At 71.1% G+C, this 56,048-nt stretch carries 54 protein-coding genes (2 of these 54 running past the window's edge); 18 read left to right on the top strand and 36 right to left on the bottom strand.

The window, feature by feature from the left end:
* Positions 1–221 carry the start of a TetR family transcriptional regulator gene (locus tag OIE67_RS01550; RefSeq protein ID WP_106249214.1) on the bottom strand. 418 nt of this gene lie to the left of the window's left edge, so 221 of the gene's 639 nt are visible here — the first part of the coding sequence; its start codon is at positions 219–221; its stop codon lies beyond the left edge, outside the window.
* Between the two features lie 90 nt (positions 222–311).
* Here OIE67_RS01550 and OIE67_RS01545 point away from each other — a divergent pair, with 90 nt between their 5' ends.
* A complete protein-coding gene (locus OIE67_RS01545) occupies positions 312–1,631 on the top strand; it encodes a GH1 family beta-glucosidase (RefSeq protein ID WP_326635930.1) in 1,320 nt (439 codons plus the stop codon).
* A gap of 19 nt (positions 1,632–1,650) precedes the next feature.
* On the opposite strand, the gene OIE67_RS01540 is transcribed toward OIE67_RS01545, so the two are convergent.
* Entirely contained in the window at positions 1,651–2,547 is an 897-nt protein-coding gene (locus OIE67_RS01540; protein WP_326635928.1) for a hypothetical protein, read from the bottom strand.
* Positions 2,548–2,749: 202 nt separating this feature from the next.
* Between OIE67_RS01540 and OIE67_RS01535 the strand changes: the two genes are divergently transcribed.
* Together OIE67_RS01535 and OIE67_RS01530 are read left to right on the top strand one after the other, a co-directional pair.
* Positions 2,750–5,773 carry a M14 family metallopeptidase gene (locus tag OIE67_RS01535; protein ID WP_326635926.1) on the top strand — a complete coding sequence of 1,008 codons (3,024 nt, stop codon included), beginning with the start codon at positions 2,750–2,752 and terminating at the stop codon, positions 5,771–5,773.
* A 126-nt stretch (positions 5,774–5,899) separates the two neighbouring features.
* Positions 5,900–7,333 (top strand): aldehyde dehydrogenase, encoded by a 1,434-nt coding sequence (locus OIE67_RS01530; RefSeq protein WP_326635924.1) that lies wholly within the window; start codon positions 5,900–5,902, stop codon positions 7,331–7,333.
* Positions 7,334–7,531: 198 nt separating this feature from the next.
* Here the strand turns inward: OIE67_RS01530 and OIE67_RS01525 are convergent, their stop codons facing one another.
* The 4 genes from OIE67_RS01525 to OIE67_RS01510 form a co-directional block, all read right to left on the bottom strand.
* Positions 7,532–8,284 carry an alpha/beta hydrolase gene (locus OIE67_RS01525; RefSeq protein WP_326635922.1) on the bottom strand — a complete coding sequence of 251 codons (753 nt, stop codon included), beginning with the start codon at positions 8,282–8,284 and terminating at the stop codon, positions 7,532–7,534.
* Between the two features lie 117 nt (positions 8,285–8,401).
* Positions 8,402–8,785, bottom strand: coding sequence for an AMP-binding protein (locus OIE67_RS01520; RefSeq protein ID WP_326635920.1), 384 nt, complete (start codon positions 8,783–8,785; stop codon positions 8,402–8,404).
* A gap of 74 nt (positions 8,786–8,859) precedes the next feature.
* Positions 8,860–11,283: a LuxR C-terminal-related transcriptional regulator gene (locus OIE67_RS01515; protein WP_326635919.1), complete on the bottom strand. Its 2,424-nt coding sequence runs from the start codon at positions 11,281–11,283 to the stop codon at positions 8,860–8,862.
* A 52-nt stretch (positions 11,284–11,335) separates the two neighbouring features.
* Entirely contained in the window at positions 11,336–12,079 is a 744-nt protein-coding gene (locus OIE67_RS01510) for an AMP-binding protein (RefSeq protein ID WP_326635918.1), read from the bottom strand.
* A 187-nt stretch (positions 12,080–12,266) separates the two neighbouring features.
* On the opposite strand from OIE67_RS01510, the gene typA reads away from it, so the two are divergent.
* Complete coding sequence (gene typA / locus OIE67_RS01505; protein WP_326635917.1) at positions 12,267–14,120, top strand: translational GTPase TypA; 1,854 nt, start codon at positions 12,267–12,269, stop codon at positions 14,118–14,120.
* 167 nt (positions 14,121–14,287) lie between these two features.
* Here typA and OIE67_RS01500 read toward each other — a convergent pair whose 3' ends face one another.
* The 4 genes from OIE67_RS01500 to OIE67_RS01485 all read right to left on the bottom strand — a co-directional run bounded on the left by OIE67_RS01500 (position 14,288) and on the right by OIE67_RS01485 (position 16,993).
* Complete coding sequence (locus tag OIE67_RS01500; protein WP_326635915.1) at positions 14,288–14,941, bottom strand: DUF2461 domain-containing protein; 654 nt, start codon at positions 14,939–14,941, stop codon at positions 14,288–14,290.
* A 137-nt stretch (positions 14,942–15,078) separates the two neighbouring features.
* Positions 15,079–15,873: a polysaccharide deacetylase family protein gene (locus tag OIE67_RS01495; RefSeq protein WP_106249228.1), complete on the bottom strand. Its 795-nt coding sequence runs from the start codon at positions 15,871–15,873 to the stop codon at positions 15,079–15,081.
* A 30-nt stretch (positions 15,874–15,903) separates the two neighbouring features.
* Positions 15,904–16,209 carry a hypothetical protein gene (locus tag OIE67_RS01490; protein WP_106249478.1) on the bottom strand — a complete coding sequence of 102 codons (306 nt, stop codon included), beginning with the start codon at positions 16,207–16,209 and terminating at the stop codon, positions 15,904–15,906.
* A gap of 205 nt (positions 16,210–16,414) precedes the next feature.
* Positions 16,415–16,993, bottom strand: coding sequence for a helix-turn-helix domain-containing protein (locus OIE67_RS01485; protein WP_326635911.1), 579 nt, complete (start codon positions 16,991–16,993; stop codon positions 16,415–16,417).
* 90 nt (positions 16,994–17,083) lie between these two features.
* On the opposite strand from OIE67_RS01485, the gene OIE67_RS01480 reads away from it, so the two are divergent.
* Together OIE67_RS01480 and OIE67_RS01475 are read left to right on the top strand one after the other, a co-directional pair.
* Positions 17,084–17,923: a DMT family transporter gene (locus OIE67_RS01480; RefSeq protein ID WP_106249231.1), complete on the top strand. Its 840-nt coding sequence runs from the start codon at positions 17,084–17,086 to the stop codon at positions 17,921–17,923.
* 19 nt (positions 17,924–17,942) lie between these two features.
* On the top strand, positions 17,943–18,887 hold the full coding sequence (locus OIE67_RS01475; protein WP_326635907.1) for a sensor histidine kinase: 945 nt from the start codon (positions 17,943–17,945) through the stop codon (positions 18,885–18,887).
* Between the two features lie 18 nt (positions 18,888–18,905).
* On the opposite strand, the gene OIE67_RS01470 is transcribed toward OIE67_RS01475, so the two are convergent.
* Entirely contained in the window at positions 18,906–19,496 is a 591-nt protein-coding gene (locus tag OIE67_RS01470; RefSeq protein WP_326635905.1) for a sigma-70 family RNA polymerase sigma factor, read from the bottom strand.
* A 248-nt stretch (positions 19,497–19,744) separates the two neighbouring features.
* On the opposite strand from OIE67_RS01470, the gene OIE67_RS01465 reads away from it, so the two are divergent.
* Entirely contained in the window at positions 19,745–20,818 is a 1,074-nt protein-coding gene (locus OIE67_RS01465) for a PLP-dependent cysteine synthase family protein (RefSeq protein WP_106249480.1), read from the top strand.
* A 14-nt stretch (positions 20,819–20,832) separates the two neighbouring features.
* Here OIE67_RS01465 and OIE67_RS01460 read toward each other — a convergent pair whose 3' ends face one another.
* Positions 20,833–21,786, bottom strand: a complete 954-nt coding sequence (locus tag OIE67_RS01460; RefSeq protein ID WP_326635903.1) for an ABC transporter substrate-binding protein — start codon at positions 21,784–21,786, stop codon at positions 20,833–20,835.
* A 98-nt stretch (positions 21,787–21,884) separates the two neighbouring features.
* On the opposite strand from OIE67_RS01460, the gene OIE67_RS01455 reads away from it, so the two are divergent.
* The 3 genes from OIE67_RS01455 to OIE67_RS01445 are packed head-to-tail and all read left to right on the top strand — an operon-like array spanning position 21,885 to position 24,753.
* A complete protein-coding gene (locus OIE67_RS01455) occupies positions 21,885–22,919 on the top strand; it encodes a FecCD family ABC transporter permease (RefSeq protein ID WP_326635901.1) in 1,035 nt (344 codons plus the stop codon).
* Entirely contained in the window at positions 22,919–23,962 is a 1,044-nt protein-coding gene (locus OIE67_RS01450) for a FecCD family ABC transporter permease (protein WP_326635899.1), read from the top strand. Before OIE67_RS01455 ends, OIE67_RS01450 begins: the two co-directional genes overlap by 1 nt.
* Positions 23,959–24,753, top strand: coding sequence for an ABC transporter ATP-binding protein (locus tag OIE67_RS01445; protein WP_326635897.1), 795 nt, complete (start codon positions 23,959–23,961; stop codon positions 24,751–24,753). The genes OIE67_RS01450 and OIE67_RS01445 overlap by 4 nt, the downstream gene beginning before the upstream one ends.
* Positions 24,754–24,791: 38 nt before the next feature.
* Here OIE67_RS01445 and OIE67_RS01440 read toward each other — a convergent pair whose 3' ends face one another.
* The 6 genes from OIE67_RS01440 to OIE67_RS01415 form a co-directional block, all read right to left on the bottom strand.
* Positions 24,792–26,468, bottom strand: coding sequence for a tetratricopeptide repeat protein (locus OIE67_RS01440; protein ID WP_326635895.1), 1,677 nt, complete (start codon positions 26,466–26,468; stop codon positions 24,792–24,794).
* Positions 26,469–26,734: 266 nt separating this feature from the next.
* Positions 26,735–27,907, bottom strand: a complete 1,173-nt coding sequence (gene ftsY / locus OIE67_RS01435; protein ID WP_326635893.1) for a signal recognition particle-docking protein FtsY — start codon at positions 27,905–27,907, stop codon at positions 26,735–26,737.
* A gap of 160 nt (positions 27,908–28,067) precedes the next feature.
* On the bottom strand, positions 28,068–31,757 hold the full coding sequence (gene smc, locus OIE67_RS01430) for a chromosome segregation protein SMC (RefSeq protein WP_326635891.1): 3,690 nt from the start codon (positions 31,755–31,757) through the stop codon (positions 28,068–28,070).
* Between the two features lie 163 nt (positions 31,758–31,920).
* Positions 31,921–32,115, bottom strand: a complete 195-nt coding sequence (locus OIE67_RS01425) for a hypothetical protein (RefSeq protein ID WP_106249247.1) — start codon at positions 32,113–32,115, stop codon at positions 31,921–31,923.
* 190 nt (positions 32,116–32,305) lie between these two features.
* Positions 32,306–32,593 carry an acylphosphatase gene (locus OIE67_RS01420; protein WP_106249482.1) on the bottom strand — a complete coding sequence of 96 codons (288 nt, stop codon included), beginning with the start codon at positions 32,591–32,593 and terminating at the stop codon, positions 32,306–32,308.
* A 10-nt stretch (positions 32,594–32,603) separates the two neighbouring features.
* On the bottom strand, positions 32,604–33,527 hold the full coding sequence (locus OIE67_RS01415; protein WP_326635887.1) for a LysR family transcriptional regulator: 924 nt from the start codon (positions 33,525–33,527) through the stop codon (positions 32,604–32,606).
* A 94-nt stretch (positions 33,528–33,621) separates the two neighbouring features.
* On the opposite strand from OIE67_RS01415, the gene OIE67_RS01410 reads away from it, so the two are divergent.
* Positions 33,622–34,797, top strand: coding sequence for an MFS transporter (locus tag OIE67_RS01410; protein ID WP_326635884.1), 1,176 nt, complete (start codon positions 33,622–33,624; stop codon positions 34,795–34,797).
* Here the strand turns inward: OIE67_RS01410 and mutM are convergent.
* The 8 genes from mutM to OIE67_RS01370 form a co-directional block, all read right to left on the bottom strand.
* Entirely contained in the window at positions 34,745–35,590 is an 846-nt protein-coding gene (gene mutM / locus OIE67_RS01405) for a bifunctional DNA-formamidopyrimidine glycosylase/DNA-(apurinic or apyrimidinic site) lyase (RefSeq protein ID WP_326635882.1), read from the bottom strand. The two genes, OIE67_RS01410 and mutM, sit on opposite strands and share 53 nt — an antisense overlap.
* Positions 35,591–35,807: 217 nt before the next feature.
* Positions 35,808–36,527, bottom strand: coding sequence for a ribonuclease III (gene rnc, locus OIE67_RS01400; protein ID WP_106249252.1), 720 nt, complete (start codon positions 36,525–36,527; stop codon positions 35,808–35,810).
* 291 nt (positions 36,528–36,818) lie between these two features.
* Entirely contained in the window at positions 36,819–36,998 is a 180-nt protein-coding gene (gene rpmF, locus OIE67_RS01395; protein ID WP_033409409.1) for a 50S ribosomal protein L32, read from the bottom strand.
* A 1-nt stretch (position 36,999) separates the two neighbouring features.
* Entirely contained in the window at positions 37,000–37,569 is a 570-nt protein-coding gene (locus OIE67_RS01390) for a YceD family protein (protein WP_407674825.1), read from the bottom strand.
* A 54-nt stretch (positions 37,570–37,623) separates the two neighbouring features.
* Positions 37,624–38,100, bottom strand: coding sequence for a pantetheine-phosphate adenylyltransferase (gene coaD, locus OIE67_RS01385; RefSeq protein WP_106249253.1), 477 nt, complete (start codon positions 38,098–38,100; stop codon positions 37,624–37,626).
* Positions 38,101–38,114: 14 nt separating this feature from the next.
* Complete coding sequence (gene rsmD / locus OIE67_RS01380) at positions 38,115–38,681, bottom strand: 16S rRNA (guanine(966)-N(2))-methyltransferase RsmD (protein ID WP_326635869.1); 567 nt, start codon at positions 38,679–38,681, stop codon at positions 38,115–38,117.
* A 618-nt stretch (positions 38,682–39,299) separates the two neighbouring features.
* Complete coding sequence (gene recG, locus OIE67_RS01375; RefSeq protein WP_326635867.1) at positions 39,300–41,480, bottom strand: ATP-dependent DNA helicase RecG; 2,181 nt, start codon at positions 41,478–41,480, stop codon at positions 39,300–39,302.
* A gap of 172 nt (positions 41,481–41,652) precedes the next feature.
* The gene (locus tag OIE67_RS01370) at positions 41,653–43,197 is read right to left on the bottom strand and encodes a DAK2 domain-containing protein (RefSeq protein WP_326635865.1); all 1,545 of its coding nucleotides are present in this window, start codon (positions 43,195–43,197) and stop codon (positions 41,653–41,655) included.
* Between the two features lie 198 nt (positions 43,198–43,395).
* On the opposite strand from OIE67_RS01370, the gene rpmB reads away from it, so the two are divergent.
* Positions 43,396–43,581, top strand: a complete 186-nt coding sequence (rpmB, locus tag OIE67_RS01365) for a 50S ribosomal protein L28 (protein WP_049556934.1) — start codon at positions 43,396–43,398, stop codon at positions 43,579–43,581.
* A 255-nt stretch (positions 43,582–43,836) separates the two neighbouring features.
* Here rpmB and thiD read toward each other — a convergent pair whose 3' ends face one another.
* The 3 genes from thiD to OIE67_RS01350 all read right to left on the bottom strand — a co-directional run bounded on the left by thiD (position 43,837) and on the right by OIE67_RS01350 (position 47,824).
* Positions 43,837–44,643 (bottom strand): bifunctional hydroxymethylpyrimidine kinase/phosphomethylpyrimidine kinase, encoded by an 807-nt coding sequence (gene thiD, locus OIE67_RS01360; RefSeq protein ID WP_326635852.1) that lies wholly within the window; start codon positions 44,641–44,643, stop codon positions 43,837–43,839.
* Between the two features lie 8 nt (positions 44,644–44,651).
* The gene (locus tag OIE67_RS01355; RefSeq protein WP_326635850.1) at positions 44,652–46,607 is read right to left on the bottom strand and encodes a hypothetical protein; all 1,956 of its coding nucleotides are present in this window, start codon (positions 46,605–46,607) and stop codon (positions 44,652–44,654) included.
* A 269-nt stretch (positions 46,608–46,876) separates the two neighbouring features.
* Complete coding sequence (locus OIE67_RS01350) at positions 46,877–47,824, bottom strand: thiamine-phosphate kinase (protein ID WP_456094164.1); 948 nt, start codon at positions 47,822–47,824, stop codon at positions 46,877–46,879.
* A 68-nt stretch (positions 47,825–47,892) separates the two neighbouring features.
* Between OIE67_RS01350 and OIE67_RS01345 the strand changes: the two genes are divergently transcribed.
* Together OIE67_RS01345 and OIE67_RS01340 are read left to right on the top strand one after the other, a co-directional pair.
* Positions 47,893–48,126, top strand: a complete 234-nt coding sequence (locus OIE67_RS01345; RefSeq protein WP_106249262.1) for an Lrp/AsnC family transcriptional regulator — start codon at positions 47,893–47,895, stop codon at positions 48,124–48,126.
* A gap of 13 nt (positions 48,127–48,139) precedes the next feature.
* The gene (locus OIE67_RS01340) at positions 48,140–48,568 is read left to right on the top strand and encodes a DUF3515 family protein (protein WP_326635844.1); all 429 of its coding nucleotides are present in this window, start codon (positions 48,140–48,142) and stop codon (positions 48,566–48,568) included.
* A 16-nt stretch (positions 48,569–48,584) separates the two neighbouring features.
* Here the strand turns inward: OIE67_RS01340 and OIE67_RS01335 are convergent, their stop codons facing one another.
* The 3 genes from OIE67_RS01335 to OIE67_RS01325 all read right to left on the bottom strand — a co-directional run bounded on the left by OIE67_RS01335 (position 48,585) and on the right by OIE67_RS01325 (position 51,469).
* The gene (locus tag OIE67_RS01335) at positions 48,585–49,679 is read right to left on the bottom strand and encodes a D-alanine--D-alanine ligase family protein (RefSeq protein ID WP_326635841.1); all 1,095 of its coding nucleotides are present in this window, start codon (positions 49,677–49,679) and stop codon (positions 48,585–48,587) included.
* 64 nt (positions 49,680–49,743) lie between these two features.
* Positions 49,744–50,754 (bottom strand): NAD(P)H-dependent glycerol-3-phosphate dehydrogenase, encoded by a 1,011-nt coding sequence (locus OIE67_RS01330; protein WP_326635839.1) that lies wholly within the window; start codon positions 50,752–50,754, stop codon positions 49,744–49,746.
* Positions 50,755–50,758: 4 nt separating this feature from the next.
* Entirely contained in the window at positions 50,759–51,469 is a 711-nt protein-coding gene (locus OIE67_RS01325) for a lysophospholipid acyltransferase family protein (RefSeq protein ID WP_106249268.1), read from the bottom strand.
* Between the two features lie 79 nt (positions 51,470–51,548).
* Here OIE67_RS01325 and cofC point away from each other — a divergent pair, with 79 nt between their 5' ends.
* Positions 51,549–52,220: a 2-phospho-L-lactate guanylyltransferase gene (gene cofC / locus OIE67_RS01320; RefSeq protein ID WP_326635838.1), complete on the top strand. Its 672-nt coding sequence runs from the start codon at positions 51,549–51,551 to the stop codon at positions 52,218–52,220.
* Between the two features lie 74 nt (positions 52,221–52,294).
* Positions 52,295–52,501, top strand: a complete 207-nt coding sequence (locus OIE67_RS01315; RefSeq protein ID WP_326635837.1) for a hypothetical protein — start codon at positions 52,295–52,297, stop codon at positions 52,499–52,501.
* Positions 52,502–52,553: 52 nt separating this feature from the next.
* On the opposite strand, the gene OIE67_RS01310 is transcribed toward OIE67_RS01315, so the two are convergent.
* From OIE67_RS01310 to leuC, 4 genes are all read right to left on the bottom strand, one after another.
* On the bottom strand, positions 52,554–52,853 hold the full coding sequence (locus OIE67_RS01310) for an HU family DNA-binding protein (protein WP_106249273.1): 300 nt from the start codon (positions 52,851–52,853) through the stop codon (positions 52,554–52,556).
* A 99-nt stretch (positions 52,854–52,952) separates the two neighbouring features.
* Positions 52,953–53,192, bottom strand: coding sequence for an SCO5555 family protein (locus OIE67_RS01305; protein ID WP_146178510.1), 240 nt, complete (start codon positions 53,190–53,192; stop codon positions 52,953–52,955).
* Positions 53,171–53,758: a 3-isopropylmalate dehydratase small subunit gene (gene leuD / locus OIE67_RS01300; protein WP_106249275.1), complete on the bottom strand. Its 588-nt coding sequence runs from the start codon at positions 53,756–53,758 to the stop codon at positions 53,171–53,173. Before leuD ends, OIE67_RS01305 begins: the two co-directional genes overlap by 22 nt.
* Before the next feature lie 12 nt (positions 53,759–53,770).
* Complete coding sequence (gene leuC / locus OIE67_RS01295; RefSeq protein WP_326635833.1) at positions 53,771–55,156, bottom strand: 3-isopropylmalate dehydratase large subunit; 1,386 nt, start codon at positions 55,154–55,156, stop codon at positions 53,771–53,773.
* 62 nt (positions 55,157–55,218) lie between these two features.
* Between leuC and OIE67_RS01290 the strand changes: the two genes are divergently transcribed.
* Both OIE67_RS01290 and OIE67_RS01285 read left to right on the top strand, forming a co-directional pair.
* The gene (locus tag OIE67_RS01290; RefSeq protein ID WP_106249277.1) at positions 55,219–55,935 is read left to right on the top strand and encodes an IclR family transcriptional regulator; all 717 of its coding nucleotides are present in this window, start codon (positions 55,219–55,221) and stop codon (positions 55,933–55,935) included.
* A 58-nt stretch (positions 55,936–55,993) separates the two neighbouring features.
* Positions 55,994–56,048 carry the 5' end (the start) of a hypothetical protein gene (locus tag OIE67_RS01285; protein ID WP_326635830.1) on the top strand. 1,661 nt of this gene lie beyond the right edge of the window, so the window shows 55 of its 1,716 coding nt (coding positions 1–55); the start codon lies at positions 55,994–55,996; its stop codon lies beyond the right edge, outside the window.

Here is a 56,048-nt window from a genome sequence, read left to right as displayed (position 1 = left end):
GCCTCCAGGTTGCGCCGCGCCAGAGCGCGGACCAGGCCCTGCTTGTCGTGGAAGAACTGGTAGAACGTGCCGATCGGCACCTCCGCGCGGCGCGCGACCTCTTTGGTGGTCAGCGCCTCGTAGCCGACCTCGTCGAGCAGGAGTGCGCACTCGTCGAGCATCCGCTCCACCCGCTCGACGCTCCGGCGTTGCGCTGGCCGCCGGCGCAAGGTACTGGTCATGGCCCCATCCTGTCGTATACCGGGGACCTTGAGTCAGGGGGTTTGAGCACGATTAACATGAGCCTTACTCGCGTGAGAGGAAGGCCGAGCATGTTCCTCTGGGGTACGGCCACGGCGGCCTACCAGATCGAAGGCGCCACCCGGGAGGACGGCAGAGGCCCCTCGATCTGGGACACCTTCGCCCACGAACCGGGCCGCACCAGGGACGGGCACACCGGCGACGTGGCCTGTGACCACTACCACCGCTGGCCCGAGGACGTGGCCCTCATGGCGGGCCTCGGCGTGAACGCCTACCGCTTCTCGATAGCCTGGCCGCGCGTGCTGCCCACGGGCGCGGGCGAGGTCAACCGGCGCGGCCTGGACTTCTACGACCGCCTGGTGGACGCCCTGCTGGCCGAGGGCGTGCAACCGGTGCCGACGCTGTTCCACTGGGACCTGCCACAGGCGCTGGAGGAGCGCGGCGGCTGGATGAACCGGGACGTCTCCGCCCTCTTCGCCGAGTACGCCGCCACGGTCGCCGCCCGCCTGGCCGACCGCGTCCCGCTGTGGATCACCCTCAACGAGCCGTTCGTGCACATGGCCTTCGGCTACGCCATGGGCGTCCACGCCCCCGGCCGGCTGCTCATGAACAGCGCCCTGCCCGCCGCCCACCACCAGCTGCTCGGCCACGGCCTGGCGGTGCGGGCGCTCAGGGCGGCCGGCGCGGGCCAGGTGGCGCTCACCAACAACTGCACCCCCGTCTGGCCGGCCTCCGAGCGGGAGGAGGACGTCGCGGCCGCCGACGCGTACGACATCCTGCACAACCGCCTGTTCAACGACCCCGTGCTGCTCGGCGAGTATCCCGACCTGTCCGCCTACACCGGCTCCCTGGACTTCGTGAAGGACGGCGACCTGAAGACCATCGCGGCCCCGCTGGACGCTCTGGGGATCAACTACTACAACCCCACCCGGATCGCCGCCCCGACCGACGCCCCGACCGACGCCCGCCTGCCCTTCGACGACGCGGGCGTCACCGGCTACCCGATGACCGCCTTCGGCTGGCCGGTCGTCCCCGACGGCCTGCGCGAGCTCCTGACCGGCCTGAGGGCCCGCTACGGCGCGGCGCTGCCGCCGATCCTCATCACCGAGAACGGCTGCTCCCAGCCGGACGAACTCACCGAAAGCGGCACGGTCGAGGACGAGGCCCGCGTCGACTTCCTCGACCGGCACATCGCCGCCATGCGGCAGGCCATGGCCGAGGGCGTGGACGTGCGCGGCTACTTCGTCTGGTCGCTGCTGGACAACTTCGAGTGGGCCGAGGGCTACCACCAGCGCTTCGGCCTGGTGCACGTGGACTTCGCCACCGGCCGCCGCACGCCGAAGCGGTCCTACCGCTGGTTCAAGGAGTTCCTGGAGCGGCAGAACCCGTGATCGCAGGGGGTGGCGAGCGTCAGAACACCGACACGTGAACGTGGTCGTAGTGGTTGGCGGTCACGCCGCCGCGGTTGGACATCGGGTCCCAGCCGCCACCTGACCGGATGTCGTAGTAACGCTGCTTCCAGATGATGTACATGACGCCGAGCCGGCCGCCGTTCTTGATCAGCCAGGCGGCCAGCGCGTCGCCGTTGGCCGCGTTGTTCCCGCCGGCCATGGTGCCGCCGGGCGACATCATGAAGTCGCAGGCCCGGCCCTTGCCGTGCTCGCCGGGGTCGCCGGGACGCAGGCAGCCGACGCCGTACTTCATCGGGAAGTTGGCCATGATCTCGGCGCGGACGGAGATCATCCGGGGCGTCAGGCCCTCGGCGCCGCCGGGCTGCTGGAAGCCGTACTTGGCGAGGAGCTTCTCGATGTCCTTGCGCCGGCTCTGCATCTGCCTGATCTCTTTGCGCAGCTTCTCGATCTTCTCGTTGGCGTTGAGCTTGGCGTCGTTGGACTTGGCGATCAGTTTCTTGATCGCCTCGACCTTCTTGGCCCGCTCGTTGGCCATGAAGGTCATCGTGGCGGCCTGCCCGAGCATCTTGGTGGGGTCGGTGCTGGGCGTGAGCAGCTGGGTGTTGTCGAGCGGGCCGACCATGTAGGCCGTCTGGGCGATCCGGCTGACCTCGGCCTGGGCGGCGCGGAGCTGGGCCTGGAGGCCGCCCGAGGTGTCGGTGGCCTTCTTGGCCTGGAGCCTGATCTCCTCCAGGCTCTGGATCTGACCCCGGTAGCGCTCGCTCAGCTGGGTCGCCTGCCGGGTGAGTCTGCGCAGCTCAGCGGGGCTGGGATCGGCCGCGGCCGGGGTGGGCGCGGGCAACCCGACCAGCCCGGCGAGGACGGTGACAAGAACGGCGGTCCGCCAGATCCTCACACCCGCCCCCTCCCCTCATAGACGGACCGAAACTATAGAAGATGATCTTGATCTCTGTCATCCGAACGACGGAACTGCTGCCCCTTTGGCGAAGTTTTGTGTGTTTGTCCGACTTAATGCGGCCCTAAAAGTTGGGCCTTGTCGGAAACGCTGCAACCGTCTGGGATGGCGATCGTTCTCCGTCTCTGCGAAGGGGCAGACCGTGTCTCGTACTTTCACCCTCGCCGCGGCCGTCATCCTCGGCTTAGGCACCTCTCTCGTGGCCTCGACGGCCGAAGCCTCCGTGGATCCGCTGCCGGCCCGCGACCGTCTCGAGCTCTACCAGCTCGAAAGCCCGCCGGGCACCGCGCAGGCCCTCAGGGAGAAGGGCTTCGACGTCGTACAGCAGCAGAACAAGGGCGACAAGGAGCACATCGAGCTGACCGCGGCCCAGACGGACCTCGCCGCCCTGGCCAAGCTCGGCCACAAGCCCGAGCCCGTGCGCAACCCGCAGGGCCAGACCCAGCTGGAGGCCGCCAGGGCGCAGGCCGCGGGCGGCTACACCGTCTACAAGTCCTACTCCGAGCGCGGCGGCATCGCCGACCAGCTCAAGGCGATAGCGGCGGCCAACAAGGACATCGTCGAGCTGCAGTCCATCGGCAAGACGCTGCGCGGCCAGGACATCCTGGCCGCCAAGGTCTCGACCGGCGCGAGGCTGCTGCCCGACGGGCTCAAGCCCGCCGCCCTCTACTCGGCCACCCAGCACGCCCGCGAGTGGATCGCGACCGAGGTCGACATGCGGCTGCTCAAGCACGTGGTCGCGAACAAGCGCGCGCTGCGGGACCTGCTCAACACGACCGAGCTGTGGTTCGTCCCGGTGGCCAACCCCGACGGCTACGACTTCACCTTCACCGAGGGCAACCGCCTGTGGCGCAAGAACCTGCGCGACAACAACGGCGACGGCCAGATCACCGGCGGCGACGGCGTCGACCCGAACCGGAACTTCCCCACGAACTTCCACTACGACGAGGAAGGCTCGTCGAGCATCCCCAGCAGCGAGACCTTCCGCGGCGCCGGCCCGGCCAGCGAGCCGGAGACCAGGGCCATGGACGGCCTGCTGCGCAAGGTCAAGTTCGAGACGCAGCTCAACTACCACTCCTACGGCCCGCTGCTGCTCTACCCGAGCGGCTTCCAGATCGCCACGGAGACCGCCGACAACCCGATCTACGAGGCGCTCACCGGCGACGACGTCAGGCCCGCGGTGCCCGGCTTCGACCCCGATCTCGGCGCGGAGCTGTACACGACCAACGGCGACACCAACGACCACGCCCACGCCCGCTACGGGACGCTGTCCTGGACGCCGGAGCTGGACGAGGGCTGCGACGGCTGCGGTTTCGTCTTCCCCGACGACGAGGCGCTCGTGCAGGCCGAGTTCGAGAAGAACCTGCCGTTCGCCCTCGACGTGGCGAAGTCCGCGGTCAACCCGGTCGAGCCGGTCACCCACCTGGGCAACAAGACGCCCGACTTCGTCACCGACCCGTTCGAGATCAGCCACGGCAAGGAGCAGGTCGTCGAGGTCAACGCCAAGCGCAAGCTCGGCCCGGTGTTCCTGAACTACCAGGTCAACGGCGGCCGCACCAAGACCGCCGGCACCTCGGAGTGGAAGGGTGGCGAACGGTACGGCGCGGGCTACGACCGCTACTACCACCGCCTGCGCGGCAAGATCACCGGCACGAAGGCCGGTGACACGGTCAAGGTCTGGTTCAGCTCGATCGGCAGGAAGAGCTCCGACTTCACCTACCAGGTCGCCACCGACATCGGCGGCAAGGTGCTGGTGCTGGCCACCGAGGACGTCACCGGCCTCAGCCCGGCGCAGGGCGTGACCGAGGCCAAGTACGCCGGCGACTACGCCGCCGCGCTCCAGGCCGCCGGCTACAGCTCCGACGTGTACGACATGGACAAGGCCGGCCGCAAGGCCCCGCACCCGCTGGGCGTGCTCAGCCACTACAAGGCCGTGATCTGGGAGACCGGCGACGACGTCATCCCGAGGTCGGAGGGCCAGGTGCCCGGCACCACCTCCAAGGGCGGCGTGGACACCGAACTGGCCGTCCGCGACTACCTGAACGAGGGCGGCAAGGTGCTGCACGCGGGCAAGTACCCGTCGTACGCGGCCAACTTCAACGGCTCCTACTACTACGAGCCCGACCAGCCGGAGAACCCCGAGTGCACGGTGGACGACGATCCGCCCTGCATCCCGGTCTTCAACGACTTCCAGCAGTACTGGCTGGGCGCGTACGTCTTCTTCGACAACGCCGGCACCGACCAGGCCACCGGGCAGCCGTTCGCCCTCCAGGGCAGCGCCGGCAAGTTCGCCGGGTTCGACGGCACGATCGCGCCCGACCACACCCAGTCGTTCGTGGCCACCTCGGCCATCCTGCCCGCCGCCCAGTTCCCCAGATTCGCCAGTTCGGCCCCGGTGAAGTGGGTGCGCCCCGGCGGGCCGTTCGACCCGCACACCGGCTCCTGGGACGTCTACAGCGGCATCGCCGACGTCTCCTGGAAGCGGCTGACCAGGACCATCGACCTGACCGGCAAGTCGAGCGGCGACCTGTCGTTCTGGACCTCGTACGACACCGAGTTCCACTGGGACTTCCTGACGGTCGAGGCGCGCACGGCGGGCGGCGACGACTGGACCACGCTGCCCGACGCCAACGGGCACACCACGCAGGACGTCGGCGACAGCTGCCTGACCGAGAACAGCGGCGGCTGGCGCACGATCCACCCGTTCACCCAGCGCTACCAGGGCGAGAACTGCGAGGCGACGGGCACCTCCGGCGCCTGGCACGCGGCCTCGGGCAACTCCTCCGGCTGGCAGCAGTGGAAGATCGACCTGACCCCGTACGCGGGCAAGCAGGTCGAGATCTCCATCTCCTACATCAGCGACTGGGGCACCCAGGGCGCGGGCGTCTTCCTGGACGACTTCGCCGTCACCCTGGACGGCGCGGCGGCGGAGACGACGTCGTTCGAGTCGGACCTGGGCGGCTGGGCCGCCGGGGCCGCGCCCGAGGGCAGCGCGCCGTCGATCAACAACTGGTTCCGCACGGACCAGGTGTTCGAGGAGGGCGCGGGCGTCGTGACCGAGGACACCGTGTACCTCGGCTTCGGCGTCGAGTCCATCGCCGACCCGGCCAAGCGGGCGGACCTGGTCAAGCGGTCCATGCAGCACCTGCTCGGCGGCCGTCGCTGACATGTGCGTGAGGGGCGCGGCGCGTGCTGCCGCGCCCCTCTTGCGCGTGCGGACAGAACATGATTCGGTCACCATGAGGACTGCACGCAGCAAGCAAGCATTCGGTCAAGTGAGAGGCTCCACGACATGCGCCGGCACGAGAAGCTGTTCATCGGGGGCGAATGGGTGGCCCCTGCGGGCACCGGAACGATAGAGGTCATCTCCCCCCATACCGAAGAGGTCGTGGGCAGCGTGCCGGAAGGCACCACCGAGGACATGGACCGCGCGGTCGCCGCCGCCAGGCAGGCGTTCGACCACGGGCCCTGGCCGCGCATGACGTTCGCGGAGCGGGCGGAGGTCATCGGCAGGCTGGCCGCGATCTACAACGAGCGCCAGGGCGAGATGGCCCAGATCATCACCGAGGAGATGGGCTCTCCGATCTCGTTCTCCAACCTCGCGCAGGCGCCGCAGCCGCTCGGCATGCTGCAGTACTACGCCGAACTGGGCACGACGTTCGAACAGGAGGAGCAGCGGCCGGGCCTGTTCGGCCCGATCACCGTGCGCAGGGAGCCCGTCGGCGTGGTCGCGGCCGTGGTGCCGTGGAACGTGCCCCAGTTCGTGACCATGACCAAGGTCGCCCCCGCGCTGCTGGCCGGCTGCGCCATCGTGCTCAAGCCGGCGCCCGAGACGCCGCTGGACGCGTACCTGCTGGCCGAGTGGGCGGCCGAGGCCGGCCTCCCGGCGGGAGTGCTCAACGTCGTGGTCGCCGGCCGCGAGGTGGGCGAGCACCTCGTCTCCCACCCCGGCGTGGACAAGGTCGCCTTCACCGGCTCGACCGCCGCCGGCCGGCGCATCGCCGCCGTCTGCGGCGAGCAGCTCAAGCGGGTCAGCCTGGAGCTCGGCGGCAAGTCCGCCGCGATCATCCTGGACGACGCCGACCTGCCCGCCAGCATGGGCTTCCTGACCATGGCCTCCCTGATGAACAACGGGCAGGCGTGCGTCGCGCAGACCCGCATCCTGGCCTCGCGCAACCGCTACGACGAGGTCGTGGACGCCGTCGCGGGCATGGTCAACGGCCAGGCCGTCGGCGACCCCGCCGACCCGGCGACCGGCATCGGGCCGCTGGTGGCCAAGCGGCAGCAGGATCGGGTCGAGGGTTACATCAAGATCGGCATGGACGAGGGCGCCAAGGTCGTCGTCGGCGGCCTCGACCGGCCGTACGACCGCGGCTGGTACGTCTCCCCCACCGTCTTCGCCGGGGTCTCCAACGACATGCGCATCGCCCGCGAGGAGATCTTCGGGCCCGTGCTGGCGGTGATCCCGTACGAGGACGAGGCGGACGCCGTACGCATCGCCAACGACAGCGACTACGGCCTGGCCGGAACGGTGTGGACGGCCGACACCGAGCACGGCATGGACGTGGCCAGGCAGGTCCGTACGGGGACGTACGGGGTGAACTGCTTCATGCTGGAGACCAACGCGCCCTTCGGCGGCTACAAGGCCAGCGGCGTCGGGCGCGAACTGGGCCCGGAGGGGCTGAACAGCTACCTGGAGTACAAGACGATCGCCCGCCTGGGCTGACTCCAGAGCGTAGGGAAAGGGCCCCGCATCCCCTGCGGGGCCCTTTCACGCGGGATGGGCACCCAGCGCGCCCCCGCGACGCTGGGCAACCGCCCGACTACAGCAGTATGTCCCACGTCCACCGCAGCGACGGTTTCCGTCCCCAGGGACTTTCTCCCGGCGGTTTCCTGCCATCCGCCCTAGGTAGACGCTTTTCACTCAGGAAAAGTTCGAAGAGATCCATTTGCCGATTCTGCGGACCAGTTCCGGGGTGGCCGCGGCCTCCGCGTGACCGTATCCGGGCTCGATCCAGAGCTCCTTCGGCTCCTTCGCGCCGGCGTACAACTGCCGGGGATGATCCAGCGGGAAGAAGGCGTCGGCGTCCCCGTGCACGATCAGCAGCGGCGTCGGCGAGATGAGGCCGGCCGCCTCGTGCGGGGGCATCGGGATCGGGTCCCACCGGCCGCTGGCGATCCTCGTGCGCTTGGCCACCCGCGCCGCCCACCGGCCCAGGGGCCGCTCGATCGCCCAGTGCACCTGGCGCATCGGCTTCGTGCCCCGGTAGTACCAGCGGGCCGGGCCGCTCACCGCCACCACCGCGTCCACCCCGCCGCGCAGCCCGGCGTGCCGGACGGCCACCGAGGCCCCCATGGAGAAGCCCACCACGGCGATCCTGGAGTAGCCGATCACGCGTGCGTGCCTGACCGCGGCCTCCACGTCGAGGATCTCCCGGTCGCCGACCGTGGTCTCGCCGCCGGAGCGCCCGTGACCCCTGAAGTCGAACGCGACCACGCCGCCGTACCCGCTCAGCACGTGCACGATGCGGCGCGCCGTGCGCTCCCGCCACGAACCGGTGAAACCGTGCGCCACGACGATGCCGACGTCCGTACGGGCGGACGGCGTGTGCGCGGCGTCGATGCGGACCCCGTCCTCGGTTCTGAGCATGACGGGGAAGCTGGGCGCGAAAGGCATGGGATCGAGCTTATGGTCGCACCGCATTCCCCCAGCGCCCGGCCACCCCGGTCGGGTCCTCCCGCGCCCGACCGCGCCTGTCATGGTTGTTCCGCGCCCGACCGCCTCGGTTCGTGGTCAGCGGCCCGCCGGGCACGACGGCGAGGCGCCGCTCAGGTCCGCGACGCTCATCACGATCCGTACCCGCGACTCCTCGGCCGCGTCGAGCGCCCGCTGGACGTTGGAGATCATCACCCGGGCCGCGCTCTCCTGGATGCGGTCCCGCAGCGTGGCCTGGTCGAGATCGACCGGCAGGGGCCAGGCGACGCCGTCGGCTGCGATCACCGCGTGGGTCGCCACCAGCAGGTCGGGGCCGACGGGCAGGCAGATGAGCACGGTGTCTCCAGCGCGCACTCCCTTGTGCCGCAGCCGGAGGGCCGCGACCGCGGACCTCTCGTCCAGCTGCTCCTCGGTGAGCTTCAGGCCGGTGCCCGAGTCCACCATCACGATGCGCTGATCCATGGGGCCCACCGTAAAGAGGGCATCTCAGGCACACATGGGGCGGAATATGCAGATCCCTATGCAGAAGCGTGCGCCTACCCGGAGCCGTTCGACCGCTCGGCCGCCCACACCGCGATCTGCGCGCGGGAGGTGTAGCCGAGCTTCTCCATGATGTTGGCGATGTGCCGCGCGACCGTCGCGGGGCTGATCACCAGCTCACCCGCGATGCCCCGGTTGGACAGGCCCCTGGTGAGCAGGCCGGCGATCTCCTGCTCGCGGGCGGTCAGCACCGAGTGCCTGACCGGCTCGGCCGTCACCGGCGCCTTCGCCGCCTTCGGCGGCAGCCGCTCGCCCGCCAGCACCCGGCGGGCGGCGACGTCGGGACACATGGCCCGTCCGCGTGACCACAACGAGGTCGTACGGCCGTCGCCCAGCTTCGTCCTGGCCCGCCCGAGCAGCTCCTCGAACCTGGTCGTGGCGGAGTGCTGCCCGATCGACTCGCGCAGCCCGGCGGCCGCGGCGGCGGCCAGCACCGCCCCCTCCAGGTCGCCCTCGCACTCGGCCAGCACCGACAGCCCCACCAGGCAGCGGGCCACGGCCTGGCGCTGCCCCGTCGCCCGCGCGATGTCCGTGCCGGCCGCCAGCCGCTCGCGCGCGCTGCCGAACTCGTGCAGCATCGCCGCGACCCGGCCGATCCTGGCCAGGCAGCGGGACAGTTCGAGGTCGCTGCCGAGCTCGCTCAGCCACGGCACGGCCGTCTCGTACCGGGTCCTGGCGGCGGTCAGGTCGCCCCTGGCCTCGGCCACCGCGCCGAGCTGGACCGCGGTCCTGGCCATCAGCCAGCGGTGGCCGTGCTCGCCGGCCCGCGCCAGCGCCTCCTCCCCGTGCCGCTGCGCCTCGCGCAACCGGCCGCGGACCAGCGCCACCGCCGACAGCCCGGCCAGGCTCGCCGCCTGGTTCCACCGGTCGCCGGAGCGGGTGGCGACGGTCAGACCCTCCTCGGCGTGGTGCGCCGCCTCCTCCGCGCGGCCCATGCGCAGCAGCACCACGACGACGAGGTTGTGCATGACACAGCGCGGGAAGTCGTCGTCGGGCGCCATCTCGGCCAGGCTGCGTGTGGCCGTCTCCAGCGACCGGCTCAGCTCGTCCTTCGCCTCCAGGCCGTAGGCGAGGTAGGCCATGGCGTGCGCGATCTGCTCGGCGGGCACGCCGGTCGTGTCGAGCGACAGCAGCCGCTCGATCCAGCCGACGATCTCCCTGAGGTTGCCGCCCAGCGGCAGCAGCCCCGTGCTGGTCTGGCAGAGGCGCAGGCCGAGCAGCACGTCGCCGGACTCGGCCGCCCATTCGAGCGCCACCCGCTGGTCGTCGATCAGCTCGCGGCTCGCGATCAGCGCCTCGAACCTGCGCGGCCAGGGCACGCCCGGCTCGACCACCTCGGTGGCGAAGTGGCGCTCCTGCAGCGCGCAGAGCACGTGCAGGTGCCGCTCGCGCAGGACCTCCCGCTCGCCGGCCTGGCGCAGGCGCTCGAGCGCGTAACGCTTGATGGTCTCCAGCAGCCGGTAGCGCCTGCGGCCCTCGTCGCAGAGCACGAGCGACTTGTCCACCAGGCCGCCGAGCAGATCGACGATCTCGTTCGCGGCGATGGGCCGCTCTGCGCAGACCTGCTCGGCCAGCAGGAGGTCGAAGTCGCCGGCGAACACCGACAGGCGGCGCAGCAGCACCTGCTCCTTGGCCGCGAGCAGGTCGTAGCTCCACTCCACCGCCCCGAGCAGCGTGCGCTGGCGGGCCGGGGCGGTACGCCCGCCGGTGGTGAGCAACGAGAACCGGTCGTCGATGCGGTCGGCGATCTGGCCGGGACTGAGCAGGCTGGTGCGGGCCGCGGCCAGCTCGATCGCCAGCGGCAGCCCGTCGAGCGCCCGGCACAGGCGCACCACGTCGGCAAGGCTGGCGCCGTTGAGCTTGGTGCCGGCCGCGGTCGCGCGGTCCATGAACAGCTGCACGGACTCGGCGTCGGCGGCCCCCTCGTCGGGCAGGTCGAGCGGCGGCACCCGCCAGATCAGCTCGCTGGCGATGCGCAGCGGCTCTCTGCTGGTGGCCAGCACCCGCAGCGAGGGGCAGCCCGCCACCAGCGCCGCGACCACCTCCGCGCACCGGTGGACCAGGTGCTCGCAGTTGTCGAGCAGCAGCAGGCAGCGCTGCTCGCGCAGCCGCGCCGTGACCGTGCCGAGCAGCGGCCGGCCGGCCTCCTCGCGCACGCCGAGCACGCGGGCGATCTCCTGCTCGACCAGCTCGGCCCGGCCGAACCTGGCCAGCTCGATCAGCCACACGCCGTCGGGATAGGCGGGCACGAGCCGGGCGGCGACCCGCAGCGCCAGCCGGGTCTTGCCGATGCCGCCGACGCCGCACAACGTGACCACGCGCGTGTCTCCGACCAGGTCGTGCAGGTCGTCGAGGTCACGCTCGCGCCCGACGAAGCGGTTGGGCTCCGCCGGAAGGTTGTGCCGGGGGGTCTCTGGCATGTGCTCACCCTGCGTCGCGGAAGGATCACGCTCTTCCACAGTGTCGCACTTTTCACAGGCCAAGCGAGCTCACGACCGCCCTTTCGTCGACGACGCGCAAGACGGGATTCCCGAGCAGCCTTCTGGCCAGGTCGTACGGGGCCACGACCACGGTCGCCCGGCGCTCCTGGGCCAGCACGCGGCAGCCGACCAGGCTCGGCTCGTGGGCGACCACGACGTGGGCGCCGGACATCATGGCTAAATCGATCACCCGCAGCCCGCGGAACGGCTCGCTGACGGCGCTGATCAGGACGTCGTCCTTGGCGATCACCAGCCGGGTGGCCAGCCTGCGCAGGTCGGTCGTCAGCTCGGTGTTGTCGAGCAGCCGCTCGCCGTCGAGCGTGAGCGCGGGCCCCGCGAGCGGCCCGAACTCGACGGCGCCGCTGGACAGCAGCTCGCCGAACGGCCTGGCGCCCGGCGCGGGCAGGAACGAGAAGACCTGGTCGACCTTGGCCTCGGCGGGGTCGTGCCCCTCGTGCGCGATCATGAAGCGGGACGCCCCCGAGGCCGACAGGACCGCGGTGCCGCCGGCCCAGGCCACGGCGTGCACCGCCACCGGAAGATGGGTGCCCTGGGGGACGTCGACCAGCACCCGCTCGCCGTAACGCAGACCGAGCGCGCGCAGGCCCGCCGCGGCGCGGGTGACCCGTCTCGCGAAGGCCGCGTAGGACAGCACGTCGCCGGTCCTGACGTCGCTCACCGCCGGCTGATCGCCCTGCGTCGGAGCAGCGGACATAACCAGCTCAGTCCAGGTCATGCGCTCAATGTAAAGAGCCCGGCCGTCCCTGCCATGCGCAAGAATGTGCAACCGGCTATGTAGCCCGTCATGAACAGGTGCGGGCGGGCCCCGTCGTCCCGCTCCTGCCATCTGAGGGGATCAACTAGACTTATGAGGTCGCGACTTCGCGCGGCCGCCCCCACCGAACACAGAGCGAGACGTCATCATGCCTTTGAACAGCCGCGACGACCTGCGGAACATCGCGATCATCGCGCACGTCGACCATGGCAAGACCACGCTCGTCGACGCCATGCTCTGGCAGTCCGGGGCGTTCCGCGCCAACCAGGACGTCGACGACCGGGTCATGGACTCCAACGACCTGGAGCGCGAGAAGGGCATCACCATTCTCGCCAAGAACACCGCCGTCAAGCACGGCGGCATGACCATCAACATCATCGACACCCCGGGCCACGCCGACTTCGGCGGCGAGGTCGAGCGCGGGCTGTCCATGGTCGACGGCGTGGTGCTGCTGGTCGACGCCTCCGAGGGGCCGCTGCCGCAGACCCGGTTCGTGCTGCGCAAGGCCCTGGCCGCCAAGATGCCGGTCATCCTGTGCATCAACAAGGTCGACCGGCCCGACGCCCGCATCAAGGAGGTCGTGGACGAGGTCTACGAGCTGTTCATGGACCTCGACGCCACGGAGGAGCAGATCGACTTCCCGATCGTCTACGCCTCCGCCAAGGCGGGCCGGGCCTCCATGGCGCGCCCCGACGACGGCGGCATGCCCGACTCGGAGGACCTCGAGCCGCTGTTCGACATCATCAAGTCGACGATCCCGGCGCCCACCTTCGACCCGAGCGCGCCGCTGCAGGCCCACGTCACCAACCTCGACGCCTCCTCCTACCTCGGCCGCATCGCGCTGTGCCGGATCCACCAGGGCGTCATGCGCAAGGGCCAGCAGGTGGCCTGGTGCCGCACCGACGGCTCGATCCAGCGCGTCAAGATCACCGAGCTGCTCATGACCGAGGCGCTGGAGCGCAAGCCCGCCGAGGAGGCAGGCCCCGGCGACATCATCGCCATCGCCGGCATCCCCGAGATCATGATCGGCGAGACGCTGGCCGACCCCGACGACCCGCGCCCGCTGCCGCTGATCACGGTCGACGAGCCGGCCATCTCCATGACCATCGGCACCAACACCTCGCCCCTGGTGGGCAAGGTCAAGGGTTCGAAGGTCACCGCCCGCATGGTGAAGGACCGCCTCGAGAAGGAGCTCGTCGGCAACGTCTCGCTGCGCGTGCTGCCCACCGACCGGCCCGACGCCTGGGAGGTGCAGGGCCGCGGCGAGCTGGCGCTGGCCATCCTGGTGGAGCAGATGCGCCGCGAGGGCTACGAGCTGACCGTCGGCAAGCCGCAGGTGGTCACCAAGACCATCGACGGCAAGGTGCACGAGCCGGTCGAGCGGCTGACGGTCGACTGCCCCGAGGAATACCTCGGCGCGGTCACGCAGCTGCTGGCGGTGCGCAAGGGCCGGATGGAGCACATGACCAACCACGGCACCGGCTGGATCCGGATGGAGTTCGTGGTGCCGGCCAGGGGCCTGATCGGCTTCCGTACCGAATTCCTCACCGAGACCCGCGGCACCGGCCTGGTGCACCACGTCTTCGACTCCTACGAGCCGTGGTTCGGCGAGCTGCGCACCCGCAACAACGGCTCGCTGGTGGCCGACAGGTCCGGCCCGGTGACCGCGTTCGCCATGCTCAACCTCCAGGAGCGCGGCACGCTGTTCGTCTCGCCCACGACCGAGGTCTACGAGGGCATGATCGTCGGGGAGAACTCCCGGTCCGACGACATGGACGTCAACATCACCAAGGAGAAGAAGCTCACCAACATGCGCTCCTCCACCAGTGAGGAGACGGAGAAGGTGATCCCGCCGCGCGTCCTGTCGCTGGAGCAGGCGCTCGAGTTCATCCGCGAGGACGAGTGCGTGGAGATCACGCCGGAGCACGTGCGCATCCGCAAGGTCGTCCTCGACGCCGCCATCCGGGGCCGCGCCGCCGCCCGCGCCAAGCGCGGAAGCTGACTACTCCGAAGGCCGCGTTCGGCCCGCTGCATGCGGGCGGAACGCGGCCTTCGCGCTGAGACGCGCGAGAAGACCTCGGCCCGGCCGCGGGCGTTCCCGGCGTGGGGCGGGTCAGCCTGTCGGCGTGGGACGGGTCAGCCTGTCGGCGTGGCGTGGCGTGGGGCGGGTCAGCGGCGGCGGGGGAGTTCGCTGCCGCGGACGTTCGCGGACAGCCACTCCACCAGCGGCCCGGCCGCGCGCCAGGTGCGCTCCACCCGGGCGCGCGCCCGTGCCGTGTGCACCCACTCCCGCGGCTCGAACCGCTTGGCCGCGTAGAGCGACTTGTGCCGCAGCAGGTCGATGCGCGGGTGGTCCTCCTCGAACCCTCGCGGCCTGGTCTTCAGCCGCTCGCCGCGCAGCTCGTACCCCTCGGCGGCCAGCGCGGCCGCGATCGACTCCAGCGGCTTGCCCGTCAGGTCCTCGTCCACGGCGGCGCGGAAGCGGGCCACCTGGTCGGTGGCGGTCGAGTAGATGCCACCCGCCGCCAGCAGCCCGGCCGCGCTGAGCTCCACGTAGAGCCCGATGCCGGGCATCACCTCGACGAACGCGCCCTGATGCGTCTTGTACGGCGACTTGTCCTTGGCGAAGCGCACGTCCCGGTACGGCCGGAAGAGGTGGGCCGGGCCGAACTCCGCCGCCAGCTCGTCGGTGAGCGCCAGCATGGGCGCCCGCACGGCCTGCTCGTAGAGCTCCTTGTGCTGCGCGAAGTACGTCTTCGAATTGTCCGCCTCAAGCCCCTCGTAGAAGATGAACGCCTCGTCGGGGAAGCCGGTGAAACCCATGTCACCAGGGTCCCACGCCGCGCGCGCGGCTCGGCGACCCGGTCGGCCTTCGATGCGCTCCCGCCCTGGTCAGCGTTCGGCATACCGGCGCCCGGCGGCCTGGTCAGCGTTCGGTCTACCGGCGCCCGGCGACCACGTCAGCGTTCGGTGTACTTGCGGCCCGGCGCGGGTGTCCTGCCGTACAGCTCGGAGACGGTGACGAACGTGTAGCCCTTCCTGCCGAGCCGGTCGAGCATCTCCGGCACGGCGTCCACCGTCGTGCGGTGGATGTCGTGCATCAGCACGATCGATCCCGGCTTGGCCTGGCTCGCGCGCTTGACCACGGTCGCGGTCTCCCGGTCGCGCCAGTCGAGGGTGTCCACGCTCCACAGGATCTGCGCCAGCCCCTCGCGGCGCGTCTCGGCCGCCACGGCCTCGTCCGTCGACCCGTACGGAGGCCGCATCACCCGCATCCGCACCCCCGTGAGCCGCTGCACGATGTTCTCGGTGTGCCTGAGCTCGCGTTTGACCGCCTCGTCCGGCAGCCCGGCGAGCGCCGGATGGCTCCAGGAGTGGTTGCCGATCTCGTGGCCGTCGCCCACGATCCGCCGCACGGTGTGGCCGCCCTTGTCGGCGGCCACCATCTGCCCGATGACGAAGAACGTGGCCTTGACGTCACGCCGGCCCAGCTCGTCGAGCAGCCGGCCGGTGTGCTCGCCGGGGCCGTCGTCGAAGGTCAGGGCCACGCACTTGATCCGGGCGCAGTCGAACCTGCGGCTGCGCGGCCAGCCGGCCTGCATCGAGATCAGCCTCTTGGCCAGCGAGTCGGGATCGACGACGGCCCGCGTCAGCGGCACGACCGGCACCACGTACTGCTGCTGTATGCGCGGCACCGACAAGGTGACGCAGCTCACCAGGGCGAGCAGGGCCAGCGGCAAGGCCCATACGCGCATTCTTCCCCCCGAAGCACCGCATGCGGGGGCCTACGGATAATCCTGGACCGGTGCCCCCCGCAGCTCCCTGGCCAGGTCGTCCCACCAGATTGGGATATCCGTCTGCAATTCCTGGTAGCGGCGCGCCACGCGCATGGCACATCCGACCGGATCTGTGCCCAGATGCCGACGTTTCACCGGCCCTTCCTGCCAGCGGTAAAAACCATCCCTGTAGCGCACGACCAGGCCGATCCATACCGAGATGGTCTCGTCGTCGCCCACCTCGTAGGCGCAGGTGACGCCCAGACCATGAAGCTCGGCCTGGAGCTTCTCCGTCGCCGCTCGGGCCTCACTCACCCGCCACCCCCTGCCGACGTCGCGACATCTGCGGACGACCGCTGGGAGCGGCCCGCCGTACACAAGGGATGTACCCAGCAACGGGCATCAGCCGTCCAAGACATGGAGTAATCATGAAACTCCACCGGGTGATCAGGGGGGCGTTCCCGGTTTTTGGTCAGGGGTGAATACGCGCCCCCGGCGAGGTCGCCAGGACGGGGGCGGCTCAGGCGGGCTCGTGCGTCTCGCGCGGCTCGGCGACGACCATGACGAACCTGAGGGCCCGCTCGCCCCTGTTCGCGTAGACGTGGGGCCGGTCGGCGGTGAAGAGCACGGCGTCGTCCTCGCCGATCAGGTAGCTCTTGCCGTAGACGGTGAGGGTCAGCTCCCCAGCCAGGACGGTCAGCATCTCGCGGGTGCCGGGCGGATGCGCGTCGCCGTCGTGGTGCTCGCCGGGCGCCAGCCGCCAGTCCCACAGTTCGAGGATCATCGGCACGTCCGCGCCCACGAGCAGCCGCGCGCGGACGTCTCCCTGGTCGAACGTGACCACGTCCGCCTTGTCCACCACCCGCACCACCGGCACGTCGGAGACCTCGACCAGCCTGGCCACGGTGACGCCGAGCGCGGAGGCGATCCGGGTGAGGGTCGAGACGCTCGGATTCGTCCGGCCCTGCTCCACCTGGACCAGCATGCCCCGGCTCACGCCCGACCTGGCGGCCAGCGCGTCGAGGGTCAGCCCGCGGTGGGCGCGCTGGGCGCGCACATTGCTGGCGATGGCCTGGGTGATCATCTCCGGATCTTCCATGAGAGTTCAGTGTAGTGAAGGGAGAGTGCAACGCACTGTACTCTGTCTGTTGTACCAACAGTGCAACACATTGAACTGAGAGGATGCCCGGTGACGGTGATCCTGGCCACGGCCTGCGCGATCGTGTACGGCACGGCCGACTTCTTCGGCGGCCTGGCCACCCGCCGCGCGCAGGTGCTGTCGGTCGTCACGCTCTCCCAGCTCGCCGGCCTGGCGCTGATCCTCGGCCTGCTCCCGCTGCTGCCCGGCGTCTACAGCGATCCGGCCCTGGCCTGGGGCCTGGCGGCGGGGCTGTCGGGAGCGGCCGGGCTGGTGCTCTTCTACCGGGCGCTGGCCACCGGCGTCATGTCGGTGGTGGCACCCACGACGGCGGTGACCTCGGCCGCGCTGCCGGTGGTGTTCGGGCTGGCCGCCGGTGAGCGCCCGCGGGCGTGGGCGCTGGTCGGCGTGGCGCTGGCGCTGGGCTCGGTGCTGCTGGTGAGCCAGGACAAGTCCGGCGGCGGGCGCGGCTCGCTCGCCTCGGTGCTGGTCGCGCTGGCCGCGGGCGCGGGCTTCGGCGGGTTCTTCATCCTGCTGTCCATGGCGCCGCACGAGTCCGGCCTGTGGCCGCTGGTGGGCGCCCGCCTGTCGTCGGTGAGCATGGTAGCCCTGCTGGCGCTGCTCACGCGGCGCGCGCTCAGACCGGGCCCGGGATCGCTGCACATCATCGTGGCCGCGGGCGTGCTCGACATGGCGGCCAACGTGCTCTACCTGCTGGCCCAGCAGGACGGCCTGCTCAGCCTGGTCGCCGTGCTGGTCTCGCTCTATCCGGCCAGCACGCTGCTGCTGGCCAACCGCGTGCTCGGGGAGCGGCTGCGGCCGGTGCAACTCGGCGGCGTCCTATGCGCACTCGCCTCGGTGGCGCTCATAGCCGTTGCGCAGCCCCTCTAGCGCTTGCTACGTTTCGCCCGTGCGCCGTGAGCGGGCACGTTCCGATGAGGAGTCACTGAAGCACGTCGCGGTGCCGTACGACTCCGACGAGTCCTTCGTGGACCTGATCGCGCCGCGCGTCCGCTCCGCCCTGGACGACGGCAGGCGCGTGCTGGTCGTCACCTGCGCGGCCAAGCTGTCCCTGCTGGCCGAGGCCCTGGGCCGCGACGCGGGCCGGATCGACAGCCGGGTCTCCACCTCCTGGTACGACCACCCGTACCGGACGCTGGCCGCCTATCACGAGTACACGCGCGGCCGCCGCACCCTCGTGGTCGGCGAGCCCGTGTGGACCGGCAGGAGCGAGCGCGAGGTCAGAGAGCTGATCCGCTACGAGTCCGTGCTCAACGCCGCGCTCCGCCCGGCCGCCGCGACCATGCTCTGCCTGTACGACCTCCGCCACGTCCCCGACCTGGTACGCGACTTCAGCGCGATCAACCATCCGGTGCTGCTGAGCACGGACGGTGAGGTGACCAGCACCCGGTTCGTCGAGCCGCACGACCTGGTCCTCGACCACGACCGCGTCCCCCTGCCCGCGCCGGGCAGCCGGGCCGAGACGATCCGGTTCACCGCGCGGGAGCTGAAACGGCTGCGTCGACGCGTCGGCGACTACGCCAGGGCGGCCGGCATGGACGGCAACCTCATCACCTCGCTGGTGATCAGCGTGTCCGAGATCGCCGCCAACAGCGTCGAGCACGGCGCCGGGTACGGCACGATCACGATGTGGCCGGCCGACGGGGAGCTCGTGTGCGAGATCACCGACCCCGGCGGCTCCCTCGACGACCCCTTACCGGGCTACATACCACCGGAGCCCGAATCCCCACGGGGATACGGGCTCTGGATCAGCAGGCAGCTCTGCGACCTGGTGGAGCTGCGCACGGAGGACGACGGATTACGCGTCCGCCTCCATCTCCGGACGGAGGCGTAGACGACCCGGACCAGAAGGTCAGGCGGCGTGCTGGGCCTGCACGGGGACGCGCACGGCGCCCTCCTCGCGGGCGTATTCCTCCAGCATCACCCGCAGCTGGCGCCGCCCCCGGTGCAGCCGCGACATGACGGTCCCGATGGGCGTGCCCATGCGCTCGGCGATCTCCTTGTACGCGAACCCCTCCACGTCGGCCAGGTAGACGGCCACGCGGAAGTCCTCGGGCAGGGAACGCAGGGCGTTCATCACGACGCTGTCGGGCAGCCGGTCGAGCGCCTCCGTCTCGGCGGAGCGCAGCCCCGACGAGCTGTGCGACTCGGCGGCGTGCAACTGCCAGTCCTCGATGTCCTCGGCGGCGGACAGCTTGGGCGAGCGCTGCTTCTTGCGATAGTCGTTGATGAAGTTGTTGGTCAGGATGCGGTGCAGCCACGCCTTGAGGTTGGTGCCCTCGCGGAACTGGTGGTACGACGTGTACGCCTTCGCCACCGTCTCCTGCACCAGGTCCTCCGCGTCCGCGGTGTTACGGGTCAGGCGCATGGCGGAGGCGAAAAGCTGCGACGTCACGGGCACGACATCGCGCTCGAACCAGTCTTGACGCTGCTCATCGGTCATGGTGATCAATTCATTCCCCCTTGCGCTATCCCCCGTTTCGGCACAGGCCGCCTGATAGCGGTTCCATCATCGCAAGACCCAGGTAAGGGACGCGTTAGGGAGGTTCCGCGTTGATCAGAAGGGGGGTTCGTCCTACTGCTCGCGGCGTGCGTTATCACGTCCACGGCGGGACAAGTATCGTTATCATAACACTACCTATCCAATCTTGCAGTAATAGTGGCGAGAGTCACATGGGATAGCGTAAGAGCATGATTTCCGTGGACCGCCACGACGCGGGTGCACGCCGCTGGGTGGCTGAGGCCATCCGCAAGGTCGAGGCCGACGCCAATCGAAGTTGCGACACTCATCTGCACGTCTTTCCGCTGCCCTCGCATTGGGGAGTAAACCTCTACTTGAAAGACGAATCGGTGCACCCAACCGGTTCACTCAAACATCGACTTGCTCGTTCCCTCTTCCTGTACGGCCTGGCCAACGGCTGGATCGGCCCCGAAACGACGGTGGTCGAGGCGTCCAGCGGATCGACCGCCGTGAGCGAGGCGTACTTCGCCCGGCTGCTCGGCCTGCCCTTCATCGCGGTCATGCCCGCGTCCACGTCACCGGAGAAGATCCACCTCATCGAGTTCTACGGCGGCAAGTGTCACCTGGTCGACGACCCCGGCACGATCTATGACGAATCTCACCGCCTGGCCGCCGAGACCGGCGGCCACTTCATGGACCAGTTCACCTACGCCGAGCGGGCCACCGACTGGCGCGGCAACAACAACATCGCCGAATCCATCTATTCCCAGATGTCCATGGAGCCCCATCCCGAGCCGGCCTGGATCGTGGTCGGCGCCGGCACCGGCGGCACCTCCTCCACCATCGGCCGCTACATCCGCTACCGCCGTCACGCCACCCGCCTGGCCGTCGTCGACCCGGAGGGCTCGGCCTTCTACCCCAGCTGGACCTCGGGCGACAGCACGCTCACCGCTCCCGGCTCGCGCATCGAGGGCATCGGCCGCCCCCGCGTGGAGCCCTCGTTCCAGCCCATGGTGATCGACCGCATGATCGCCGTGCCGGACGCCCGCTCGATCGCGGCCATGCACTGGGCCCGCGAGGTGACCGGCCTCGACGTCGGAGGCTCGACCGGCACCAACCTGGCGGCCTGTGTGGAGCTGGTCGCGGAGATGCGCGCGGCGGGCGAGCGGGGCAGCATCGTGACGCTGGTGTGCGACAGCGGGGACCGGTACAAGGGCACGTACGGCGACCCCCGCTGGCTGGCCGCCAACGGCCTCGACGTGGCCCCCCACCTGGCCGAACTGCGCGCGTTCCTGACCGGCTAGAGCCGAGCGGCGGGTCAGGGCCTGGCCGGGTCCACGCCGAACAGCTCGGCCACGTCGTCCAGCATCGCGTGCGCCCCCTGGATCCCCACGGCGCTCATCCAGGTCAGGTCGCCGACCTCGTGCTTGGCCCCCTTGAGCCGGCCCCACAGCGGGTTGGCGGTGAACTTCTCCTTCGGCCCGTCGCTCGCCGGGTCGGGGTAGGTGGCCACGAAAATGTGCTCGGCGTCCAGGTCGGCGATCCGCTCCTGGCTCACGTCGACCGCGATCGCGTCCTGCTCGGCCGGCTGCCCCTCGGGACGCGGGAAGCCGACGTCCTTCATGACCACGCCCGAGTAGGAGTTCTCCACGTACAGCCGGGTCGTGGGCTCGCCGGCGAAGCGCACGATCGAGATCGTCGGCAGCTCGCCCTCCTTCTCCTTGATCGCGGCTCCGATGGCGGCCGCCCGCTGCTCGTACTCCTTGATCCGGGTCTCGGCCAGGTCCTCCTTGCCCAGGGCCCGGCCCATCAGGCGCAGGTTGTCCTTCCAGATCGCCCCGGTGGTCTCGCTGAACACGGTCGGCGCGATCTTGGCGAGCTTGTCGTACAGCGCCTCGTGCCGCACCTTGGCCGAGACGATCAGGTCGGGCTTGAGCGCGATGACCTTCTCCAGGCTCGGCTCCTCCAGGGTGCCGACCGGGGTCGCCTCCTTGCCGTGCCGCTCGGCGACCGCGCCGAGGTAGCCGGGCAGCTTCGAGTCGATCGAGCGGTACGTCGTGTACCCCACCACCGGCGTCTCCAGCGTCAGCACGGCGTCCACGAAGCTCTGGTCGAGCGCCACCACCCGCTGCGGCTTCGCCGGGATGACCGTCTCGCCCATCGCGTGCCGCACCGTCCTGAAGGGCTCGGCGCTCGGGGCCGGCTCCGCCGAGCCGCAGGCGGCCAGACCCGTGATCAGCAGCGCTGCGGCGAACACGCGCGACGGTCTCATGAGTACCTCTTCCTCGAAGTAAGGCAAACCTAAATTAGGTAAGCCTTAGCCTAACCTGGCATACTTCAGCGGAATCACGAACGTCGAGGAGGAGCCGGGTGAGCGCAACAGCCGTCGCCCCGCGTCTCCATGATCTCCGCGGCCGCCGGTTCACGGTGCTGCTGGTCCTGTTCGCCTCCGTCGCCGTCGCGGTGGTGCTGAGCATCACGATCGGCTCCAAGTCCGTGCCGCCGGCCGACGCCTGGCACGCGCTCACCGCACCGACCGGCACCGAGAACGACATCGTCATCCGCTCGCTGCGCGTCCCCAGGACCGTGCTCGGCGTGCTCGCCGGGCTCGCGCTGGGCGTGGCGGGCGCGCTCATGCAGGGCCACACGCGCAACCCGCTCGCCGACCCCGGCCTGCTCGGCGTCACGCAGGGGGCGGCGTTCGCGATGGTGTCGTCGATCATCCTGTTCGGGGCGTCGAGCCTGCTGGTCTACATCTGGTTCGGCCTGGCGGGCGCGCTGGTGGCCAGCGTGGCGGTGTTCGCGCTGGGCATGGCGGGCGGCAGGGGCGGGCCGACCCCGGTCACGCTGGCGTTGGCCGGCACCGCCGTCAGCGCCCTGCTGTACGCCCTGACCTCGGCCATCGTGCTCCTCGACGAGCAGGCGATGGACGTGTTCCGGTTCTGGCAGGCGGGCTCCATCGCGGCCAGGGGCGGCGACGTGGTGTGGCAGGTGCTGCCGTTCATCCTGGCCGGCCTGGTGCTGGCGATGGTGAACGCCCCCGGGCTCAACGCGCTCTCCTTGGGGGAGGACGTGGCCCGCAGCCTCGGCCAGAACATCCCCATGACCCGCGCCGTCGGCGTCGCCGCCGTCACCCTGCTCTCGGGCGCGGCGGTCGCCGCCTGCGGGTCGCTGGCGTTCGTCGGGCTCATCGTGCCGCACCTGGCCCGGCCGCTGTCGGGCACCGACCATCGCTGGCTGCTGCCGTACTCGGGGCTGATCGGCGCGGCGCTGCTGCTGGTCGCCGACGTGATCGGCCGCGTGGTCGCGCCGCCGGGAGAGCTGGAGGTGGGCGTGGTGCTCGCGCTGCTCGGCGCCCCGTTCTTCGTCGCCCTGGTCCGCCGCAGGAAGCCCGTCCGGCTGTGATGACCACCCTGCCCCTGCGCGTCGGCGGCCTGTCCTGGCAGGTACGGCCGCGCGGCGTCGTGCTCACCCTGACCGGCGTCGCCCTGCTGGCCCTGCTCATGGCGCTGAACATGCGCATCGGCGACCTGCCGATGACGCTGGCCGACGTCGTCACGGGGACGTTCGACGCCGCCAGCCCCGCCCACTTCGTGATCATGGAGCTGCGCCTGCCCCGCGCGCTCACCGGGGCCCTGGTCGGAGCCGCGCTGGCGCTGTCGGGCGCGATCATCCAGTCGATCGCGCGCAACCCGCTGGCCAGCCCCGAGATCCTCGGCGTGACCACCGGCGCCTCGGTCACCGTGGTGGCCGGCGTGGTGGCCAGCGGCAGCGCGTACGGCGGCGTCAGCGGCCTGCTGTCCACCCTCGGCATCCCCGCCCTCGCCCTGCTGGGCGGCCTGCTCGGCGCGGCCGTCGTGTACGGCCTGGCCTGGCGGCGCGGCCTGGACGGCTACCGCCTGGTGCTGGTCGGCATCGGCGTCGCCGCCGTGTTCACCAACGTCAAGTTCTGGCTGCTGACCGTCGGCGACGTCAACGACACCAGCCGCGCCATGGTCTGGATCAGCGGCTCGCTGAACGGCCGGGGCTGGGAGCACGTGACGCCGACGGCGCTGGCCCTGGTCGTGCTGGTGCCGCTGACCCTGCTCGGCACCCGCTCGCTCGACGCCCTGCGCTTCGGCGACGACACGGTCACCGCGCTCGGCGTCCGGATGAACCCGGCCCGCGCCCTGATGATCCTGGCCGCCGTGCTGCTCGCGGCCGTGGCCACGGCGTCGGCGGGGCCGATCGCGTTCGTGGCCCTGGCCTCGCCGCAGATCGCGCTGCGGCTCACCCGCTCGGGCCGGCCGCCGCTGCTCTGCTCGGCGGTCGTCGGCGGCGTGCTCACCACCGCCGCCGACCTGATCGCCAGGACCGTCTTCTCCCCCATCGAGCTGCCCGTCGGCATCGTCACGGCCGTACTGGGCGCGCCGTACCTGATCCACCTGATCTGGAGGTCGCGAAAGTGAGACTGCAGGCCGCCGGGGTCAAGCTCGGGTACGGCGACCGCCTGATCGTGGACGGCCTCGACCTCGGCATCGAGGCGGGCACGGTGACCACCATCATCGGCCCGAACGGCTGCGGCAAGTCCACCCTGCTGCGCGCCCTCGGCCGGCTGCTCAAGCCGCAGGGCGGCGAGGTGCTGCTGGACGGCAAGCGCATCGACAAGATCCCCACCCGCGAGGTGGCCAAGATCCTCGGCATGCTGCCCCAGGCTCCCACCGCGCCGGAAGGGCTCACGGTGGCCGACCTGGTGGCCAGGGGCCGGCATCCGCACCAGACGTGGTACCGGCAGTGGTCCTCCGACGACGAGGGCGCGGTCGCGGCGGCGCTGGACATGACGGGGCTGGCCGACCTGGCCGAACGGCCGCTGGACGAGCTGTCGGGCGGGCAGCGGCAGCGGGCGTGGATCTCCATGGCCCTGGCCCAGGGCACGGACCTGCTGCTGCTCGACGAGCCCACCACGTTCCTCGACCTGGCGCACCAGGTGGAGGTGCTGGAGCTGGTCCGGCACCTGCACGAGGAGGCGGGCCGCACGGTCGTCATGGTGCTGCACGATCTCAACCTGGCCGCCCGCTACGCCGACCGCCTGGTGGCCATGCGGGCCGGCCGGGTGATCGCCTCGGGGACGCCGCACGAGGTGCTGACCGAGGATCTGCTGCGGGAGGTGTTCGAGCTGGACGCCAAGATCATCGCGGATCCGGTCGCGGGCACTCCCCTGGTGGTCCCCATCCGCCCGCTCTCCCACCCGGCCCCCTGACCTGCTGACGTCGCCGGCGCTCAGGTCTCGTGCGGCGCTCAGGTCTCGTGCAGCGCCCTGGTGACGTCCGCGTCGTCAGGGGCCAGCTCCGCGGCCCTGAGCAGGTCCTGCCTGGCCTGGCTGAGCAGCCCGGCCGCCCGGTGCACCAGGGACCGGTTGAACAGCAGCTCCGCCGTCTCCTCCAGCTTCAGCGCCCGGGACAGGTCGGCCAGCGCCGCCTCGTGGTCGCCGCGTTCGAAGGCCAGCTCCGCCCGGCCCGCCCAGGCCGGCAGCAGCTCGGGATCGGCCTCGAGGGCCTGATCGAAGGCGATGCGTGACTCCGGGTAGTGGTTTTCGGCCAGCTCCACCTGCCCGAGCACACACAGCAAGTGCGGATCGTCAGGAGTGAGCGCCAGGCCGCGCTCCACGTCCTCACGGGCCCGCGCGTAGTCGCCCGCGGCCACGTGCAGCCCGCAGCGGTTGACGTAGGCGGGGGCGAACTCCGGGTCCAGCTCCAGCGTGTGGTCCAGGTCGGCGCGGGCTCCGGCCAGGTCGCCGCGGGCGTAGCGCACCTCGGAGCGGTTGTAGTACGCCTCGGGGAAGGGCGGGCTCAGCCGCGTCACCGCCTCGTAGTCGGCCAGCGCCTCCTCCTCCCGGCCCAGCTCGTGCAGCAGGTTGCCGCGGTCGAGGTAGTAGTCGGGATAGCCGGGGTCGAGCGCGACGGCGCGGTCGTAGTCGGCCAGCGCCGCCTCCCTCTGCCCGGCCATGGCCAGCAGCTGGGCCCTGTTGCCGTACAGCACGAGCCGGTGGATCGGGTGCTCGTCCGGCAGGTCGGTCTCGGCCAGCTCGACGGCCTCGCGCACCAGCTCCATGGCCGCGCCGTGGCGGCCCCTGCGTACCTCGACCAGGGCCTTGCCGTTGAGGTCGAACCCGAGGTGGAAGGCCCGCTCCCGGGCGTCGGGCAGCAGGGAGGTGATGGTGACGGCCTCGTTGATCCAGGCCAGGGCCTGCTCGGGGTCGCGGCGGGCGTGGTCGTGGTGGCGGACGAGGATCATGGCGGTGCCGTACGCGATCGTGGCGCGGTGCTTGGGGTCGGTGCTCACCCGCCTGGCCCGGTCGTAGAGCTCGCGGGCCTCGTCCTCGCGCTCGATCGCCTCCAGGGACCCGGCGACCCGCTGGAGGAGCTGCTGCCAGCGGTCGGGATCGTCCTCGTACGCCAGCCCGCGCAGCGCCTCCAGCCCCGCCTCCGCCATGGCGTGGTGGAAGCCCTCGTCGCGGTAGCGGTCGAAGTCGGCCCGGAGCGGCCCGGCGCCGGGGGCCGACGGCCCCTCCTCGATCGTGAGCAGGCCGGGCTCGACCCGCCGCCGCAGCACGGTCACCAGCTCACGGTCGGTGTGGTCGGCCTCGCCGAGGTTGGCGACGGTCATGGTCAGGGGGCCGGAGCCGGCCAGGTGGTCGCGGACGAACTCGGCCAGCCCGTTGGCGATCCGCAGGCTGCGCCGCGCGCCGGGCACGAGCACCCGCTGCCCTCTGGGCAGGTCGTCGGCCAGCGAGCGCCTGCGGGCCGGGACGAGGTCGCGCAGCGATGGCGCGGCGGCCCGGATCTCGATGTCGTGCGCGGCCACCAGGTCGGGCCGTCGTTCGAGGGCGGGCGGGACCAGGTGGGTCAGGAGCGCCGCGCCGAGCGTGTAGGGGCCGCCGATCCGGCGGTCCGCGTCGAGGAAGATCGTGTCCACGCCGTCCCTCTTTCGTCGTCCGGCGTGGCCGACGCCCCTGCGGGGACGCCGGCCGGTGGGTCAGGAGTGGTGCCGCGGCGCGGCCGAGGCGGCCGGCTTCACGGTTCCTGGCCGATGAACGACGATCTTCTTCATGGGGGGCCTTTCACCAACAATGGGACCGAACGATCTTTTGATGACCGATACATGTCAACACATCAAAAAGTGGTCGATCAACACTTATCTGGTAAGGCGTGATCCGTAACCGATTACTGCAGGGCCGTAAGTCACTCACCGAGAATGGCGTCCACGAACACCTCGGGATCGAACGGCGCCAGGTCGTCGGGCCCCTCGCCCAGCCCCGCGAGCTTGACCGGCACACCCAGCTCCCGCTGCACCGAGATCACGATGCCGCCCTTGGCGGTGCCGTCGAGCTTGGTCAGCGCGATGCCGGTGATGTTGACCACCTCGGCGAACACCTGGGCCTGGCGCATGCCGTTCTGGCCCGTGGTGGCGTCGAGGACGAGCAGCACCTCGTCGACCGTGGCCTTCTTCTCGATGACCCGCTTGACCTTGCCCAGCTCGTCCATCAGGCCGGTCTTGGTGTGCAGGCGGCCCGCGGTGTCGACGATGACCACGTCGACCTTCTCCTCCATGCCCTTGGCCACCGCGTCGAACGCGACGGAGGCGGGGTCGCCGCCCTCGGGACCGCGCACGGTGTCGGCGCCGACCCGCTCGCCCCAGGTCTGCAGCTGGTCGGCGGCGGCGGCGCGGAAGGTGTCGGCCGCGCCGAGCACGACCTTCTTGCCGTCGCCGACGAGCGAACGGGCCAGCTTGCCCGTGGTCGTGGTCTTGCCGGTGCCGTTGACCCCGACGACGAGGACGACCGCGGGCCGCTCGCCGTGCTTCTTGACGTGCAGGGTGCGGTCGAGGCCGGGATCGATCTGGGCGAGCAACTGCTCGCGCAGCAGGCCGCGCACCTCCGCGGGGGTGCGGCTGCCCAGCACCTTGACCTTGGTGCGCAGCTCCTCCACGACGGCGCGGGTCGGCGCGACGCCCATGTCGGCCGTGATCAGCCGCTCCTCGATCTCGTCCCACACGTCGTCGTCGAGACGGTCGCGGGACAGCAGCTCCAGCAGCCCGCGCCCGAGCGCGTTCTGCGAGCGGGCGAGCCGCTCGCGCAGCCGCACCATCCGGCCGGCGGACGGCGGCGGAACCTCGACCTCAGGCTCGACGACGACCGGCTCGGCGGGCTTGACCGGCGGCGGCAGCGTGGTGGTCGCGCCCTCGGCCTCCTCGTCCGCTCCCGCGGGCCGCTTCTCCTCGGGCAGCGTCGGAGCTTCGGGCGGCACCACCGGCGGAGGCGTCTTACGCCCCGGCCGCAAGTACAGCAGGAGACCGCCGACCGCCAGCAGGGCGACGACGGCCACGATCACGATGACGCCGAGGTAACCATCCACAACATGTCAGTTTTCCAGATCGACCGGCCCGATTGGACCAGCAGGGTCGCGACCCGCCTCATGTCGGCCGTCATGTCCCGTCTCACCCCGTCGGCCACGCCGCGAGTCACCCCAGCGGGATCGCCCGTATCGCCCCGCCGCCGAATCCCCTGTCACCCGGTCAGGCGGACTCGCGTTCCCTGAGCCGCTGGCTGACCACCTGCGTCACGCCGTCCCCGCGCATCGACACGCCGTAGAGGGCGTCGGCGATCTCCATCGTGCGCTTGTTGTGGGTGATCACGATGAGCTGCGAGCTCTGCCGCAACTCCTCGAACAACATCAGCAGCCGCTGCGTGTTGGTGTCGTCGAGGGCCGCCTCGACCTCGTCCATCACGTAGAACGGCGACGGCCGCGCCTTGAAGATCGAGATCAGGAACGCCACCGCCGTCAGCGACCGCTCGCCGCCCGACAGCAGCGACAGCCGCTTGACCTTCTTGCCCGGCGGCCTGGCCTCGACCTCGATGCCCGTGGTCAGCATGTCGCCCGGCTCGGTGAGCACCAGCCTGCCGTCACCGCCGGGGAAGACCCGGCCGAAGATCTGCTCGAACTCGCGCGCCACGTCCTCGTACGCCGAGGAGAACATCTGCTCCACCCGGTCGTCGACCTCCTTGACCACGGTCATGAGGTCGCGCCTGGTCTTCTTGAGGTCTTCGAGCTGGGAGTTGAGGAACGCGTGCCGCTCCTCCAGGGCCGCGAACTCCTCCAGGGCGAGCGGGTTGACCTTGCCGAGCTGGTTCATCTGCCGCTCGGCCGCCCTGGCCCGCTTCTCCTGCTCCTCGCGCACGTAGGGGACGGGCGGCTCGCCGGGCACCATGGCCTCGGGGCCGTACTCGGCGATCAGGGCCTCGCTCTCGACCCCGAACTCCTCCAGCGCCCGCTGCTCCATCTGCTCCAGCCGGAGCCGCTGCTCGGTGCGGGCCACCTCGTTGCCGTGCACCCGGTTGACCAGTTTGTCCAGCTCCTGGCCGAGCTCACGCACCCGCAGGCGCACCTGCTTGAGCTCGGCGTCCACGGCCACCCTGGCCAGGTCGGCCTCGTCGCGTTCCCTGGAGGCGAGCTGGACGGACGTCGCCAGGGCCGTGAGCACCTTCTTGGCGCCCTTGCTGACGGCCTCGGCCACGGCGGCCTGCCGCCTGCGCCTGGCGCGCTGAGCGGCCGCCTGGGCGCGTTCCTCGCGCTCGCGCCTGGCCGCCCTGAGCAGGCCGTCCGCGCGGCCCTCGATGCCCTTGACGCGCTCCTCCGCGGTGCGCACCTGGAGGCGGGTGTCCATCTCGCGCTGCCTGGCGCTCTCGCAGGCGCTCGCCAGGTCGTCGCGCTGGTCGGTGGTGGGCTCGGACTCCAGCTCCTGGGCGTATTCGGCCTCGGCCAGCCGGATCTCCAGCTCGGCCAGCTCCTCCAGGCCCTCGGCGCGGGCCTCCTCCGCCTTCGTCACGCTCACGGCCAGGCGCTCGGCCTCGTCGCGGGCCGCGTTGGCGGCGGCCTCCAGCTGGGCCAGCCGTCTGGCCGCCGCCGCGTTGCGCTGGTCGGCCTCCCGCTGGCGGCCCCTGACCTGGTCGAGCACGCCCTGGGCGGCGCTCACGCCGGCCTGGGCGGTGGTGACGGCCGTCTGGGCCTCGTTCACGTGGGCCTGGGCGGCCTCCAGGGCGGCCTGCGCGGCCTGCTCGCCGGCGACCGCCTCGTCCAGCGCCAGCGCGCCCTGCTCGGCCCTGGTCTCGGCCTCCTGCAGATCCCTGACGGCCTCGTCGAGCGCCGCGCGCACCTGGAGGACGGAGGTGCCGCCCTCGGAGCCGCCGGCGGCGACGTGGGCGCCGACGAGGTCGCCGCCCGTCGTGACGGCGCGCAGCCGAGGATGGCGGTCGACGACCGCCCGCGCGGTCTCCAGGTCGTCCACCACCACGACGTCGGCCAGCACGTGTTCGAGGGCCGAGCGCAGATGATCGGGGACCGTCACCAGATCGGCCGCCCACCGCCCGCCGCCGGGAGCCGCCGCCCGCGCGGGCCCGCTCCTGTCGTGCCGGTCCGCGCCCAGCGCGACGAGGAGGGTCGCCTGGCCGGCGCTCCGCGAGCGCAGCAGCTCCAGGGCCTCCACGGCGGTGTCGAGCGACTTGACCGTGATCGCCTCGGCGACGGGACCGAGGACGGCCGCGACGGCGGGCTCGGCGCCGGGTGTCACCTGCAACGAGGCGGCGAGCGGCCCCAGCACTCCGCCGAGGTCGGCCTCCAGCAGCGCGGCCCCGCCGTCGCCCTTGGCCAGGCCCAGCTCCAGCGCCTCACGCCGGGCGGTCAGCGCGGCGACGGAGCGCTGCGCCTGCTGGTCGGTGGCGCGGGCGGTGCCCACGGCAGACTTGGCGGCCTGGAGCGCGGCGCGCGGCGCGTCGAGCGCCGACTTCGCCTCCTCCGCCGCCGCCCTGGCCGCGTCGGCCACCGCCCTGGCCTCCTCGACCGCGGCCTGCGCGGCGGCCAGCTCCTCCGCCAGCGCGGGATCGACGGCCGGTTCCTCGATCCGCTGGGCCTCCAGGTCTTCCCTGGCCTGCTGCTCGCGCCGGCCCGCGTCGGCCACGGCCTGCCGCAGGCGCCCGATCTCCTCTTCCGCGGCGCGGCCCCTGCTGCGTACGGAATCGACCTGGCCGCGCAGCTTGGCCAGGCCCTCGCGGCGGTCGGCGGCGGCCCTGGCGGCCAGCGCGAGCCGCTGCTCCTCCCGGCTCAGCTCCGCCTCGGCCTCGGCCCGCCGCTGGACGGCCTCCTCCAGCAGCTCCTCGGCCTGCTCCAGCTCGGCCCGCAGGATCAGCTCCCGCTCGCGCACCTCGGCGGCCTCGCGCTCCAGGTCTTCCGGGTCGCGGCCACGGCGTTCGATGGCGGCGGCGTCGAGCGCGTGGCGGTGGCGTTCAGAAGCGAGCTGCTCCAGGCCGGTGATGCGCTCGCGCAGGGAGGAGAGCCGGAAGTAGGTCTCCTGCGCCGCGGCCAGCCGGGGCTGGGTCTCGGCCTCGGCCGCCTCCAGCGCGGCCTCGCGCTGCTGCCCCTCGGTCAGCTCGGCCTCCACCTGCTGCCGCCTGGCCGTGATCGCGGCCTCGTCGGCGGCCTCGCGCTCCAGCGTGGCGCGCAGGATGCCCACGTCGTCGGCCAGCAGCCTGAGCCGGGCGTCACGCAGGTCGGCCTGGATGACGGCGGCCTTGCGGGCGATCTCCGCCTGCCGGCCCAGTGGCTTGAGCTGGCGGCGCAGCTCGGTGGCGAGGTCCTGGACGCGGGTCAGGTTGGCCTGCATCGCGTCCAGCTTGCGGAGCGCCTTCTCCTTGCGCTTGCGGTGCTTGAGCACGCCGGCGGCCTCTTCGATGAACGCGCGCCGGTCTTCAGGGCCCGCGTGCAGCACGGCGTCGAGCTGGCCCTGCCCCACGATCACGTGCATCTCGCGGCCGATGCCGGAGTCGGACAGCAGCTCCTGGATGTCGAGCAGGCGGCAGGTGTCGCCGTTGATCGCGTATTCGCTCTGCCCCGACCGGAACATCAGCCTGCTGATCGTGACCTCGGTGTAGTCGATCGGCAGCGCGCCGTCGGTGTTGTCGATGGTCAGCGTCACCTCGGCGCGGCCGAGCGGCGGCCGGGACGAGGTGCCGGCGAAGATCACGTCTTCCATCTTGCCGCCGCGCAGCGACTTGGCGCTGTGCTCGCCCATGACCCAGGCCAGGGCGTCGACCACGTTGGACTTGCCCGAGCCGTTGGGCCCCACGACGCAGGTGATGCCGGGCTCGAAGCGCAGGGCGGTCGCGGAGGCGAAGGACTTGAAGCCGCGCAGGGTGAGGGTCTTGAGATACAAGCGCGACCCCTTTCCCCTGAACGGACTGCGGAAAAGCCTACTGGTCCACGCCGCCCCGCGGCGGCATCCGCGCACGTAAGGCATTTGACCAGGGCTTTGGCATTCAGGGAAAATAACAAGGGACGCCTCGATGAGACGTCCCTGGGTTGCGCTCCGACCGCTCTCAGGTGAGGGCCGGCTCGCGCTCCTGCATACGGCTTATCGCCTCGTCGCGGGTTTGCGCCGCAAGAGCGTCATTGGTGGCCTGAAGTCGGATGAGTTCTGCCTCCAGATCCCGGATACGCTGCTGCAGGCGGCGCATTTCCGAGACCATCCGAGGGTCAGGACCGCCGACGTGGCCGAGTAGAGCCTTCGCCATGGTAAAGGGTCCTCCACGCTGAGTGACCAGACTGGTTCGCGCACTTCTATTCCGCGGGAGGGGTGCGCGTGGTACCTAACAAGAGTCGCACCGGCAGTGTGGGCGGTCAAGTCGAACAAACCGCTGAGCCCTACTGATGGGCACTCCCGACATACAACTATACCCTATTTGGGGCGTTTGACAAAAGCGGCTACCGCTCGACAAACCCGCCCAAACTACCTCGGGGTTCGCTCCATCGTTCCACTACTCCATCCACTCTGCCCGGCGTGTCGCAACTTCTCAGCAGCTCCAGCAGCTTGACGCACGCCGCGCGTGATCCCTCCGCGACCACCTCCACCCGGCCGTCGTCGGTGTTGCGGGCCCATCCCACGAGATCGAGCTCCAGCGCACGCGCCCGCGTCCACCAGCGGAAGCCCACACCCTGGACACGGCCGCGCACCCAGGCGGTCAGCCGGACGTCTTCCTCGCCCTCCGCCATCTCATCCCCCTCACGCCACCAGGACCCGGTCACCGGCTCCCTGCCCCGAGAGCTGCTCGGCAGCCGACTCCGCCACCTCGCAGAAGGCTCTGACGGCCGCGCTTTCCCCGTTCTTCACCCAGGCGAGACCGAAGATCGACGCGGGCAGCCCCGCGACGGGCACGAAGCTGACGTCGGGGCGCTGGTGCTGCAGGGCCGTGGGCGCGCAGAACAGCATGCCGCCCCGGCCGAGCGCCACCTGGGTCAGGCCCTCCTGGGTGGTCGCCACCCTACCGGCCAGGGGAATCGGACGTCCGGAAGGGGTCACGGAGGGTGCCACCCGCTCGTGCCACCAGCGCGGGGCCGGGCCGTCCAGCCCGATCAGGGGCACGGACGCCAACTCCTCCGCCCCGATGCCGGCCCGCCCCGCGAGCGGGTGGCGGGTGGACAGGCCGAGCGTGTAGCCGACCCGGTTCAGCTCCCCGCCGGCGGCCAGATCGGGCTCGTCCAGGGGCAGCAGCGTGAACGTGACGTCCACCTGCCCGGCCCGCAGCCGGCCGAAGGGGTCGGACAGCTGCACCTCCACCAGCTCGACCGCGCAGCCGGGGTTGCGCCGCTCGAAGGCACGCACGCTGCCCGTCACGACGTCGGTCGGCGTGGCCAGGAACCCGACCCTGAGCACACCCGTCACCTCCCTGGCCGCCGTCCTGGCCCGGTTCACGGCGCCGGCCAGGCCGTCGTAGGCGGGACGCAGGTCGGCCAGGAACCGTTCGCCGAGCGGGGTCAGCCGCACCCTCCTGCTCGTCCGGTCGAACAGCCGGCCGCCGATCCTGGTCTCCAGGGAGCGCATGAGCTGGCTCACCCTTCCCGGCGACAGGTAGAGGCGCTCGGCCGTCCGCGCGAAGTGCAGCTCCTCGCTGAGCACGAGAAAGCACTCCAGCTCCCTGAACTCCATCCCAGCACCTCCGGCGGATCGTTGAACCTGCCTAAACCAAGCCTTCGGCATTCGTCATTGTTCCCGCACGTGGTCCGGCCGGAGGCTGGGCGGCATGACGACCACCGACATCTCCGGCGCCGTACGCGCGCGCCGGCTCGCCGTGACCTCCGTCGCGATGGGCACCTTCACCATCGTGAGCAGCGAGATGCTGCCCGTCGGACTGCTCACCTCGATCGCCTCCGACCTCGGGGTGTCCACGGGCACGGCCGGGCTCACGATGTCGCTCACCGGGCTGGTCGCCGCGGTCGCCGCCCCCGTGCTGGCGGTGACCGCGCGGGAGATCGACCGCAGGACGATCCTGCTCGCGCTGATGGCGGTGCTGGCGGTGGCGAACCTGGCCGGCGCGCTGGCCCAGAACCACCTGGTCATGCTGGCCGCCAGGGTGCTGACCGGAGTGAGCATCGGCGGGTTCTGGGCCTTCGCGGCCGGGCTCGGGACGCGGCTGGTCCCCGAGCGGGCCGTCGGGCGGGCCACGTCGATCATCTTGTCCGGCGTGTCGGTGGCCTCGGTGCTCGGGGTGCCCGCGGCGACGTTCGTGTCGTCGTACGCGGGGTGGCGCAGCGCGTTCGCCGCCGCCGGGGTGCTGGCCCTCGGCCTCCTCGTACTGCTGGCGGTGACGCTGCCGCCCTTGCGGCCCCCGGCCGGGTCCTCGACCTCGGCGGCGCGGGAGAAGCGCCTCTCGTGGCTCTCAGGGCCGCTCAACGTCGTTCTGCTGCTGACCGCGCTGACCGTCTCCGGCCACTTCGCCGCCTACACCTACGTCCGCCCGTTCCTGGAGCGGGTCTCACTCGCCGGCGCCGCCTTCATCGGCGTCGCACTCCTCCTGTACGGCGCCGCCGGCGTGGCGGGCAACTTCGCCGCCGGCGCCCGCGCGGCCAGGAACCCCAGGGCCACGCTGATCGTGCTGACCGGCCTCATGACGCTGTCGATGGCCGCGCTGGCGCTGAGCGCCCTGCCGCCCCTGGTCGCGCTGGTGGTGTGGGGGCTCGGTTACGGCGGTGTCGGCGTCACCCTGCAGTTGTGGATCATGCGCGAGGGCGGCGGCGAGCTCGGCACGGCGCTCTTCGTCGGCTCCTTCAACGTCTCCATCGCGCTCGGCTCGTTCGCCGGCGGCCGGATCGCGGACGGGCTGCCGATCTCCGCCGTCATGTGGGCCGGAGCCGGCCTCACGCTGGTCAGCGCGATCGTCGCTGGCATCTGGGGCAGGAGTAGGACGAGCGGTTCATGAACGCCTCGCGCCTGATGGGGCTGCCGCAGCGGGAGCAGGGCAGGTCGCGGCGCCCGTACACCTCAAGCGAGCGCTCGAAATAGCCGCTCTCGCCGTTGACGTTGACGTACAGGCTGTCGAACGACGTGCCGCCCTGCAGCAGCGCCGCGCCCATGACCGTGCGCACGGCGGCGAGCAGTTCGGCCACCTTGGGGCGGGTGAGCGTGTTCGCCGGGCGGGCCCAGTGGAGCCTGGCGATCCACAGCGCCTCGTCGGCGTAGATGTTGCCGACGCCGCTGATCAGGGACTGGTCGAGCAGGGCCCGCTTGATCTCGGTGCGTTTCGTCCTGAGCCTGCGGGTGAACTCGTCCTCGTCGAACACGGCCTCGAACGGGTCGGGCGCGATGTGCGAGATCGGCTCGGGCACGTCGCCTGCCAGCGGGGTGAGCATGACGTGGCCGAACGTGCGCTGGTCGACGAAGCGCAGGTCTGGGCCGCCGTCCTCGAAGCGCAGGCGCACCCGCAGATGTTTCTCCGGCGGCGTGTCGCCGTCCACCACGAGCAGCTGGCCGCTCATCCCCAGGTGGGCCATGAGCGCCTCGGCCGCCCCCGACAGCGGGAGCCACAGGTACTTGCCGCGGCGTTCGGCGGACAGGAGCGCGCGGCCCTTGAGCCGGGCGGCGAACTCGTCGGCGCCGGGCAGGTGACGGCGAATCGCACGGGGGTGGAGCACCTCGGCGCCGGCGATCTCACGCCCGGTCACCCATTGCGCGAGGCCGCGCCTGACGACCTCGACCTCCGGCAGCTCAGGCACTTCCGACCTCGCCCTCTGGACGCTGGGGCAACCTAGCTCTCACCTTCTGGACAACATCCGGGAGCTCCAGAACCATCCTCCAAAGCCCTCCGCCGACGGCGCCGCACCGACATCAAGTCCCGGCCCGCCGGCGCGGCACCGACATCAGCTCTCGGCCCGCCCGGCGGCCCTCAAGGCGCCGGCGTGCCGGTGTCAGACGCCGGCCGTCGATCAGGGGTCAGCCGGCCGGCTGGCTCTCGCGTTGCTCGCGGCGGGCCCTGATGCGGGTCCAGGCCGCCTCGGCCGCCTGCTGCTCGGCCTCCTTCTTGCTGCGCCCGTTGCCCGAGCCGTAGGACTCGCCGCCGACCCGCACCATGGCCGTGAACGACTTGGCGTGGTCGGGGCCGCTCTCCTCGACGTGGTATTCGGGCACGCCGAGCGCCTCGGAGGCGGTCAGCTCCTGCAGCGAGGTCTTCCAGTCGAGCCCGGCGCCGAGCGAGGCCGAGCGCACGATCAGCGGGTCGAACAGCAGGTGGACCACCCGGAACGCCTCGTCGAGGCCCTTGTCCACGTAGACCGCGCCGATCAGCGCCTCAAGGGTGTCGGCCAGGATGGAGGACTTGTCGCGCCCGCCGGTGCCCTCCTCGCCCCTGCCGAGCCGCAGGAACCGGCCCAGGCCGAGCCCTCTGGCCACGTCGGCCAGGGCGCGCATGTTGACCACCGCGGCACGCAGCTTCGCCAGCTGGCCTTCGGGCAGGTCGGGGTGGTTGCGGTAGAGAGTGTCGGTGACCACCAGGCCGAGCACCGAGTCGCCCAGGAACTCCAGGCGCTCGTTGGTGGGCAGGCCACCGTTCTCGTACGCGTAGGAGCGGTGCGTCAGCGCCCGCTCGAGAATGTCGTGGCCGAGACCGACGGCAAGGACCCGCTCCAGCTCTTCTCTGGCGACCTCGACGGCCACCGGCTTAGGACCTGCGCCCACGTGTTTCCTCCTCGGACATCTTCACACGGCGCGTCGGCTGCGGATGATGCCCGAAAACGTGGTGGGCGTCGGGGTACGGAACGTAGGCCCCGGCGTCCACCACGGCCGCGGGCGAACCGCCGCCGCACACATCTAAGAGACGGTAACGCCGACCGAGGCACTTTGGCACCCGGTCGGCATCACGTCAACTGCTGGAGCGGAACCTCCGGCGCCGGCCACCGTCACGCACTGAGCGCGGCGGCGACCCGGCGGGCGGGCCGCGTCAGCGGATCAGGCGGACGGCTCGATGACCTGACGACGGTTGTAGGTGCCGCAGGTGGGGCACGCGATGTGCGGCTGCTTGGGCGAACGGCACTGCGGGCAGCTCACCAGGGCGACAGCAGTCGTCTTCCACTGGGAGCGACGGGCGCGGGTGTTGCTCCGCGACATCTTTCGCTTCGGGACGGCCACGTCACTTCTCCTGATCGTTATCTTTGTCGGAAATCAGACCTTGCAACGACGCCCAGCGGGCGTCGATCTTCTCGTGCCGGTGATCGTCGCCGGCCTCGGCCAGCTTGACCCCGCACTCCGGGCAGAGCCCCGGGCAGTCGTCACCGCAGACGGGGCTCAGCGGCAGTGCGAGCACCACCGCGTCGCGGAACGTCGGCTCGAGGTCGAGCAGCTCGCCGTCGAGCAGTGAGTCATCCTCGGAGGCGTCCTCGTCGGAGTAGAAGAACAGCTCCTGCAGATTGACCTCGATCTCGGAGGAGACCGGGTCGAGGCACCGCGCGCACTCCCCGGCGAGCGGGGACTGCGCCGTGCCCGAGACGAGCACGCCTTCCATCACTGCTTCGAACCGGAGATCCAGCTCGACATCGGCGTCCTTGGGGACACCGATCATGTCGACGCCGAGATCCGCCGGTGCCGGGAGGGTCAGAGTCATCTGCCTCATCGTGCCCGGCCGCTTTCCCAGGTCATGAGTGGAGATCACCCACGGGGAGCGGGGGTCGAGGTGCTGAGTCATCCTGCTCTCGCTAGGCATGGCGACAAGGATCGCCGTCGTACAAGGCCGAAATGAAAGGATAGCAGCTCGCACTCAGCCCCTGAGCCGCTCGATGAGCAGGTTGTGCACCAGGTCCGGCACGAGACCCGAGACATCGCCACCGTATCGGGCGATCTCCTTCACCCGCGAGGACGACAGGAACGAGTATTCGGGGTTGGTGGGCATGAACAGCGTCTCCACGCCCGACAGACGGTAGTTGAGCTGCGCCATCTGCAGCTCGTAGTCGAAGTCGCTGACCACTCTGATGCCCTTGACGATGGCGGGGATGTCGTTCTGTCTGCAGAAATCGACCAGCAAGCCATGGAATTTCCGGACTTTGACGTTCGGATACTCCTTGGTCACGGTCTGCAGGATCTCGATGCGTTCGTCAACCGTGAACAGGCTGCTCTTCTCGACGTTGATGAGGACTGCCACGGTCACCTCGTCGTACAGCCGCGCCGAGCGGCCGATGATGTCGAGATGACCATTGGTGATGGGGTCGAACGACCCCGGGCAGACTACGCGGCGCAAGACGCCTCCCAGGTCTACGGGTTCCCGGCGGCGCGACCGTACCAAACGGACGCTTCGCCATAACGACGGACCCTCTCCTCAACGTAACCTTCAGGCCACATGAGGGGCTTTCCCCTGGTTTCCCTCTCGAACGCCACCAAAGCCTCATCTGCCAACCATTCGTTGTCGCGCAGCAGCTCCAGCACCCTCAGGACGTCATCGCCGGAGACCGCGTACGGCGGATCGGCGAAGACGATGTCGTAGCGCCCGTCGGCCGGCTTCGCCAGCAACCGCTCCACCTTGTCGGCCACCACGCGGGCGCCCGGCAGCCCGAGCGTCCCGACGTTGGCCTTGATCGTGCGCACCGCCTTCGGATCGGACTCCACCAGCACCGCCTCCGCCGCGCCCCGCGACAGCGTCTCCAGCCCGACCGCGCCGGAACCGGCGTACAGGTCGAGCACGCGGGCGCCGGGCAGCCCGTGCAGGGAATCGAGCGTCAAGAGGATCCCTTCTCGCGCCCTGTCACTGGTAGGCCTCGTGCCGCGCCCCGGCGGCACGGCCAGACGCCGCCCACCCGCCGTGCCTGCGATGATCCGCGTCATGTGACCCATTGTTCCGCATGTTCACGCAGGTCAAGAGTGGACAAGTGTCTGCCTCGGATGCGCAAGGGTGATTCACATCGGCCGGACGGGCACGCATGATGAGTCTGCGGCCTTCAAGGTGACCCACATGAAGGCCGACCGGCGTGATCGTGAGCCCTTCCGCACGCCGGTTCCCTCGGCACCTGACCCGAGGGTGGGCCCAGCCGGGGACGGCATTCGGGGGGAGGCCGTCCCCGCGGCTGGGCATCCAATCTTCTGCGGCGTCGTTGTGATCCCGCTCACTTCTCCGCGGCTCTGCCGCAGCTTCAACCCCAACTTCAACCCCAGCCCCATCCTTTACGGCGGTGCCGTGGCTTCCCACCCGCCGCACTCCGGCTGACGGCCCTCCAGGAAACGGCCTCTGACCCTTCACCGGCCGACCGCCGCAACGCGAGCCCACCCTGACCGGCCAGGTGGTCAAAAGCGGGACCGATCACATCGTTCAGGAGCGATCGGCCACTTGATGGAGAGGGCGGCCCGCCCCATGGTCGCGAGCATGACCGGCCGCGCCGTCGAAGTGAGATCGGCCACATGGTCGGAGGTGTGACGGTCGCCCGGTTAGCTCGTCGTGCGCTCTCGTCAGGTTTTTTCCAGGTATTCCGCTCGTTCGTCTGCCAGGAGGCGGTCGATCTCCGAGCGCAGGCCCGTGTGGCGTTCGAGGTCCGGGTCGTCCGTCAGCAGGGCCGCGGCCTCTTCTCTGGCGGTGGCGATGACGTCCTCGTCCCTGAGCAGTTGCAGCAGTTTCAGGGACGAGCGTTTGCCGGACTGGGCCGCGCCCAGCACGTCGCCCTCGCGTCGTTGTTCCAGGTCGACCCGGGACAGCTCGAAACCGTCGAGTGTGGCCGCCACCGCGTCCAGCCGGGCCCTGGCGGGGGTGCCTTCGGGGAAGTCGGAGACCAGGAGGCAGAGGCCGGGCAGGCCGCCTCGGCCGACGCGGCCTCTGAGCTGGTGGAGCTGGGAGACGCCGAAGCGATCGGCGTCCATGATGATCATGACGGAGGAGTTGGGGACGTCGACGCCGACCTCGATGACCGTCGTGGCCACCAGCACGTCGAGCTCGCCGCGCGTGAACGAGCGCATCACCGCGTCCTTCTCCTCCGGCGGCAGCTTGCCGTGCAGGGTGCCGACCCGCAGGTCGTGGAAGGGCCCCTCGGTCAGCAGCTCGGCCACGTCGAGGACGGCGAGCGGCGGCCTGCGCTCGTCGCCGCCGGTCGCCGCCGCGGCCAGGTCGCCCTCGTCGCCCTCCAGGTCGCCGATGCGCGGGCAGACGATGTAGGCCTGCCGGCCGAGCCCCACCTCCTCTCTGACCCGCTGCCAGGTGCGCTCCAGGAAGTGGGGCTTCTCGGCGGCCGGGACCACGTGGGTGGTGATCGGGGCGCGGCCCGACGGCAGCTGCGACAGCGTCGAGACCTCCAGGTCGCCGAAGACCGTCATGGCGACCGTGCGCGGGATCGGCGTCGCGGTCATCACCAGGACGTGCGGCCGGCCGCCGCCCGCCTTCTCGCGCAGCGCGTCACGCTGCTCGACCCCGAACCGGTGCTGCTCGTCCACCACGACCAGCCCCAGGTCGGCGAACTGCACGTGCTCCTGCAGCAGCGCGTGGGTGCCCACGACGATGCCGGCCGTGCCCGAGGCCGCGTCGAGCAGCGCCGAGCGGCGGGCGGCCGCGCCCATGGAGCCGGTCAGCAGCGTGACCGCCGTGCCCCCGAACATCCCTCCCTGCGCGAGGTCGCCGAGCATGGCGGTGATCGACCGGTGGTGCTGCTGGGCCAGCACCTCGGTGGGCGCCAGCAGCGCGGCCTGGCCGCCGGTGTCGACCACCTGGAGCATCGCCCGCAGCGCGACCACCGTCTTGCCCGCGCCGACCTCGCCCTGCAGCAGCCGGTGCATGGGGTGTTCGAGTGCCAGGTCGGCGGCGATCTCCGCGCCGACCCGTTCCTGCCCCTCGGTCAGCGCGAACGGCAGCCGCGCGTCGAAGTCGGCGAGCAGCCCGTCGGGACGCCCTGGACGCGGCTTCGCGGGCCAGGCGGTGGCGGCCTGACGCCGCTGGAGCAGCACGGCCTGCAGCACGAACGCCTCGTCGAACTTCAGCCGCTTGCGCGCCCGCCCGACGTCGGCCATGGTCTTCGGCCGGTGCACGGCCACCAGCGCCTCCGCGAGGTCCTGGAGCCCATGCCGGGCCCGCAGGCCGGCGGGCAGCGGATCGTCGAGAGGGCCGAGCGTGTCGAGCACGATGCCGATCGCGCGCCTGATCGCCCACGGCGTCAGGTCCTTGCCCGCCGGGTAGATCGGCACCGGCGCCGACGCGAACTCCTCGGCGCTCGCCTCGCTCTCCTCGAACAGCTCGAACTCGGGATGGGCGAGCTGCCAGCGCGGGCTCGTACGCGATCCGAACATCCCGACCTTGCCGGCGAACATCCCGCGCCGCCCCGGCTTGAGCCGCGACTCCGCCACGTGGGAGCCCTTGCCGAAGAACGACAGGTAGATCCTGTTGCGGTTGCCGTCGACGACCTCGACCTCCAGCCAGGTGCCGCCGCGGTTGCGCATGGGCTTGCGCATCAGCCGGCTCACCTCGCCCACCACGGTGACGTGCTCGTCGACCTCCAGCGCGTCGAGCGAGGTCAGCTCGCCGCGCTCGGCGTAGCGCCGGGGGTAGTGGCGCAGCAGGTCGCCGACCGTCTCAAGGTCGAGCACGCTGTGCAGCAGCTTGGCGGTCTTCGGGTCGAGCGCCTTCGTCAGAGGCTCGTCGAAACGGCTCACGGCAATAAGTTCTACCGCCTGCGGCCGACAGGAACCCCGGCGACGCTCATTCCACGCCGATCAGGAGCAGGTAGCCGCTCATCGCACGCAGGCCAGGAGCGGGCAGGCCCTCTCTCCACGCCGATCAGCACGAGGGGACGACCTCTCCAGGCGGTAAGGAACGGGCATACGCTCATTCCACGCCGATCAGCACGGGGTAGCCGCCCTGCTCGCCGTCGTACACGGCCAGATCCACGCCGGGGCGGGTGCGTCCGAGGTGGTCCTCCACCAGGCCCGCCAGGCCCTGCGGCGCCCGCTCCCCCGTGACGAGCGTGACCAGCTCGCCTCCGCCCGCGACCATCCGGTCCACCACCGTGACGGCCACGTCCCCGACCGAGTCGCCGATCACCGCCACGTCGCCGTCGATCAGGCCGAGCACGTCGCCGGGACGGCACACCCCGGCGCTGGTGAACGCCTCCCTGTCCGCCACCGTCACATGTCCGTACCTGGTGTGCCCGGCCGCGTCCGTCATCGCCACCACGTCGTCGTCGAAGCGGCGCAGCGGGTCGTGCACGGCCAGCGCCGCAAGGCCCTGCACGGTCGCCTTCGTGGGCAGCACGCTGACCACCACGCCGTCCTCGCGGGCGATCTCCGCCGCGGCCGCGGCGACCGCGCGTACGCCCTCGTCGTTCGGCAGCACCGCGACCTCGGCGCCCGCCTGCCTGATCGCGGCCAGCAGGGCGGGCAGCGTGGGCCGGCCGCCGGGCGCGCGGCGCACCACGACCGCGCCGCACTCCTCGAACAGCGCCGCGATCCCGTCACCCGCCGCGACCGCCACGACGCCCCTGCCCGCGCCGCCCGTGTGCGTGCGCTCGGCCAGGTACGTGACCCTGATCCGGTGCGGCCGGCCCGCGCGGATGCCCGCCTCGACCGCCGGCCCGGCCTCGGCCACGTGGACGTGCACGTTCCACAGCCCCTCGCCGCCGACCACGACCAGCGAGTCGCCCATGGCGTCGAGCTCCTCCCGCAGCCCGGCCACCGCGCGGTCGTCGGCGTCCAGCAGGTACATCACCTCGTAGCCGGCCCCGGCCTCGGTCATCGGCGACACGCGCAGAGTGGGGGCGGGCACCTCGTAGTGGTCGGCGTGGGAGCCGGTGATCACGGCCGCCAGCGTCTCCAGGACGATCGCCGCCCCCGCGCCGCCCGCGTCCACGACGCCGCTGCGGGCCAGCACGTCGAGCTGTCCGGGGGTACGGCGCAGCGCGGCCCGCGCCTCCCCCGCCGCCTGCCGCGCCACCTCAGGCAGGTCGCCCTCGACTCCCTGCACGGCCAGCGCCGCCGACTCCAGCACGCTCAGCACCGTGCCCTCGACCGGCCTGGCGACCGCCTCCCTGGCCAGCACGGCGGCCCTGAGCAGCCCGGCGCGCAGGTCCTCGCCGTCCTTCAGCACCTCGGCCAGGCCGCGTAACGCCTGGCTGACGATCACGCCGGAGTTGCCGCGCGCCCCCACCAGGGCGCCGTACGAGAGCGTCTGCCACACGACGGCCGCGTCCACGTCCTCGGGCAGGGATTCGACGGCCTCGGCGGCGGACAGCAGGGTCAGGTGCAGATTGGTCCCGGTGTCGCCGTCGGCGACCGGGAACACGTTGAGCGCGTCGATCTCCGTTCTGGCCCGGCCGAGCGCGTCGGCGGCCAGGCGGGCCCAGCGGCGCACCGCGGGCGGGTCGAGGATCTTCATGTGCGTCCTGCGACCTCCGCCCATGCGCTACCGTTGTGCGAGGAGGATATCGCCGCCCTGACCCGATCCAGATGCTCTGGTTCGCGCTCATAGTGCGCATCAGATATTCTCGACTGGCTGGCCGGTTGTCCCGGCATGCCCTCCGCCCGGAAAGCATCAGCGGACAGGGCTACATCGACTGTAATAAGGAGCGATACCGTGGCTTCCGTCTGCGATGTCTGCCGCAAGGGGCCGACCTTCGGCAACAACGTGTCCCACTCTCACCGCCGCACCCGCCGTCGTTGGAACCCCAACATCCAGACGGTCCGCGCGGTCATCGGCGGCACGCCGAAGAAGCTGAACGTGTGCACCTCGTGCATCAAGGCGGGCAAGGTCACCCGCTAGTTCTCACTTCCACGAAGGCCCGCCTCCCCCCTGGGGAGCAGCGGGCCTTCGTCGTACCCACCCCCACCCCCACCCCGCTGCCCGTGACCGGGCGACGGGGGCGGGCTGAGGGACAGGCACGCGGGCTCTCGGCGATGCTTCGAGCGGGAGATGGGCCGGCGCCGACACGGGCCGTTGTCGTGCCGCGTGGGCGCCTGTACGGCCGTGTGGGTGACCGTACGGCCTTGTGGGTGACCGTACGGACTTGAGTGTGGGTCAGGGGCGCCACTGCCAGGCGTGGTCCACCGGGCCGATGCCCTCGCCCAGCGGGAAGCCGCGGGCGATCGCGCCCGTCACGTACTCCTTGGCCTTGCCCACCGCGGCCGGCACGTCGTCGCCCAGAGCCAGGTGGGAGGCGATGGCCGAGGCCAGCGTGCAGCCGGTGCCGTGGGTGTGGCGGTTGTCGAGGCGGTCGGCGGTGAAGCGGTACTCGGCGGTGCCGTCCGTGAGCAGGTCGACCGGACGCCCGGGCAGGTGGCCGCCCTTGATCAGCGCCCAGGTGGGCCCCAGCTCCAGCACGGCGTCCGCGGCCCGCCGCAGCCCGTCCTCGTCCTCCACCTTGACGGAGGTGAGCTGCTCCACCTCCCACAGGTTGGGCGTCACCACGGTGGCGATGGGCAGCAGCCGGGTGCGCAGCGTCTCGACGGCCTCGGGCACGAGCAGCGTGTCGCCGTGCTTGGACACCCCGACGGGATCCACGATCACGGGAGCCGGGTAGGCGGCGAGCGCGCCGGCGACCGTCTCGACGAGCGCGGGCGAGGCCAGCATGCCGGTCTTCACCGCCTGGGCGCCGATGTCGCCGAGCACGGATTCGAGCTGCGCGCGTACGGCCTCCGGCGGCAGCTCCCAGTAGCCCTGGACGCCCAGGGAGTTCTGGGCCGTGACCGCGGCGATGACGCTCATGCCGTGGACGCCCAGGGCCAGCATGGTCTTCAGGTCGGCCTGGATGCCCGCGCCGCCGCCGGAGTCGGAGCCGGCGACGGTCAGCACACGAGGAGGGATCGAAACCGTCATGTCCCCCATCCAACCATTCAGCTGACGGCGCACTCCCCTTCGACCATCCCGCAGTTCTGAGCCTTGGAGCCCCTGCCGGTGGCCGTGAACGAGACCTCGACCGTGTCACCGGCGGCCAGGGCGCCCGACACGTCCAGGATCAGCAGGTCGCCGTCCTGCGACCACTCGGCGCCGTCCACGTCCACGACCCTGCCGTCCACGGGCACGGAGACCGTGGGGCTCTGCAGCGTCCGCGCTGAGTCGTTCGACACCGTCATCCTGGCCTTGTAGGTGGTCAGGCGCTGCTGGATCGTCTGCTTGACGTTGACGGAGCCGGCGTTCGACGACTGCTCGAACGTCCCAGGGTCGCCGGTGTCGGGCGATTCCGGCGTGCCGACGCCGGTGCCCGTGTCGGTGTCCTCCAGGGGCGCGGGGTCCTCGGTGGGCGCCTCCGACACGGTCTCATCGACCGGCGGCTCGTCCACCAGCGGGTCCTCCGTGGGCTTCGCCGTCTTCTTCACCTTGGACTTGGTGGGCGTCGGCGTGGGGGTCGCGGTCCTGCGCGGCGCCCTGGCGCTGTAGGTGGCCGTCGGCTTGGGAGTGTCGGCGGGCTCGGTCTCCTCGGCCTCCTCCGTCGGCTCCTCCTCCGGCGCCGGCTCGGCGTCCTCCTCCTCGGCCGGCTCGGAGACGGCGGGGCCCGGCTGTCCTGTCGTCTGTACAGCGGCGCAGGTCACGCCCTCGCACTTGGCCGGATCGCCCGAGCTCATGAACTTCACGCCCGCCACGGTGCCGCCGAGCACGACGGCCACGGCGGCGACGGAGAGCAGCGCCACGCGGCCCTTGCCCGCGCCTCCCGGCGCGGCGGCCAGCATGTCGTCATCGCCGCCACCGCCACCGCGGCCCGACCTGCGCCGGCCACGGCGGCCTCTGGGCTCCTCGTCCGGCACGTCTGAGTCGCTCGCCCAGCCGGAGCCGAGGAAGCCGGTCTCGGCCTCGGCCCAGGCGGGGGCGTTGTGCACGGCGGTCGGCTCACCGGCCACCTTGATGTCGCCCGGCTCGGGCGGAGCGGCGAAGCCGGGTCCAGGCGGGCCGTCGAGCCTGGCGGTGCGGTTCGCGTCCTCGTCGTAGGAGTCGAAAGGATCGCGGGAGTCGGGGCCGCCGAACGGCCCCGAGCGCTCGTCACGCCCGTCGAACGGACCTGGCTGATCGAAAGGACCTGGCTGGTCGAAGGGGCCGGACTGGCCGGAAGGCCGGTCGAAAGGATCGGACGACCCGGCAGCGCCCGGCCGGGCGAAGGGGTCGGGCTGGCCGGCCGCGCCCGGCCGGTCGAACGGTCCCGGCTGGCCGAAGACGTCCGGCTGGTCGAAGGGACCAGGCTGACCGGAAGAACCAGGCTGACCGGAAGGACCCGGCTGGCCGAAGACGTCCGGCTGGTCGAAGGGACCGGGCTGACCGTTGGATCCAGGCTGGCCGGAGGGACCCGGCCGGCTGAAGACGTCCGGCTGCTCGAAAGGTCCAGGCCCACCTTGCTGGGGCCCGCCGAAGAAGGCCGTCTGCCCTGGGTCCTGAGCGTCGCGGCCGGGCATCCCGCCCTGGCCGCCGCCGAAGACCGACGTCTGGTCGGGCCCGTTGAACGGCTCCTGCCGGTCGAACCCGCCGGGTGCGCCGGCGTCGCCGCGCCTGCCGAAAGGCCCGTCGCCGGCCTCGTCGAAGGGGCCTCTGCCCGGCCCCGCCTGGTCGGCGGCGCCGTCGAAGAAGCCGCCTGGACGATCCACGGGCGGATTCCAGTCGGACGGACGGGTGAACGCGCCCGTCGTCTCGAACGGCCCTGAGTCGTCCCCTCTGGGGGACGGCGGCGGCGGGAAGGCGCCCGCGGGGTCGTTGGCCGGTGGAAGGCCGCCGGCGGAGTCGGAGGGCACCGCGAAGGCTCCGGTGGTCTCGAACGGCTCCGACTGCGGAGCGCGCGGAGCCGGCCCGTCGGTACGCCGGGGCATGGGTGCCCACTGGCCCGTCACCTCGGGCTGGTCCGGCAGCGACGGCCACCCTGGCGCGTCGTCATGCTCGTCAGGACCCCAGAATGCGCTGCCGTTCCCCCGTTCTTCCCCGTCGTCGGATCCACCTGTGCCGTGGCGGCCCATGGCTGCCCTTTCTGCCGGTTACAGTGGCCGCCAATCTTCATAACACCTTTGATACGCCGTTGTCACAGCAATCCCGCTAGTCGTACCCCAAAACAGGAAAACTTCACGTAAATCGGGACAACTCATCACCGAAAGTGATCCCACCCGCGACGGCCGATTTCTCGTCCATACACCATGACGCCCTCACCTTCGACCACGCGGCCCACCACCTGCCACTCGGGCGGCAGCCGTACGTCAGCGGGAAAGACCGCCGCGAGGGCGTGATCTTCGCCACCGGTGAGCACCCATTCGAGCGGATCGGCCCCCAGTTCCTTGGCCGCCGCCGCCACCGGCTCGGCCACCGCGAACTCCCGCGGATCGAGCTCGACACCCACCCCGCCGGCCTCGGCCACGTGCCCGAGGTCCTGCAGCAGCCCGTCGCTCACGTCCAGCATCGCGCTCGCGCCCAGCTCAGCGGCCAGGGGCCCCATCGCGTACGGAGGACTCGGCCGCCGATGCCCGGCCACCGCCTCCGCGAGCAGCGGCGTCTCCACCGGCACGCCCGCCTCCAGCAGCGCCCAGCCCGCGGCGGCGTAGCCGAGCCGGCCCGCCACCGCCACCACCTGCCCGGGCCTGGCTCCCGAGCGCAGCACGGGGGCGCGCCCGGCCAGGTCGCCCATCGCGGTCACCCCGATGACGACCAGGTCGCAGCGGGTCACGTCACCGCCGGCCACGCTCGCGCCGACCGTCGCGCACTCGTCGGCCAACCCGTCGGTCAGCTCGTCCAGCCAGCTCAGCGGCAGGTCGGCGGGCACGCCCAGGCCGACCACGATGGCCGTCGGCGTCGCGCCCATGGCGGCCACGTCGGCCAGGTTCTGGGCGGCGGCCTTGCGGCCCACGTCATATCCGCCGGACCAGTCGCGGCGGAAGTGCCTACCCTCCAGCAGCAGGTCCGTGGAGACCACGACCCGGCCGTCGGGCGCGCCGACGAGAGCGGCGTCGTCACCGGGTCCGAGCATTACCGCCGCACTTTGGGGCAGACGTCCGGTAATACGATTTACCACACCGAATTCGCCGAGATCTCCGACTGTGATGACGCACCTCCTGACGCACACAGGGTACGGTGGCCCTTCGGCGTGATCGAATCGCCCGGGAGGACGTGATGGTGCAGGCCTACATCCTTATCCAGACCGAGGTCGGCAAAGCCGCCGCCGTGGCCCGCGAGATCTCCGGCATTCCGGGGGTCACCCAAGCGGAGGACGTCACGGGGCCTTACGACGTGATCGTGCGCGCGGAGGCCAACAACGTCGACGAACTGGGCAAGCTCGTGGTCGCCCAGATTCAGGCGGTGGAGGGGATCACGCGTACCCTTACGTGTCCGATCGTCCATATCTGAAGGTAGTCGTCGCATGCGTGCCGCCGCCGTCCTGCTCGTTCTCCTGGCACTCGCCGGTTGCGGCGGCACTGTGCGGGTCGAACCGCCCGCCCCGCAGGGCGAGGCGGCGGCGGCCTGCGCCAAGCTCGCCGCCCTGCTGCCCGCGACGCTCGACGGCGAGGAGCGCGGGTCCTCCACGCCGGAGTCGCCGTACGTGGCCGTCTGGGGCTCCGGCGTCATCGCGCTGCGCTGCGGCGTCCCCAGGCCCGTCAGGATGGCGCCCACCGACCAGCTCCAGGAGGTCGGCGGGGTGGGCTGGTTCGCCGACCCCGACAAGCCCGCGCTGTTCACGGCGGTGACCGACCTCGCCTACGTGGAGGTCACGCTCGGCGGCGAGCACGTCGCCGCCGAGGTGCTCGCCGACCTGTCGAAACCCATCGCCCAGATCTCCCCGGAAGCCTGACCGGTACCCGGCCCGCTCATCTCAGGCCGGGCGAACGCGAGAGCGCGAGCTGCACCAGCCGGTCGACCAGGGCCGGGTAGGACAGGCCCGAGGCCGCCCAGAGCTGCGGGGCCACCGACAGCGACGTGAACCCTGGCATGGTGTTGATCTCGTTGAAGATCACCTGGCCCTCGGGCGTGTAGAAGAAGTCGACCCGCGCCAGCCCCTCGCATTCGAGCGCCTCGAACGCGCGCACGGCCATCGCGCGCAGCTCCTCGGCCGTCTCCTGCGGGATGTCGGCGGGCACCGTGAGCGACATCTGGTCGGGGTAGTACTTCGCCTCGAAGTCGAAGAAGTCCTGGCCGCCCTCGACCCGCACCTCACCGGGCATCGACGCGGTGGCCAGCTCGTCGCCCAGCGACTGCAGCACCGCGCACTCGATCTCGCGGCCGACGATCGCGGCCTCGATGATCACCTTGGGGTCGTGCTGCCTGGCCGCCTCCACGGCCGCCTCCAGCTCGGCCCGGTCGGAGGCCTTGGAGATGCCCTGGGACGAGCCCGCCCTGGCCGGCTTGACGAAGACCGGGTAGCCCAGCTCCTCGGCCTCCTTGAGCACGCACTCGCGCCCGATGCGCCAGTCGCGGTCGCGTACGACGACGTAACGACCGGTCGGCAGGCCCGCGGCGGCCATCACGGTCTTCATGTGGGCCTTGTCCATGCCGACCGCGCTGGCCAGCACGCCGGAGCCGACATAGCGGACGCCGGCCATCTCCAGCAGCCCCTGGATCGTGCCGTCCTCGGCGAACGGGCCGTGCATCACGGGGAACACCACGTCGACCGAGCCGAGCTCGACCGGGATGCTGCCGGGGTCGTAGGCCACCAGCGAGCTGTCGCCCGAGGGCAGCGCCAGCGCCGCGCCCGAGGTGTCGACGACCGGCAGCTCGCCCGACTCGATGGCGAACCGCTGGTCGGAGGCTGCCAGCACCCACCTGCCGTCCTGGGCGATCCCGATGGGGATCACCTCGTACTTGGTCCTGTCGATCGCATCCAGCACGCTGCCCGCTCCCATCAGGGAAACGGCGTGCTCGGAATTGCGGCCTCCGAAAACGACGGCGACGCGTGGCTTGCTCATGGTGTCCGAATCTACCGGGGTGTCCGTGTCACAGCGAGTCGAGCACGCCGTAATCAGGTGTTTCTCACAAGCCGTACCGCTCGGGCTTGGGAGAACGGGACATCAGCAGCGTGCCCGCCTCCGCGGGTGACATGCCGTCGTGGACGACCCCGACGACGACCTCCGTGATCGGCATCTCGACGTCGTGCTTCCTGGCCAGTTCGAGCACGGACTCGCAGGACTTCACGCCCTCGGCGGTCTGCCTGGTCGCGGCGACGGCCTCGGCCAGCGTCATGCCCCGGCCCAGGTTCTCCCCGAACGTACGGTTGCGCGACAGCGGCGACGTGCACGTGGCCACCAGGTCGCCCATGCCCGCGAGCCCCGCGAAGGTGTGGGCGTCGGCCCCGAGCGCCGCGCCCAGGCGGGAGATCTCGGCCAGTCCCCTGGTGATGAGCATGGCGCTGACGTTGTCGCCCATGCCCATGCCGGCGGAGACGCCCACGGCCAGCGCGATCACGTTCTTCACCGCGCCGCCCAGCTCGACCCCGACCACGTCGGGGTTGGTGTAGGGGCGGAACCACGGCGGCAGGTGGCAGATCGCCTGCAGCCGCGCGGTGACCCGCTCGTCGGTGCAGGCCACCACGGTGGCGGCGGGCTGACGCTCGGCGATCTCCCTGGCCAGGTTGGGCCCGGACACGACCGCGACGCGTTCCTGCGGCCATTCGGCGACCTCGTGGATCACCTCGCTCATGCGCTTGGTCGTGCCGAGCTCGATGCCCTTCATCAGGCTCACCAGGACCGCGCCGGACGGGATGTGGGCACGCCAGGCGGCCAGGTTGGTCCGCAGGCTCTGCGCCGGCACGGTGAGCACCACGAAGTCGGCCCCCGCCAGCGCCCGCTCGGGGTCGGTCGTGGCCCGCAGCGTGGCGGGCAGCCGGATGCCGGGCAGGTAGTCGGGGTTGACGTGGTCGCGGTCGATGGCCTCGGTCACCTCGGCCCTGCGCCCCCACATCGTGACCTCGTTGCCGGCCTCCGTGAGGATCATCGCGAACGTGGTGCCCCACGAGCCCGTTCCGAAAACGGCCACCTTCGTCATGCCATCACCGTCCGGCGGGATCGTAGGGAGTCTCCGGCGCCTTCTCGCCGCGCAGCTCGGCCAGCTGCGCGGTGACCGCCGCCATGATGTCGGCCGTCGCCTCGCGCAGCACGTCGGCGTGCGGTGGCCGGCCGGCGTACTTCGACAGGTCCACCGGCGGTCCCACCGTCACGCGGAACGTCTTGCGCGGGAACAGCCTGGGCTTCTTCTCCCCGTACGGCAGCAGTTCCTGCGCCCCCCAGTGGGCCATGGGGATGACCGGGGCGCCGCTCTCCAGCGCCAGCCGGGCGGCGCCCGTCTTGCCCACCATGGGCCACAGGTCGGGATCGCGGGTGCACGTGCCTTCCGGGTAGAACAGGATCGCACACCCGTCGGCCAGCCGCTCGGCCGAGATGCGCAGCGACTCGGCCGCCTCGCTGCTGCCCCTGGCCACCGGGATGGCCAGCAGGCTGCGCACCGCCCGCCCGAGGAAGAAGATCTTGAACAGGCCCGACTTGGCCAGGATCACCGGCCAGCGGCCGTTGTTGTAGAGGAAGTGCGACAGCAGGACGGGGTCGGCCCAGGACAGGTGGTTGGTGGCGATGATCACGCCGCCGGTGCGCGGGATGCGCTCGCCGTTGCGCCAGTCTCGTTTGACCAGGAGCCGGGACAGCGGTTTCACCACGACTACTGCGAAGGTCTCCCAGAAACGCGATGGTCGCGTGGGGCGGCTCATGGTCTCCTCCAACACCTGCGGGATGCGCCCCAAGTCTCCCGGTTGGCCGTGCGGGATGTCGAGGCGCGATGCTTACCCTATGAGCATCCGCTGGTCCCTGGTCATTCCGGTGAAGACGCTGGTCGCGGCGAAGACCCGGCTGGCCGCCGCGACGGGCCCGCACAGAACACGCCTGGCCGTGGCCGTGGCCAGTGACACCGTCTCGGCCGCGCTCGCCTGCCCGCTGGTCGCGCGCGTGATCGTGGTCACCGCCGATCCCGCCGCCGCGGGGCCGCTGGACGCGCTCGGGGCCGACGTGGTGTCCGACCCCGATCGGGGGCTGAACACGGCGCTGCGCACGGGGGCCGCCCATGCCGTACGCCTGGCGCCGGGCGACGCCGTGGGGGCGTTGCAGGCCGACCTGCCGGCCCTGCGCCCGGCCGAGCTGGCGCTGGCGCTCGCGGCGGCGGCCGAGTTCGACCAGTCGTTCGTGCCCGACGCGCTCGACGTCGGGACGACGTTCTACGGGGTACGGCCGGAGCGGCCGTTCACGCCCAGGTTCGGCGGGGAGTCGCGGGCCAAGCATTTGGCCGGCGGGGCCAAGGAGCTGTGCGTGCCGGGGATCGACTCGGTGAGGCGCGACGTGGACACCCCCGACGACCTGCGCGCGGCCGTGCGGCTCGGGCTCGGCCGGCACACGGCGGCGGTCGTCGCCGACCTGTGGCCCGACCCGGCCCTCATCCCGTCCTCGAACCCGGCCCCGCCCGCCTGAGCGCGCCGGCCTCATTGGGCGTGCTTGTCTGGGCGTGCTCGTCGGACGGGGCGGGAAGCGATTAATCTGGGCGCATGCAGGCGACCGTACGCACCTTCGACGAGACCACCCGCTCCGGCACGGTCTTCCTCGACAACGGCACCGTCCTTCCGTTCGGCGCCCCCGCCTTCGACGCGGGCCCGCTGCGCCTGCTCCGCTCCGGCCAGCGGGTCAACCTCGCGATGTCCGGCGGCGAGATCGGCTACATCACGCTGTCGACTTTCCCGGTGCCGGACGCCTAGAAAAAAGCGGACGCCCGGGCCGACGGGCCCGGGCGTGACAGTCCGCTCGCGTTTACTTCTTCTTGCCGATTTTCTTGCCGCCCGTGTTCACCAGCTCTTTGAAATCCGAGCCGGGACGGAACTTGGGCGCCCAGCTCTCGGCGACGTTGATTTCCGCGCCGGTCGACGGGTTCCGCGCCGTGCGGGCGGGCTTGTTCACCATCTCGAACGCGCCGAAGCCCGTGATCGAGACCTTGTCGCCACTGGCCACGGCCTTCTGGATGGCGTCGATGACCGCGTTGACGGCCTCGGTGGCCGTCTTCCTGTCGCCCACCCGATCCGCGATGGCCTCGACGAGTTCTCGCTTGTTCATGAAAGTCCTGCTCCCCCAGTTACGGCTCGGGGTTCCAGCTCACGAGTTCGACGTAGAAACCCCTTACGGGCTCGAAAGTAGGCGGGATCGCGGGGGAACTCAATCACCCGGCGTGTTTTCTTCGTCGCGTGGCGTGTCGAACGCGTCGTCAAGGGAGGCCAGAAACGCTTCGAGGCGTACCGCGGCCCTTTCCGGATCTCGCTTCGCGACGTCGCATATCGCGAGATAACGGCGCGCGATCCGCTCCTTTTCCGCGGCGGGCAGCATGCGGACGCGGCGGTGCGCCTCGCGCAACCGCCGCGCCAGTTCGTCGTCTTCTAGACGGTCGTCGGCAGCCATGGCTGCCGACCATTCTCGTACGCCGCCACGTCGTCGGCGTGACGCAGGGTCAGCCCGATGTCGTCGAGCCCCTCCGTCAGCCGCCAGCGGGTGTAGTCGTCGATCTCGAACGCGACCACCTCGCCGGCCCACCGCACCTGGCGTTCGCCCAGGTCGACGGTCACTTCCAGCTTCGGGTCCGCCTCGACGGCCGCCTGCAGCGCCTCGACCCGCTCGGCCGGCAGGACGACCGGCAGCAGGCCCATCTTGGTGGAGTTGTTGCGGAAGATGTCGCCGAAGCGGGCGGCGATCACGACGCGGAACCCATACTGCTGCAGCGCCCACACCGCGTGCTCGCGGGAGGAGCCGGTGCCGAAGTCGGGGCCGGAGACCAGGATCGAGGCCCCTTCGTAGGAGGGGTCGTTGAGGACGAACGTCGGGTCCTCGCGCCAGGCGGCGAACAGGCCCTTCTCGAAACCGGTGCGGCTGACCTGCTTGAGCCAGACGGCCGGGATGATCTGGTCGGTGTCGACGTTGCTGCGGCGCAGCGGCACCGCCGTACCGGTGTGGGTGGTGAAGGCTTCCATCGGTCTGTCTCCTTACAGGTCGGCGGGGGCGGTGAGGCGGCCGGTGACGGCGGTCGCGGCGGCGACCTGCGGCGACACCAGGTGGGTGCGGCCTCCCTTGCCCTGCCGGCCCTCGAAGTTGCGGTTGGAGGTGGAGGCGCTGCGCTCGCCCGGCTTGAGCGTGTCGGGGTTCATGCCCAGGCACATCGAGCAGCCGGCCTCGCGCCACTCGGCGCCCGCGGCCTTGAACACCTCGTGCAGGCCCTCCTCCTCGGCCTGCCGCTTGACCATCATCGAGCCGGGCACGATGAGCGTGCGGGTGGTGACCTGGCGGCCGCGCAGGATTTCGGCGGCCGAGCGCAGGTCCTCGATCCTGCCGTTGGTGCAGGAGCCGACGAACACCGTGTCGACCTCGATCTCGCGCAGCGGCGTGCCGGCGCGCAGGCCCATGTAATCGAGCGCCCGCTCGGCGGCCGAGCGCGCGACCGGGTCGGCGAACGACTCGGGGTCGGGCACGCTCTCGCCCAGCGGCAGGCCCTGGCCCGGGTTGGTGCCCCACGTGACGTACGGGGTCAGCGTCGAGGCGTCGATGTGGACGACCTTGTCGAACACGGCGTCGTCGTCGGTGCGCAGCGACGTCCAGTACTCGACGGCCTGGTCCCACGCCTCGCCCTCCGGCGCGTGCGCGCGGCCTTTCAGGTACGCGAACGTGGTCTCGTCCGGAGCGATCATGCCCGCCCGCGCGCCCGCCTCGATCGACATGTTGCAGACGGTCATGCGGCCCTCCATGGAGAGCTTGCGCACGGCCTCGCCGCGGTATTCGACGATGTAGCCCTGGCCGCCGCCGGTGCCGATCTCGGCGATGATGGCCAGGATCAGGTCCTTCGCCGTGACGCCGGCGGGCAGTTCGCCCGAGACCTCGATGGCCATCGTCTTGGGCCGGTAGGCGGGCAGCGTCTGCGTGGCCAGCACGTGCTCGACCTCGGAGGTGCCGATGCCGAACGCGATGCCGCCGAACGCGCCGTGGGTGGAGGTGTGCGAGTCGCCGCACACGATCGTCATGCCCGGCTGGGTCAGGCCGAACTGCGGCCCGATGATGTGCACCACGCCCTGACCGGCGTCGCCCATCGGATGGAGCCGGATGCCGAACTCGGCGGCGTTCTTGCGCAGGGTCTCGACCTGCGTCTTGGACACCGGGTCGGAGATCGGGCCGAGCAGGGTCGGGACGTTGTGATCCTCGGTGGCGATGGTGAGATCGGGCCGTCGCACCTTCCGGCCGGCGAGACGGAGTCCGTCGAACGCCTGCGGGCTGGTCACCTCATGGATGAGGTGCAGGTCGATATAGAGCAGGTCCGGTTCGCCCTCCGCGCGACGGACTACGTGCTGCTCCCAGACCTTCTCGGCCAGTGTGCGGCCCATGATCTCCTCCTTGAGAATCATCCGACTTGCCTTCTCATATGTCGAGACGGCAGTATCGGTGTATGGACAACTCTAGCGGAGTCGGAGTACTCGACAAGGCGGTTCTTGTACTCAATGCCCTCGAAGCGGGACCCGCTTCGCTGGCTCAGCTGGTCCAGGCGACCGGCCTGGCCCGCCCCACCGCCCACCGGCTGGCCGTCGCACTTGAGCACCACAGAATTGTGAGTCGCGACACACAGGGAAGATTCGTCCTCGGGCCCCGGCTGTCGGAGTTGTCCACGGCGGCCGGCGAGGACCGGCTGCTCGCGGTGGCCGCGCCCGTGTTGATGCAGGTGCGCGACCTCACGGGGGAGAGCGCGCAGCTCTACCGCCGCCAGGGTGACGAACGCGTGTGCGTGGCCGCGGCCGAACGCGCCAGCGGCCTGCGTGACACCGTTCCCGTCGGCTCGGCGCTGCCCATGACGGCCGGCTCCGCGGCGCAGATCCTGCTGGCCTGGGAGGAGCCCGACCGGCTGCACCGCGGGTTGCGCGGCGCCAAGTTCACCGCCGCCACGCTGGCCTCCGTACGACGCAGGGGCTGGGCCCACAGCGTGGGAGAACGCGAGCAGGGGGTGGCCAGCGTCTCGGCCCCGATAAGGGGCAGCGGCGGCAAGGTGATCGCGGCCGTGTCCGTCTCCGGGCCCATCGAACGGCTGACGAGAGCGCCGGGCCGGCTGCACGCGGTGCCCGTCATGGCGGCGGCCGAACGGATCACCGAGGCGATGCGCCGCACGTCATGATCAGCAAAAGGATGTATTTCGGGAGCCGACTGCCTCGCGGGCACACTAGCCTGAGTGCGTGACAGATCGCATCGAGGTAGCCGCCACTGAGCTGCGACCCCTGCTCGAAGAGT

The sequence above is a fragment of the Nonomuraea fuscirosea genome (assembly GCF_035917475.1).
Lineage (GTDB): Bacteria > Actinomycetota > Actinomycetes > Streptosporangiales > Streptosporangiaceae > Nonomuraea > Nonomuraea fuscirosea.
The sequence above is the reverse complement of the archived record's forward strand: the minus strand, read 5'-3'. Positions and strand labels throughout refer to the sequence as shown.

Coding starts and splice junctions, on each gene's coding strand:
- OIE67_RS01545 (WP_326635930.1), top strand. CDS start 312: ATGTTCCTCTGGGGTACGGCCACGGCGGCCTACCAGATCGAAGGCGCC.
- OIE67_RS01530 (WP_326635924.1), top strand. CDS start 5,900: ATGCGCCGGCACGAGAAGCTGTTCATCGGGGGCGAATGGGTGGCCCCT.
- OIE67_RS01525 (WP_326635922.1), bottom strand. CDS start 8,284: ATGCCTTTCGCGCCCAGCTTCCCCGTCATGCTCAGAACCGAGGACGGG.
- OIE67_RS01520 (WP_326635920.1), bottom strand. CDS start 8,785: ATGGATCAGCGCATCGTGATGGTGGACTCGGGCACCGGCCTGAAGCTC.
- OIE67_RS01515 (WP_326635919.1), bottom strand. CDS start 11,283: ATGCCAGAGACCCCCCGGCACAACCTTCCGGCGGAGCCCAACCGCTTC.
- OIE67_RS01510 (WP_326635918.1), bottom strand. CDS start 12,079: ATGACCTGGACTGAGCTGGTTATGTCCGCTGCTCCGACGCAGGGCGAT.
- typA (WP_326635917.1), top strand. CDS start 12,267: ATGCCTTTGAACAGCCGCGACGACCTGCGGAACATCGCGATCATCGCG.
- OIE67_RS01500 (WP_326635915.1), bottom strand. CDS start 14,941: ATGGGTTTCACCGGCTTCCCCGACGAGGCGTTCATCTTCTACGAGGGG.
- OIE67_RS01495 (WP_106249228.1), bottom strand. CDS start 15,873: ATGCGCGTATGGGCCTTGCCGCTGGCCCTGCTCGCCCTGGTGAGCTGC.
- OIE67_RS01485 (WP_326635911.1), bottom strand. CDS start 16,993: ATGGAAGATCCGGAGATGATCACCCAGGCCATCGCCAGCAATGTGCGC.
- OIE67_RS01470 (WP_326635905.1), bottom strand. CDS start 19,496: ATGACCGATGAGCAGCGTCAAGACTGGTTCGAGCGCGATGTCGTGCCC.
- OIE67_RS01465 (WP_106249480.1), top strand. CDS start 19,745: ATGATTTCCGTGGACCGCCACGACGCGGGTGCACGCCGCTGGGTGGCT.
- OIE67_RS01460 (WP_326635903.1), bottom strand. CDS start 21,786: ATGAGACCGTCGCGCGTGTTCGCCGCAGCGCTGCTGATCACGGGTCTG.
- OIE67_RS01450 (WP_326635899.1), top strand. CDS start 22,919: ATGACCACCCTGCCCCTGCGCGTCGGCGGCCTGTCCTGGCAGGTACGG.
- OIE67_RS01425 (WP_106249247.1), bottom strand. CDS start 32,115: ATGGCGAAGGCTCTACTCGGCCACGTCGGCGGTCCTGACCCTCGGATG.
- OIE67_RS01420 (WP_106249482.1), bottom strand. CDS start 32,593: ATGGCGGAGGGCGAGGAAGACGTCCGGCTGACCGCCTGGGTGCGCGGC.
- OIE67_RS01415 (WP_326635887.1), bottom strand. CDS start 33,527: ATGGAGTTCAGGGAGCTGGAGTGCTTTCTCGTGCTCAGCGAGGAGCTG.
- OIE67_RS01410 (WP_326635884.1), top strand. CDS start 33,622: ATGACGACCACCGACATCTCCGGCGCCGTACGCGCGCGCCGGCTCGCC.
- OIE67_RS01390 (WP_407674825.1), bottom strand. CDS start 37,569: ATGCCTAGCGAGAGCAGGATGACTCAGCACCTCGACCCCCGCTCCCCG.
- rsmD (WP_326635869.1), bottom strand. CDS start 38,681: ATGACGCGGATCATCGCAGGCACGGCGGGTGGGCGGCGTCTGGCCGTG.
- OIE67_RS01370 (WP_326635865.1), bottom strand. CDS start 43,197: ATGAAGATCCTCGACCCGCCCGCGGTGCGCCGCTGGGCCCGCCTGGCC.
- thiD (WP_326635852.1), bottom strand. CDS start 44,643: ATGGGGGACATGACGGTTTCGATCCCTCCTCGTGTGCTGACCGTCGCC.
- OIE67_RS01355 (WP_326635850.1), bottom strand. CDS start 46,607: ATGCCCCGGCGTACCGACGGGCCGGCTCCGCGCGCTCCGCAGTCGGAG.
- OIE67_RS01345 (WP_106249262.1), top strand. CDS start 47,893: ATGGTGCAGGCCTACATCCTTATCCAGACCGAGGTCGGCAAAGCCGCC.
- OIE67_RS01340 (WP_326635844.1), top strand. CDS start 48,140: ATGCGTGCCGCCGCCGTCCTGCTCGTTCTCCTGGCACTCGCCGGTTGC.
- OIE67_RS01335 (WP_326635841.1), bottom strand. CDS start 49,679: ATGAGCAAGCCACGCGTCGCCGTCGTTTTCGGAGGCCGCAATTCCGAG.
- OIE67_RS01330 (WP_326635839.1), bottom strand. CDS start 50,754: ATGACGAAGGTGGCCGTTTTCGGAACGGGCTCGTGGGGCACCACGTTC.
- OIE67_RS01325 (WP_106249268.1), bottom strand. CDS start 51,469: ATGAGCCGCCCCACGCGACCATCGCGTTTCTGGGAGACCTTCGCAGTA.
- cofC (WP_326635838.1), top strand. CDS start 51,549: ATGAGCATCCGCTGGTCCCTGGTCATTCCGGTGAAGACGCTGGTCGCG.
- OIE67_RS01315 (WP_326635837.1), top strand. CDS start 52,295: ATGCAGGCGACCGTACGCACCTTCGACGAGACCACCCGCTCCGGCACG.
- OIE67_RS01310 (WP_106249273.1), bottom strand. CDS start 52,853: ATGAACAAGCGAGAACTCGTCGAGGCCATCGCGGATCGGGTGGGCGAC.
- OIE67_RS01305 (WP_146178510.1), bottom strand. CDS start 53,192: ATGGCTGCCGACGACCGTCTAGAAGACGACGAACTGGCGCGGCGGTTG.
- leuD (WP_106249275.1), bottom strand. CDS start 53,758: ATGGAAGCCTTCACCACCCACACCGGTACGGCGGTGCCGCTGCGCCGC.
- leuC (WP_326635833.1), bottom strand. CDS start 55,156: ATGGGCCGCACACTGGCCGAGAAGGTCTGGGAGCAGCACGTAGTCCGT.
- OIE67_RS01290 (WP_106249277.1), top strand. CDS start 55,219: ATGGACAACTCTAGCGGAGTCGGAGTACTCGACAAGGCGGTTCTTGTA.